This is a genomic window from Rehaibacterium terrae, assembly GCF_014202935.1.
Taxonomy (GTDB): domain Bacteria; phylum Pseudomonadota; class Gammaproteobacteria; order Xanthomonadales; family Xanthomonadaceae; genus Rehaibacterium; species Rehaibacterium terrae.
The window spans coordinates 111,267-168,375 of the sequence record NZ_JACHHX010000004.1 but is presented as its reverse complement, the minus strand read 5'-3'; the positions used below and the strand labels follow the sequence as shown (position 1 = coordinate 168,375).

Annotated in this window: 51 protein-coding genes, 2 tRNA genes and 1 pseudogene (2 of these 54 only partly in view); 28 read left to right on the top strand and 26 right to left on the bottom strand. The window is 68.8% G+C overall.

Features of this window, described 5'->3' with window-relative positions; all coding sequences use genetic code 11:
- A protein-coding gene (locus HNQ58_RS04290) for a GNAT family N-acetyltransferase (RefSeq protein ID WP_183947549.1) crosses the window boundary here: on the bottom strand, positions 1–950 show its 5' portion. 214 nt of this gene lie to the left of the window's left edge; only the first 950 of its 1,164 coding nucleotides appear in the window; it begins with the start codon at positions 948–950; the stop codon falls past the left edge of the window.
- An 87-nt stretch (positions 951–1,037) separates the two neighbouring features.
- A complete protein-coding gene (gene trxB / locus HNQ58_RS04285; RefSeq protein WP_183947548.1) occupies positions 1,038–2,003 on the bottom strand; it encodes a thioredoxin-disulfide reductase in 966 nt (321 codons plus the stop codon).
- Between the two features lie 206 nt (positions 2,004–2,209).
- On the opposite strand from trxB, the gene ald reads away from it, so the two are divergent.
- From ald to HNQ58_RS04190, 20 genes and pseudogenes are all read left to right on the top strand, one after another.
- A complete protein-coding gene (gene ald, locus HNQ58_RS04280; protein WP_183947547.1) occupies positions 2,210–3,277 on the top strand; it encodes an alanine dehydrogenase in 1,068 nt (355 codons plus the stop codon).
- 158 nt (positions 3,278–3,435) lie between these two features.
- Entirely contained in the window at positions 3,436–5,766 is a 2,331-nt protein-coding gene (locus HNQ58_RS04275) for a DNA translocase FtsK (protein WP_425504148.1), read from the top strand.
- 67 nt (positions 5,767–5,833) lie between these two features.
- On the top strand, positions 5,834–6,898 hold the full coding sequence (gene nadA, locus HNQ58_RS04270; protein ID WP_183947545.1) for a quinolinate synthase NadA: 1,065 nt from the start codon (positions 5,834–5,836) through the stop codon (positions 6,896–6,898).
- An 86-nt stretch (positions 6,899–6,984) separates the two neighbouring features.
- Complete coding sequence (gene lolA, locus HNQ58_RS04265; RefSeq protein WP_183947544.1) at positions 6,985–7,644, top strand: outer membrane lipoprotein periplasmic chaperone LolA; 660 nt, start codon at positions 6,985–6,987, stop codon at positions 7,642–7,644.
- Between the two features lie 136 nt (positions 7,645–7,780).
- Positions 7,781–9,049, top strand: a complete 1,269-nt coding sequence (locus HNQ58_RS04260) for a replication-associated recombination protein A (RefSeq protein WP_183947603.1) — start codon at positions 7,781–7,783, stop codon at positions 9,047–9,049.
- Between the two features lie 46 nt (positions 9,050–9,095).
- The gene (gene crcB / locus HNQ58_RS04255; RefSeq protein WP_183947543.1) at positions 9,096–9,494 is read left to right on the top strand and encodes a fluoride efflux transporter CrcB; all 399 of its coding nucleotides are present in this window, start codon (positions 9,096–9,098) and stop codon (positions 9,492–9,494) included.
- A 234-nt stretch (positions 9,495–9,728) separates the two neighbouring features.
- Positions 9,729–10,109 (top strand): CopL family metal-binding regulatory protein, encoded by a 381-nt coding sequence (locus HNQ58_RS04250; protein ID WP_183947542.1) that lies wholly within the window; start codon positions 9,729–9,731, stop codon positions 10,107–10,109.
- A 69-nt stretch (positions 10,110–10,178) separates the two neighbouring features.
- The gene (locus HNQ58_RS04245; RefSeq protein WP_221301137.1) at positions 10,179–11,762 is read left to right on the top strand and encodes a TolC family protein; all 1,584 of its coding nucleotides are present in this window, start codon (positions 10,179–10,181) and stop codon (positions 11,760–11,762) included.
- On the top strand, positions 11,759–13,144 hold the full coding sequence (locus HNQ58_RS04240) for a multicopper oxidase family protein (protein WP_183947540.1): 1,386 nt from the start codon (positions 11,759–11,761) through the stop codon (positions 13,142–13,144). The genes HNQ58_RS04245 and HNQ58_RS04240 overlap by 4 nt, the downstream gene beginning before the upstream one ends.
- Before the next feature lie 199 nt (positions 13,145–13,343).
- A complete protein-coding gene (locus HNQ58_RS04235; protein WP_183947539.1) occupies positions 13,344–14,423 on the top strand; it encodes a c-type cytochrome in 1,080 nt (359 codons plus the stop codon).
- 16 nt (positions 14,424–14,439) lie between these two features.
- Positions 14,440–14,970 carry a DUF411 domain-containing protein gene (locus tag HNQ58_RS04230; protein ID WP_183947538.1) on the top strand — a complete coding sequence of 177 codons (531 nt, stop codon included), beginning with the start codon at positions 14,440–14,442 and terminating at the stop codon, positions 14,968–14,970.
- A 116-nt stretch (positions 14,971–15,086) separates the two neighbouring features.
- Positions 15,087–15,494, top strand: a complete 408-nt coding sequence (locus HNQ58_RS04225) for a hypothetical protein (RefSeq protein ID WP_183947537.1) — start codon at positions 15,087–15,089, stop codon at positions 15,492–15,494.
- 108 nt (positions 15,495–15,602) lie between these two features.
- The gene (locus HNQ58_RS04220) at positions 15,603–16,883 is read left to right on the top strand and encodes a TolC family protein (protein ID WP_183947536.1); all 1,281 of its coding nucleotides are present in this window, start codon (positions 15,603–15,605) and stop codon (positions 16,881–16,883) included.
- Entirely contained in the window at positions 16,883–18,337 is a 1,455-nt protein-coding gene (locus HNQ58_RS04215; protein WP_183947535.1) for an efflux RND transporter periplasmic adaptor subunit, read from the top strand. The genes HNQ58_RS04220 and HNQ58_RS04215 overlap by 1 nt, the downstream gene beginning before the upstream one ends.
- A 2-nt stretch (positions 18,338–18,339) precedes the next feature.
- Positions 18,340–21,468, top strand: a complete 3,129-nt coding sequence (locus tag HNQ58_RS04210; RefSeq protein WP_183947534.1) for an efflux RND transporter permease subunit — start codon at positions 18,340–18,342, stop codon at positions 21,466–21,468.
- A 300-nt stretch (positions 21,469–21,768) separates the two neighbouring features.
- Positions 21,769–22,095: pseudogene (locus HNQ58_RS13700) on the top strand (P-type ATPase actuator domain-containing protein); the annotation flags it as partial.
- A 70-nt stretch (positions 22,096–22,165) separates the two neighbouring features.
- Positions 22,166–23,512 carry a heavy metal translocating P-type ATPase gene (locus tag HNQ58_RS04205; protein WP_484573257.1) on the top strand — a complete coding sequence of 449 codons (1,347 nt, stop codon included), beginning with the start codon at positions 22,166–22,168 and terminating at the stop codon, positions 23,510–23,512.
- An 11-nt stretch (positions 23,513–23,523) separates the two neighbouring features.
- Complete coding sequence (locus tag HNQ58_RS13530) at positions 23,524–24,267, top strand: helix-turn-helix domain-containing protein (RefSeq protein WP_183947533.1); 744 nt, start codon at positions 23,524–23,526, stop codon at positions 24,265–24,267.
- Positions 24,268–24,361: 94 nt separating this feature from the next.
- Positions 24,362–25,237, top strand: coding sequence for a sterol desaturase family protein (locus HNQ58_RS04195; protein WP_183947532.1), 876 nt, complete (start codon positions 24,362–24,364; stop codon positions 25,235–25,237).
- The gene (locus HNQ58_RS04190; RefSeq protein ID WP_183947531.1) at positions 25,230–25,466 is read left to right on the top strand and encodes a hypothetical protein; all 237 of its coding nucleotides are present in this window, start codon (positions 25,230–25,232) and stop codon (positions 25,464–25,466) included. The genes HNQ58_RS04195 and HNQ58_RS04190 overlap by 8 nt, the downstream gene beginning before the upstream one ends.
- Positions 25,467–25,797: 331 nt before the next feature.
- On the opposite strand, the gene HNQ58_RS04185 is transcribed toward HNQ58_RS04190, so the two are convergent.
- The 4 genes from HNQ58_RS04185 to ppsR form a co-directional block, all read right to left on the bottom strand.
- Positions 25,798–25,873, bottom strand: a tRNA-Glu gene (locus tag HNQ58_RS04185).
- 7 nt (positions 25,874–25,880) lie between these two features.
- A tRNA-Ala gene (locus HNQ58_RS04180) sits at positions 25,881–25,956 on the bottom strand.
- A gap of 72 nt (positions 25,957–26,028) precedes the next feature.
- A complete protein-coding gene (locus HNQ58_RS04175; RefSeq protein ID WP_183947530.1) occupies positions 26,029–26,523 on the bottom strand; it encodes a DUF1249 domain-containing protein in 495 nt (164 codons plus the stop codon).
- 91 nt (positions 26,524–26,614) lie between these two features.
- Entirely contained in the window at positions 26,615–27,436 is an 822-nt protein-coding gene (gene ppsR / locus HNQ58_RS04170; protein WP_183947602.1) for a posphoenolpyruvate synthetase regulatory kinase/phosphorylase PpsR, read from the bottom strand.
- A 148-nt stretch (positions 27,437–27,584) separates the two neighbouring features.
- Between ppsR and ppsA the strand changes: the two genes are divergently transcribed.
- Entirely contained in the window at positions 27,585–29,957 is a 2,373-nt protein-coding gene (gene ppsA / locus HNQ58_RS04165) for a phosphoenolpyruvate synthase (protein ID WP_183947529.1), read from the top strand.
- A 108-nt stretch (positions 29,958–30,065) separates the two neighbouring features.
- Entirely contained in the window at positions 30,066–30,932 is an 867-nt protein-coding gene (locus HNQ58_RS04160; RefSeq protein ID WP_183947528.1) for a mechanosensitive ion channel family protein, read from the top strand.
- 30 nt (positions 30,933–30,962) lie between these two features.
- Here the strand turns inward: HNQ58_RS04160 and orn are convergent, their stop codons facing one another.
- Positions 30,963–31,532: an oligoribonuclease gene (gene orn, locus HNQ58_RS04155; RefSeq protein WP_183947527.1), complete on the bottom strand. Its 570-nt coding sequence runs from the start codon at positions 31,530–31,532 to the stop codon at positions 30,963–30,965.
- Between the two features lie 69 nt (positions 31,533–31,601).
- Here orn and HNQ58_RS04150 point away from each other — a divergent pair, with 69 nt between their 5' ends.
- On the top strand, positions 31,602–32,075 hold the full coding sequence (locus tag HNQ58_RS04150) for a DUF2721 domain-containing protein (protein WP_183947526.1): 474 nt from the start codon (positions 31,602–31,604) through the stop codon (positions 32,073–32,075).
- A gap of 76 nt (positions 32,076–32,151) precedes the next feature.
- Here HNQ58_RS04150 and tadA read toward each other — a convergent pair whose 3' ends face one another.
- The 4 genes from tadA to folD form a co-directional block, all read right to left on the bottom strand.
- Positions 32,152–32,643: a tRNA adenosine(34) deaminase TadA gene (tadA, locus tag HNQ58_RS04145; RefSeq protein WP_183947525.1), complete on the bottom strand. Its 492-nt coding sequence runs from the start codon at positions 32,641–32,643 to the stop codon at positions 32,152–32,154.
- An 87-nt stretch (positions 32,644–32,730) separates the two neighbouring features.
- A complete protein-coding gene (gene guaA, locus HNQ58_RS04140; RefSeq protein ID WP_183947524.1) occupies positions 32,731–34,299 on the bottom strand; it encodes a glutamine-hydrolyzing GMP synthase in 1,569 nt (522 codons plus the stop codon).
- Positions 34,300–34,401: 102 nt separating this feature from the next.
- Complete coding sequence (guaB, locus tag HNQ58_RS04135) at positions 34,402–35,859, bottom strand: IMP dehydrogenase (protein ID WP_183947523.1); 1,458 nt, start codon at positions 35,857–35,859, stop codon at positions 34,402–34,404.
- Positions 35,860–35,916: 57 nt separating this feature from the next.
- Complete coding sequence (folD, locus tag HNQ58_RS04130) at positions 35,917–36,774, bottom strand: bifunctional methylenetetrahydrofolate dehydrogenase/methenyltetrahydrofolate cyclohydrolase FolD (protein WP_183947522.1); 858 nt, start codon at positions 36,772–36,774, stop codon at positions 35,917–35,919.
- Positions 36,775–36,833: 59 nt separating this feature from the next.
- Here folD and HNQ58_RS04125 point away from each other — a divergent pair, with 59 nt between their 5' ends.
- A complete protein-coding gene (locus HNQ58_RS04125) occupies positions 36,834–37,139 on the top strand; it encodes a DUF1244 domain-containing protein (RefSeq protein WP_183947521.1) in 306 nt (101 codons plus the stop codon).
- A gap of 87 nt (positions 37,140–37,226) precedes the next feature.
- Here the strand turns inward: HNQ58_RS04125 and moeB are convergent, their stop codons facing one another.
- From moeB to ndk, 10 genes are all read right to left on the bottom strand, one after another.
- Positions 37,227–38,363 (bottom strand): molybdopterin-synthase adenylyltransferase MoeB, encoded by a 1,137-nt coding sequence (moeB, locus tag HNQ58_RS04120; protein WP_183947520.1) that lies wholly within the window; start codon positions 38,361–38,363, stop codon positions 37,227–37,229.
- Positions 38,364–38,394: 31 nt separating this feature from the next.
- Positions 38,395–39,624, bottom strand: a complete 1,230-nt coding sequence (locus tag HNQ58_RS04115; protein ID WP_183947519.1) for a molybdopterin molybdotransferase MoeA — start codon at positions 39,622–39,624, stop codon at positions 38,395–38,397.
- Positions 39,621–40,202 carry an NTP transferase domain-containing protein gene (mobA, locus tag HNQ58_RS04110; protein WP_183947518.1) on the bottom strand — a complete coding sequence of 194 codons (582 nt, stop codon included), beginning with the start codon at positions 40,200–40,202 and terminating at the stop codon, positions 39,621–39,623. Before mobA ends, HNQ58_RS04115 begins: the two co-directional genes overlap by 4 nt.
- Complete coding sequence (gene der, locus HNQ58_RS04105; protein ID WP_183947517.1) at positions 40,199–41,596, bottom strand: ribosome biogenesis GTPase Der; 1,398 nt, start codon at positions 41,594–41,596, stop codon at positions 40,199–40,201. The genes mobA and der overlap by 4 nt, the downstream gene beginning before the upstream one ends.
- A 22-nt stretch (positions 41,597–41,618) precedes the next feature.
- On the bottom strand, positions 41,619–42,794 hold the full coding sequence (gene bamB, locus HNQ58_RS04100; protein WP_183947516.1) for an outer membrane protein assembly factor BamB: 1,176 nt from the start codon (positions 42,792–42,794) through the stop codon (positions 41,619–41,621).
- Between the two features lie 2 nt (positions 42,795–42,796).
- Positions 42,797–43,441, bottom strand: coding sequence for a YfgM family protein (locus HNQ58_RS04095; RefSeq protein ID WP_183947515.1), 645 nt, complete (start codon positions 43,439–43,441; stop codon positions 42,797–42,799).
- A 64-nt stretch (positions 43,442–43,505) separates the two neighbouring features.
- Positions 43,506–44,393: a RodZ domain-containing protein gene (locus tag HNQ58_RS04090; protein WP_183947514.1), complete on the bottom strand. Its 888-nt coding sequence runs from the start codon at positions 44,391–44,393 to the stop codon at positions 43,506–43,508.
- Positions 44,390–45,145, bottom strand: coding sequence for a type IV pilus biogenesis/stability protein PilW (pilW, locus tag HNQ58_RS04085; RefSeq protein ID WP_183947513.1), 756 nt, complete (start codon positions 45,143–45,145; stop codon positions 44,390–44,392). The genes HNQ58_RS04090 and pilW overlap by 4 nt, the downstream gene beginning before the upstream one ends.
- Positions 45,132–46,286, bottom strand: a complete 1,155-nt coding sequence (gene rlmN, locus HNQ58_RS04080; RefSeq protein ID WP_409616852.1) for a dual-specificity RNA methyltransferase RlmN — start codon at positions 46,284–46,286, stop codon at positions 45,132–45,134. The genes pilW and rlmN overlap by 14 nt, the downstream gene beginning before the upstream one ends.
- Positions 46,287–46,297: 11 nt before the next feature.
- Positions 46,298–46,723 (bottom strand): nucleoside-diphosphate kinase, encoded by a 426-nt coding sequence (ndk, locus tag HNQ58_RS04075; protein WP_183947511.1) that lies wholly within the window; start codon positions 46,721–46,723, stop codon positions 46,298–46,300.
- 218 nt (positions 46,724–46,941) lie between these two features.
- Between ndk and HNQ58_RS04070 the strand changes: the two genes are divergently transcribed.
- The 3 genes from HNQ58_RS04070 to HNQ58_RS04060 all read left to right on the top strand — a co-directional run bounded on the left by HNQ58_RS04070 (position 46,942) and on the right by HNQ58_RS04060 (position 51,301).
- Positions 46,942–47,565: a TetR family transcriptional regulator gene (locus HNQ58_RS04070; RefSeq protein ID WP_183947510.1), complete on the top strand. Its 624-nt coding sequence runs from the start codon at positions 46,942–46,944 to the stop codon at positions 47,563–47,565.
- A 63-nt stretch (positions 47,566–47,628) separates the two neighbouring features.
- Positions 47,629–49,998, top strand: a complete 2,370-nt coding sequence (locus HNQ58_RS04065; protein ID WP_183947509.1) for a 3-hydroxyacyl-CoA dehydrogenase/enoyl-CoA hydratase family protein — start codon at positions 47,629–47,631, stop codon at positions 49,996–49,998.
- Positions 49,999–50,101: 103 nt separating this feature from the next.
- Positions 50,102–51,301, top strand: coding sequence for an acetyl-CoA C-acyltransferase (locus tag HNQ58_RS04060; RefSeq protein ID WP_183947508.1), 1,200 nt, complete (start codon positions 50,102–50,104; stop codon positions 51,299–51,301).
- A gap of 126 nt (positions 51,302–51,427) precedes the next feature.
- Here the strand turns inward: HNQ58_RS04060 and HNQ58_RS04055 are convergent, their stop codons facing one another.
- Both HNQ58_RS04055 and HNQ58_RS04050 read right to left on the bottom strand, forming a co-directional pair.
- Entirely contained in the window at positions 51,428–51,763 is a 336-nt protein-coding gene (locus HNQ58_RS04055; RefSeq protein WP_183947507.1) for a tRNA-binding protein, read from the bottom strand.
- A gap of 51 nt (positions 51,764–51,814) precedes the next feature.
- Positions 51,815–53,110 carry an NAD(P)/FAD-dependent oxidoreductase gene (locus tag HNQ58_RS04050; protein ID WP_183947506.1) on the bottom strand — a complete coding sequence of 432 codons (1,296 nt, stop codon included), beginning with the start codon at positions 53,108–53,110 and terminating at the stop codon, positions 51,815–51,817.
- An 87-nt stretch (positions 53,111–53,197) separates the two neighbouring features.
- Here HNQ58_RS04050 and HNQ58_RS04045 point away from each other — a divergent pair, with 87 nt between their 5' ends.
- Complete coding sequence (locus tag HNQ58_RS04045) at positions 53,198–53,695, top strand: hypothetical protein (protein ID WP_183947505.1); 498 nt, start codon at positions 53,198–53,200, stop codon at positions 53,693–53,695.
- A 3-nt stretch (positions 53,696–53,698) separates the two neighbouring features.
- On the opposite strand, the gene galU is transcribed toward HNQ58_RS04045, so the two are convergent.
- The 3 genes in view from galU to HNQ58_RS04030 are tightly spaced (each overlapping or abutting the next) and all read right to left on the bottom strand, a layout consistent with a single transcriptional unit that may run on beyond the window.
- The gene (gene galU, locus HNQ58_RS04040) at positions 53,699–54,598 is read right to left on the bottom strand and encodes a UTP--glucose-1-phosphate uridylyltransferase GalU (RefSeq protein ID WP_183947504.1); all 900 of its coding nucleotides are present in this window, start codon (positions 54,596–54,598) and stop codon (positions 53,699–53,701) included.
- The gene (locus tag HNQ58_RS04035; protein ID WP_343057177.1) at positions 54,595–56,505 is read right to left on the bottom strand and encodes a polysaccharide biosynthesis protein; all 1,911 of its coding nucleotides are present in this window, start codon (positions 56,503–56,505) and stop codon (positions 54,595–54,597) included. Before HNQ58_RS04035 ends, galU begins: the two co-directional genes overlap by 4 nt.
- On the bottom strand, positions 56,502–57,109 hold the 3' portion of the coding sequence (locus HNQ58_RS04030; RefSeq protein WP_183947503.1) for an MraY family glycosyltransferase. It continues 421 nt past the right edge of the window; 608 of the gene's 1,029 nt are visible here — the last part of the coding sequence; the start codon falls outside the window, past its right edge; its stop codon occupies positions 56,502–56,504. Before HNQ58_RS04030 ends, HNQ58_RS04035 begins: the two co-directional genes overlap by 4 nt.

Genomic DNA, 57,109 nt, shown 5'->3' with positions numbered 1-57,109 from the left:
CATGACAGCCCTTCGCGCAGGCAGTACTCGATGCCCTGGTAGTAGCAGGTCTCGAAATGCAGGCCGGGCAGGTCGATGTCGCTGCCCCAGTAACGGCCATACAGGGTGTCGCCGCCGCGCAGGCACAGCGCGCCGGCCACGATGGCGCCGTGGCGCTCGGCGAGGATCAGCACCAGCGCATGCGGCATGGCCCGCGCCAGGTGGCGGAAGAACTCCAGCGTCAGGGCCGGGGAGTTGCCCTTTGCCATGAAGGTGCGGCAGTAGAAAGCGTGCATCGCGGCCAGGTCCGCTTCACTGGCCTGGTCGCCGTGGACGATGCGAAAGCCGATGCCGGCACGCGCCACTGCGGCGCGTTCGGCGCGGATGTTCTTGCGGCGTTTGTGGGTGAGCGCGGCGAGGAAGTCGTCGAAGTCGTGCCAGCGCGGCGCACCATCTCCAATCGGGCGACGCCAGTGGAACTGCACGTCCAGCCGTGCCAACCAATCTGCCGGGACATCGCGGTCTTCCGTTTCGGGCAGGAAATTGACATGCAGCGAGGACAGCCCGCGTCGGCGGGTTTCCTCCGCCATGGCCTCGCACAGCCGGCGTTGCGCATCGGCGTCGACGGCCAGCAGGCGCGGCCCGGTCACCGGGGTGTACGGCACCGCCACCAGCCATTTCGGGTAGTAGCCGATTCCGTGGCGATGCCAGGCATTGGCCCAGGCATGGTCGAACACGAATTCGCCGTGCGAGTTGCCCTTGAGATAGGCCGGCGCCGCGGCCAGCAGCCGGGCGCCGTCCCACAACGCCGCATGCCGCGGCGACCAGCCCCAGCGCGGGCGCAGGCAGCCGGTGGCCTCGAGCCCGTGCAGGAAGGCGTGCGAGACGAAGGGATTGCGCCCATCGTGCAGCGCATCCCACGCGGCGGCGGGAATCTCCTCGAGCGAAGCGTGGAGGCGAAGCGTGGCCATGCACCCATTGTAGAAGCGGCGTGAGCCGTCGATCGCGACTCCCGCCGTCAGCCTACGGTAGACGACCGCGCCGTTCCCGCAGGAGCGTCAGCCTTCGCTGTCGAGGAACCGCTCCGCATCCAGCGCCGCCATGCAGCCGAAGCCGGCCGAGGTGACCGCCTGCCGGTAGACCTGGTCGGCCACGTCGCCGGCGGCGAACACGCCCGCGACCGAGGTCTGGGTGGCCATGCCTTCCAGCCCGCTGCGGATCTTCAGGTAGCCGTTCTTCATCTCGAGCTGTCCCTCGAACAGGCTGGTATTCGGCGTGTGGCCGATGGCGACGAAGAAGCCCTGCACGGCGATCTCGCGGGTGCTGTCGTCCTTCGTCGAGCGGATGCGCATGCCGGTGACGCCACTGTCATCGCCGAGCACCTCGTCGACGGTGTGGTCCCAGATGATTTCGATCTTGCCGGTCTGGGCCTTGGCGAACAGCTTGTCCTGCATGATCTTCTCGGCGCGCAGCTTGTCGCGGCGATGCACCAGATAGACCTTGCGGGCGATGTTGGAGAGATACAGTGCCTCCTCGACCGCCGTATTGCCGCCGCCGATCACGGCCACGTCCTGGTCGCGGAAGAAGAACCCATCGCAGGTCGCACAGGCGGACACGCCCTTGCCCATGAATTTCCGCTCCGATTCCAGGCCCAGATACTTGGCGGTGGCGCCGGTGGCGATGATCAGCGCGTCGCAGGTGTATTCCCCGCTGTCACCCTTGAGGCGGAACGGGCGGCGCGACAGATCGGCGCTGTGGATGTGGTCGAAGACGATCTCGGTCTCGAAGCGCTCGGCGTGCGCCTGCATGCGCGCCATCAAGTCCGGGCCGAGCAGGCCATGCGGATCGCCCGGCCAGTTGTCCACCTCGGTGGTGGTCATCAGCTGACCGCCTTGCTGGATGCCGGTGACCAGCACTGGCTTGAGGTTGGCGCGCGCCGCGTAGATCGCCGCGGTGTAGCCGGCGGGGCCGGAGCCGAGGATCAGCAGGCGGGCGTGGCGGGGCGTGGTGGGGGAGGCGCTCATGTATAATCCTCGCCGCTCTCGCGGCCTGAAAATCGTTCGCGGCAGGCGACCGGAACACCACCGGGCGCCCCTTCAGGAAATCCGTAGGGATGCGACGCGATCGCGTCGCCCGGCGGAAGGATGGAGGCGACCGCGCAAGGATTCAAGCCGCGTCGGAGGGATGGCCGGCGCAATGCCGGCTTTGTGCTTTGTATCGAGGACAGTCCATGCGTATCGGTATCCCCCGCGAAACCAAAACCCTCGAAGGCCGCGTCGCGCTCGTGCCCGCCGCTGCCGGTGATCTCGTCCGCCGCGGCCACGAGGTCTGGATCGAAACCCAGGCCGGCGTGAAGAGTGGTTTCTCCGACGAGGCTTACGCCGCGCTCGGCGTGAAGATCGCGCCGGACGCCGCCGCCCTGTACGAGAAGGGCGAGCTGATCGTGAAGGTGAAGGAGCCCATCGCGGGCGACCTCGAGCACCTGCGCAAGGACCACCTGCTGTTCTGCTACCTGCATTTGGCTGCCGAACCGGCGCTGACCAGGAAGCTGCTCGACATCGGCCTGACCGGCGTCGCCTTCGAGACGGTCGAGCTGGACAACGGCGACCTGCCGCTGCTGGCACCGATGTCGATCATTGCCGGCCGCATCGCGGTGCAGGTCGGTACCCACCTGCTGCACATGCCGATGGGAGGCAAGGGCAAACTGCTCGGCGGCCTGCCCTCGACCGAGCGCGGCAAGGTGGTGGTGTTCGGCGCCGGCGCGGCCGGCGCCAACTCGGCCGAACTGGCCGCGTCGGGCGGCGCGAACGTCGTGGTGTTCGAAAAGCGCCAGGATCGCATGGCCCAGATGATGGCCATGGGCGCCAACATCACCGCCCTGTACCCGTACGAGGACGTGGTCGCGCGCGAGGTCGCCTCGGCCGACCTCGTGATCGGCGCGGTGCTGGTCACCGGCGCCAAGGCGCCGCACGTGGTCACCCGCGAGATGATCCGCGGCATGGCCCCGGGCAGCGTGCTGGTCGACATCTCGGTCGACCAGGGCGGCTGTTTCGAGACCACCCGCCCGACCACCTGGGCCGACCCCACCTATCTGGAAGAGGGCGTCACCCATTTTGCCGTCACCAACATGCCCGGCGCGGTGCCGCAGACCTCCTCGCAGGCGATCTGCGCGGCGATCCTGCCCTGGGTGCAGAAGCTGGCCAGTGGCGACTGGCGCGACAACCCGGCGCTGGTGCGGGGTATCAACGTCGAGGGCGGCAAGCTGGTCCATCCGGCGCTGCAGGGCATGGCGCTCTGAGCGTCACGCCTTTCCCGGCGGGAGTGGCCTGAGCCGCAACGTGGGCCATGCAGGCGCCCGACCGCGGCCCGCGTGCCGCCCCGCCGGCATATGGCAGCGCTACTCATCCATCCGGTCGTGCCGTATATTCAACGACTAACCGGTAATTCCTGAGGCCGATTCTCACGGTGGCTCGCAGCGCGGCAGACCGGATCAAGAACCAGGGCCGGGGTGGGCACCGCCTCGGCCTATGGCGCGAGCTTGCCCTGGTGGCGATCGCGCCGCTGGTGCTGTACCTGCTGGCCAGCCTGTTCAGCTACAGCCCGGAGGATCCGGGCTGGTCGCGTTCTGGCAGCGTCACCGGCGAGCTGCACAATTTCGGCGGCGCCACCGGCGCGTGGCTGGCCGACCTGGCTTTCTATCTCTTCGGCTATGCCGCCTACGCCCTGCCGGTCGTGCTGGCGGCGATCGCCTGGGTGGCGCTGTACGGCCGAGACGATGCGACCGACGCCGGGCTGACACCGGCGCTGCGCCTGATCGGTCTGGTCGGCTTCGTGGTCGCCGCCTCCGGCCTGCTCTGGCTGCAGTGGGGCGGGGCTCCTTCGCTGCCGGCCGATGCCGGCGGCATCCTCGGCCAGAGTGTCGGCAACTCGCTGCTCAAGGCCTTCGGCCCGCTCGGCGGCAACCTGTTCCTGCTGACCCTGTTCCTGGTCGCAATCACGCTGGCCACCGGCCTGTCCTGGCTGGCGCTGATGGACCGGATCGGACAGGGCGTGCTGGCGCTGGCGAGACTGGTCGGTGAGCGCGTGCGCGAGGCCCAGGACTGGCGTGCCGCGCGCGCCGCGCGCGAGGAGCGCGGCGAGGTACGCAAGATCGAGGCCGTGCGCCGCGCCCGTCGCGAGCCGGTCAGGATCGAGCCGCCGCCGGCGCCGGTGATCGAGAAGAGCGAGCGCGCCAAGCGTGAACAGCAGATCCCGCTGTTCAACATCGACCCCGAGGGCGGTCTGCCGCCACTGGCTCTGCTCGACGATCCCAAGCCGCAGCCCAAGGGCTACTCCGAGGAGACGCTGGAGGCACTGTCGCGGCAGATCGAGTTCAAGCTCCGCGATTTCCGCATCGAGGCGCAGGTGGTCGGCGCCTATCCGGGACCGGTGATCACCCGCTTCGAGCTCGAACCTGCACCGGGCGTGAAGGGCAGCCAGATCAGCTCGCTGGACAAGGACATCGCCCGCGGCCTGAGCGTGAAGTCGGTACGTGTGGTCGACGTGATCCCCGGCAAGTCGGTGATCGGCATGGAGATCCCGAACGTCCACCGGGAGATGATCTATCTCTCCGAGATCCTGCGCTCCAAGGAATACGACAAGGCCGCCAGCCCGCTGACACTGGCGTTGGGCAAGGACATCGCCGGCCGGCCGACCGTGGCCGACCTGGCGCGCATGCCGCACCTGCTGGTGGCCGGCACCACCGGCTCGGGCAAGTCGGTGGCCGTCAACGCCATGGTGCTGAGCCTGCTGTACAAGGCCACCGCCAAGGAAGTGCGGATGCTGATGATCGACCCGAAGATGCTGGAGCTGTCGGTCTACCAGGGCATCCCGCACCTGATCGCGCCGGTCGTCACCGACATGAAGGAGGCCGCCAACGGCCTGCGCTGGTGCGTGGCCGAGATGGAGCGCCGCTACAAGCTGATGGCCGCGGTCGGCGTGCGCAACCTGTCGGGCTTCAACAAGAAGGTGCGCGAGGCCGAGGACGCCGGCCAGCCGCTGATGGACCCGCTGTTCCGGCCCAACCCGGAGCTGGGCGAGGCACCGCGCCCGCTCGAACCGCTGCCCTACATCGTCGTGTTCATCGACGAATTCGCCGACATGATGATGATCGTCGGCAAGAAGGTCGAAGAACTCATTGCCCGCCTGGCGCAGAAGGCCCGCGCTGCCGGCATCCACCTGATCCTCGCCACCCAGCGGCCGTCGGTGGACGTCATCACCGGCCTGATCAAGGCCAACATCCCGACCCGCATCGCCTTCCAGGTGTCGAGCAAGATCGACTCGCGCACCATCCTCGACCAGTCCGGTGCCGAAACCCTGCTCGGCCACGGCGACATGCTCTACCTGCCGCCCGGCACCGCCATGCCCGAGCGCGTCCACGGCGCCTTCGTCAGCGACGAGGAGGTGCACCGCGTGGTCGAGCACCTCAAGTCGCATGGCGGCGGCCCGGACTACCTCGAAGGCGTGCTGGAAGACACTCAGACGATGGGGGAGGGCATCGCCGTGGGGCCGACCGGGCTGCCCGAACCGATGATCGGCGGCGACGAGTCCGACCCGCTCTACGACGAGGCGGTGAAGATCGTCACCGAAACCCGTCGCGCCTCGATCTCGGGCGTGCAGCGCCGCCTCAAGATCGGCTACAACCGTGCCGCCCGGCTGATCGAGGCCATGGAGCAGGCCGGGATTGTCTCGCCACCGGAGCACAATGGCGACCGCACGGTGATCGCGCCGCCGCCTCCGCGGGATTGATTACCGGGACGGACGCCCGCATCTGAACGGTACCCAGGCGACCGTGCCTTTCCTGTCCGACGTAACCATGCTCGCCACCGACCTGCGCCGCCTGACGCTCCCCGAGCCGCCACCCTCGCTCGACCCCGCCGCCCGCGATGCCGCCCGCGCGCGTTTCGTGCGCCGTCTGCGCGAGGAGAATGCGGTTCTCGTCGCGCACTACTACACCGACCCCGAAATCCAGCAGCTCGCCGACGAGACCGGTGGCTGCGTCGCCGACTCGCTGGAGATGGCGCGCTTCGGCAAACAGCACCCGGCCACCACCCTGGTCGTCGCCGGGGTGCGCTTCATGGGCGAGACCGCCAAGATCCTCAGCCCGGACAAGCGCGTGCTGATGCCGAGCACCGAGGCCACCTGCTCGCTCGACCTGAGCTGTCCGCCAGACCAGTTCGCCGCTTTCTGCGACGCCCACCCGGATCGCACCGTGGTCGTCTATGCCAACACCTCGGCAGCGGTGAAGGCGCGTGCCGACTGGGTCGTCACCTCGTCGATCGCGGTGGATGTGGTCGCCCATCTGCACGCCCGCGGCGAGAAGATCCTGTGGGCGCCCGACCGCCACCTCGGCCGTTACGTGCGCGAACGCACCGGCGCCGACATGGTCGCCTGGGAGGGCGCCTGCATCGTCCACGACGAGTTCCGCCACCGCGCGCTGGCGATGCTCAAGGCGAGCTTCCCGGACGCCGCCATCCTGGTGCATCCCGAGTCGCCGGAGGACGTCGTCGCCATGGCCGATGTGGTCGGCTCCACTTCGCAACTGATCCGTGCCTGCGTCGAACTGCCGCACCCGCGGGTGATCGTCGCCACCGACCGCGGCATCTTCCACAAGATGAAGCAGGCCGCACCGCACAAGGATCTGATCATCGCCCCCACCGGCGGCGACAGCGCCACCTGTCGTGCCTGCGCCACCTGCCCGTGGATGAAACTCAACGCGTTGGGCGCGTTGGCCGAGGTATTCGACAGCCCGGCCAATGAGATTCATGTGCCTGCCGACGTTTCGCGACGCGCCCTGCGCTCGCTCGACCGGATGCTGGCGTTTTCCGCCGGACGCGCCCCGGTGCGCAACGCCGCCGCCTGCGAAACCGCGCTGAACTGACCATGGCTGGACACGGCCGTTTTTCCGGCCGCGTTCAGCCGCCGCCGCCGACACTGCTTGCACGATCTTTCCCCAGGCCCCAAGCCATGACCGCGATCCTCCGCCTGCTCGCCGCTGCCGCCGCGCTCCTCGCGCCGCCCGTCCTGGCCGCCGATGCCGCTGCCCGATTCGATGCCTTCACCAGCGGGTTGCAGGGCCTGGACGGCCGCTTCGTGCAGCGCGTGTTCGACGCCAACGGCCAGCTCAACGAAGTGTCCAGCGGCCGCGTCGCGCTCAAGGCGCCGCGCCAGTTCCGCTGGGAATACGAGCGCCCATACCCGCAACTGATCGTCGCCGACGGCGACCACGTCTGGATCTTCGATCCGGACCTCGAGCAGGTCACCGTCCGCAACCAGAGCCATGAGGAGCAGGGCAGCCCACTGGCCGCGCTGATCGATCCGGGCGAACTGCATCGCCAGTTCGACATCGCCGAGGGCGGCGAAAAAGACGGCCTGGACTGGCTGGTGCTGACGCCGAAGAAAGCCGAGGACGCCCAGTTCGCTTCCGCCCGGCTCGGCTTCGACAGCGACGGCCTCAAGCGCATGTCGCTGGAGGATGCGCTCGGCCAGCGCACCGAGGTCGTGTTCGAGCAGTGGCGTCGCAACCCGGATTTCGCCGCCGGCCACTTCCGCTTCGTCCCGCCGGCCGGCGTGGATGTGATCGGCGAGGTGGGCGAGGGGGCACAGGCGTTTCCCATCGAGGATTGATCGATCCTGGAGTCGGGAGTCGGCAACCTCCCGATTTCCAGAACACCGCTAGAATGCAGTGGTGCGCAAGTCCAAAGCCGCCGCCGCTCAAGCGCTGTTCCAGCCTCCTGCCGGTCTCAAGCCGCTTGCCGAGCGGATGCGTCCGCGTGATCTCGACGAGATGGTCGGCCAGCGTCGCCTGCTGGGGAAGGGCAGTGCACTGCGCCGTGCGATCGAGTCCGGCCACGTCCACTCGATGATCCTGTGGGGGCCGCCCGGCTGTGGCAAGACCACGCTCGCCCTGCTGCTCGCGCGTTACGCCAAGGCCGAATTCCGCGCCATCTCCGCCGTATTGTCCGGGCTCGCCGATGTGCGTCAGGTGCTGGCCGAGGCCGAGGAGCGCTTCGTCGCCGGCCAGCGCACGGTGCTGTTCGTCGACGAGGTGCACCGTTTCAACAAGGCCCAGCAGGACGCCTTCCTGCCGCACATCGAGCTAGGCCGCATCCTGTTCGTCGGCGCCACCACCGAAAACCCCAGCTTCGAGCTGAACTCGGCGCTGCTCTCGCGATGCCGCGTACACGTGATGGAGGCGGTGTCGGTCGACGATATCATCGATGCATTGCAGCGCGCGCTGGCCGACAAGGAGCGCGGCCTCGGCGGACGCGGCCTGCAGGCCGCCGACGAACAACTGCGCCTGATCGCGCAGGCCGCCGATGGCGACGTGCGGCGCGGCCTGACCCTGCTCGAGATCGCCGCCGAACTGGCCGAAGGCGAGGGCGGTGCGATCACCGATGCCACCCTGGCGCAGGTGCTGGCCGACCGCACCCGTCGCTTCGACAAGGGTGGCGAGCAGTTCTACGACCAGATTTCGGCGCTGCACAAGTCGGTGCGCAGCTCCAACCCCGACGCCGCGCTGTACTGGCTGTGCCGGATGCTCGACGGCGGCTGCGATCCGCACTACCTCGCGCGCCGGCTGACCCGCATGGCGGTCGAGGACATCGGCCTCGCCGACCCGCGCGCCCTGCAGATGGCGACCCAGGCCTGGGACGCCTACGACCGCCTCGGCAGCCCGGAGGGCGAACTGGCGCTGGCGCAGCTGACGATCTACCTGGCCAGCACCGCCAAGAGCAACGCCGCCTACGTCGCCTACCACACCGCCCGCGCCGAGGTGCGCGAAACCGGCACGCTGGAGGTGCCGATGCACCTGCGCAATGCGCCGACGAGACTGATGAGGCAGCTCGGCTACGGGCAGGGCTACCAGTACGATCACGAGGTCGAGGGTGGGGTGGCCCTCGACCAGTCCTGTTTCCCCGAGGTCATGGGCGAACGGATCTACTACCGGCCTGTCTCGCGCGGCCTGGAAATCCGCCTCAAGGAAAAACTGGACAGACTGCGTGCCGCGCGCAATTCTGCTAAAAAGCCGTAGAAGTCATTCGTAAACATATGAAAAATAACCCACATTTCGATAAGCGATGCTGACCTCATGGTGGTCACAGCTGGCAGTGGTCATGGCCGGTGGTGCGATCGGCGCCGCCGGCCGCTTCTGGCTGGGCGGCCTGTTGCTGCGTCATCTGGGCAACGGCTTCCCCTGGGGCACACTGGCCGTCAATCTGGCTGGTAGCTTCTTCGCCGGCTTCCTTGCGACGTGGCTCGAAGGTCGCGGTCCACAAGCACTGTACTGGCGCGCTTTTCTGATTGTCGGCGTGCTCGGCGCGCTGACCACATACTCGGCCTTGATGATCGAATGCCTGCTCTACAGCCGCTCGCAGCGCACCGGGCTGATGCTGATCTACCTGGCGGTGACATTGGCGGGCGGCCTGACCCTGGTCTGGCTCGGGGCCCGGCTCGGGCACTGGACCACGGCGGACTGAGTCGGCGATCGGCCGTGCGAGGCCGCGCGCCGGGCGGCACGGAAGCGATCGGCGGCCACGTAGTGGACGCGCGGGCGCTGGGCGCGGGTGCCGGCGCGAGCTCCTGCATTTCGCATAATGTATATTATGTCAAATTGACATTGCCCCCGGGGTAGCCCCGAAACTTCCCTTGCCTGTGGTGGTCTTCCCGTGCCCGCCGCCCTGTCCCTCGGGCCAACGCAAGGATCCGGACGCTTGTTCTTTCGTCTGCTGCTCGCGCTGTCGCTGCTGTTCAATGGTTGGCCGATGGCCATGCCGACGCTGCATGCCGCGCCGCATGCGGATGGGGCGGGCGTGAGCCCGCCGCTGATCAGGCCCTGTCACGCGCAAGCCGACCAATCACGCCCGGCCGATGCCGTAATGGCCGAGGCGACCCAGGCCGATACAGGCGGGCCTGTCTCTGACGGTTGTTGCAGTGTGGGCGGCTGCGCTTGCCCCTGCATGCACTCCAGCGCGGTGCCGCCCGCGGCGATGCGTGCGCTCCCACCGCAAAGGCCGGCCATGACCTGCGCCACGATGGGCCGGACGTCCGGCAGCTGGCGCGAGATGCCGGCGATCCGCCCGCCGATCGCCTGAGCCGTGCGGGCGCCGCCGGGCGCCGATGTCAGCCACATCGCCGGCCCGTCCGGGCCGTCAGGAGATCCCATGACCGATTCCCTCCGCCGGGGCGCGCCCCTGGCTCTCGTGCTTTCCCTGCTGGCCGGCTGCGCCAGCCTGCCCCCTGATCGGGGCAAACAGGATGTCGATGCCCTGCTGGACGCCCGCGGCGTGCCGGTGGCGACTGCCCACTCGGACTCGTCAGCCGAGATCGATCGCGCGGTTTCGTCCCTACTGGCCGAGCCGCTACAGCCGGACGACGCGCTGCGGGTGGCCCTGCTGCGCAGCCCGAAGCTGCGGCGTGAATACGCGCGCCTCGGCCTGGCCTGGGCCGAGGTGTTCGAAGCCACCCGTCTGCCGAATCCCGGGTTCGGCTTTTCGCGCCAGCGTGACGAGCACGGCGGACTCAAGATCACCCGCTCGCTGTCGCTGGACCTGGCCGATCTGATGCTGCTGCCGAGTCGCAGCCGCTTGGCGCTGGCGGACTTCGAACGCGAACGGCTGAAGATCGCCGCCACGATCCTGTCTGTCGCCAGTCAGGTGGAGGCGAGCTGGTATCGCTATGTCGGTGCCCGCCAGGTGGCGGACATGCGCGCTGCCGTAGCCCGGGCGGCCGAGCTGTCGGCCGAGCTGGCCGGACGTTTCCATGCCGCCGGCAACATCAGCGAACTGCAACTGCGGCAGGAACAGGCGGTGGCCAGCCAGGCGCGGATCGTCGCCGCCCGTGCCGCGGCGCGTGCGCTGCAGCGGCGCGCCGAGCTCAATGCCGCGATGGGTTTGTCCGGCCGCGAGGCCCAGGCCTGGCAAGCCAGCGAACGCCTGCCGCTCCCGGTCGACGAGGAGGACGAGATCGAGGTGCTGCTGGCGCTGGCGCGCGAACATCGTCTGGATCTGCTGGCGGCACAGCGGGAGGCGGCCGTGCTGGGTGATGCCGAGGCGGTGGTCCGGCGCTGGCGCTGGCTGGGCGGTGCGCAGATCGGTTTCGAGCAGGAGCAGGAAACCGGCGGCGGGCGTTTGCAGGGCCCGGAAATCGGCATCGAGCTGCCACTGTTTCACCAGGGGCAGGGGCGCATCGCCCGTGCCGAGGCGCTACGTGCGCGCAGCCAGGCCGCGCTCGCCCAACTCGAGCTGGAGATCGAGGGCGAGATCCGCGCAGGCGCCGAGCGCGTCCGCGCGATGAAGGCGGTGGCCGAAGCCTACCGCGCCGCGCTGGTGCCCCAGCGCGAAGCGATCGTGGCGCGACAGCAGGAACGTTTCAATTTCATGTTGATCGGCGCCTTTGAGCTGATTCAGGCCAAGCGCGAGGAGTACGACGCCTATCAGGGCTACCTGGAGGCGATCCGCGACTACTGGCTGGCCCGTGCCGCCCTGGCCCGTGCCGTCGGTGCGCGTTTGCCGAGCGAATCGCGGGTTGGCGGGCTGACGCCTTCGGTCGAAGACCTCCTCGCGCCGTCGGACAAGGCGATGGACCACGGCAGCCACGGAAACCATGACGATCGCGACGGCCACCGCCAACACGACGGCCATGAAGGTCACGACCGTCACGACGGCCAGGCCGCACCGCCCGGCGAGGACGAAGACCATCACCACCACCATCTCGGCCATGACGGCCATCACGGAGGCCAGCGATGAAAGTTTCCCGACGCAATCTTCTGTTCGGCGCCGGCTCCGCCCTGCTCGCCCAGGCGGTTTCGGCCCTGCGCCCGGCCCATGCCATGCGCGGCGAGCATGACCAGCACTCCCCCGCCCCGCCGCGCGCCCCGCGCGACGGCCGTTACACGCCGGTGCGCACGCCCAACGGCTGGACGCTGCCGTACCGGATGAACGATGGCGTCAAGGAGTTCCATCTCGTGGCCGAGGAGATCGAGCACGAGTTCGCCCCCGGCTCCAAGGCCAAGTGCTGGGGCTACAACGGCACCACGCCCGGGCCGACCATCGAGGCAGTCGAGGGCGATCGGGTACGCATCTATGTCACCAATCGCCTGCCCGAGCCGACCAGCGTGCACTGGCACGGCCTGCTGCTGCCGAGCGGCATGGACGGAGTGGGCGGCCTGACCCAGCCGCATATCCAGCCGGGCGAGACCTACGTCTACGAGTTCACGCTGGTGCAGCACGGCACCCACATGTACCACCCGCATGCCGACGAAATGGTGCAGATGGCGATGGGCATGATGGGTTTCTTCATCATCCACCCCAAGGACGGCGAGCCCGAGCGCATCGACCGCGACTACGCCATCCTGCTGCACAACTGGGCGCTGCATCCGGGCACCTATCGGCCGGATCCGTCGGTGATGCAGGACTTCGATCTGTGGACCTTCAACAGCAAGGTGTTCCCGGCCACCGAACCGCTGGTGGCGCGTACCGGCGAGCGCGTGCGCGTGCGCATCGGCAACCTGTCGATGTGGAACCACCCGATCCACATGCACGGCGTGCAGTTCCTTGTCACCGGCGGCGACGGCGGGCGCTGGAAGCGCGAACTGTGGCGGCCGGAAGTGACCGAGATCGTCGGCGTCGGCCAGACCCGCGACCTGGAGTTCGTCGCCGTGGCCGGCGACTGGGCCTTCCACTGCCACATGGCACATCACACGATGAATGCGATGGGCCATGAGATTCCCAATCCGCTGGGTGTGAAGCAGCGCGATCTCGAGGCCGAGATCCGCAAGATCCTGCCCGGCTACATGGCGATGGGCGAGCACGGCATGGCCGAGCACCAGGACCACACCGACAGCGGCCACATGCAGGGACCGGAGAACACCCTGCCGATGATGATGGGCAACGGCCCGTTCGGGAACATCGAAATGGGGGGCATGTTCACCGTCATCAAGGTGCGCGACGACCTGGCGCCCGGTGACTTCCGCGATCCGGGCTGGTACCGCCACCCGCCCGGCACGGTGGCGCGCCGCGTCAGCGGCGATCCGGACTTCGGCAGCCCGACCCGTCGCGGCACGCCCGCCACGCCGAGCACCGATACGCTGCCGACGCCCAAGCGCGGCGGACATGAAGGCCACCATTGAACAGCGCGCATGGCCCCTCTCCCACCAAGAGAGGGGTTGGGGTGAGGGGCCGGCGGAACTGCTCGGGAGCAGATCGCATCGCCGGATCAGCACTCGCGAATGATTTCCGCAGCACGCACGCTCCGAAGTCGCTGGATTCCCGCTTTCGCGGGAATGACGATGGGAACTGAGTAACTATCGGGATACAGGAGAAAACGCAGTGAAACGTCTATTCATCGCCCTGCTCGCGCTCACGGCGCTGCTCGTCCTCGGCGTCGCCACGTTTGCGATGTCCGGTCTCTACGATGTCGCCGCCGACGTGCCGCATACGCGGCCGGTGGCGGTCCTGCTCGACACCCTGCGCGAGCGTTCGATCGCCCGACGCGCCGCCGGCATTGCGGTGCCGACCGATCTCGACGATGCCGAACGCGTGCGCCGCGGCGCCGGCAACTACGACGCGATGTGCGTCGGCTGTCACCTGCGACCGGGCCTAGACGGCACCGAGCTCAGCCGTGGCCTCTACCCTGCCCCGCCGAACCTGGCGCAGCGCGCGATCGATTCGCCCGCTGCTGCGTTCTGGGTCGTCAAGCACGGCATCAAGGCCTCGGGCATGCCCGCCTGGGGTCACGGCATGGGCGACGAGTACATCTGGGATCTGGTCGCCTTCCTGCAGGCGCTGCCGGCAATGGATGCCGATGGCTACCGCACGATCGTTGCGGCGAGCGATGGCCATGCGCATGGTGGCGGTGAGGATCACGACCACGGCGACGGACATGGCCACGATCACGGCGAGCACGATCATGGCGAGGAGGGTCACGGCGAGGAGGATGCCGGAGAGCATGGCCACGGTGCGCCCGCGACCGCTGAGGGCACGGTTCACGTTCATGCTGACGGAAGCCGCCATGTCCATGCTGCACCGGCGGAATCGGCGCCGCTGCGCGTCGCCCGCGAGTTCCGTGCCGCGCTCGCGCGTGGCGACGAGGCCACCGTGCAGACGCTGCTCGCTCCCGATGTGCTGATCTTCGAGGGCGGCGGCGTGGAACGCTCGCGCGAGGAGTACGCTTCGCACCACATGAGGGGCGACATGTCCTTCCTCAAGAGCGCCCACTACACCCTGTTGCGTCAAAGCGGCGATGCGGCCGACGACATCGCCTGGGTGGCCGGCGAGGCTGAGATCGAAGGCGCTGGCCGCAAAGGGCCGGTACGGATGCGCAGCACCGAAACCCTCGTGCTGCGGCGCACCGGCGATGACTGGCGTATCGTCCATATCCACTGGTCCGACCGACCACTGACGGACTGAGCGGAGGAGTTTCGACATGAACCTTGCGCATCGACTCCTGCCCACTCTCGCCCTCTTGTTGCCGCTGGGTCTCGCGGCCTGCGTCCAGGAGCCTGCGACTGACACCGCCGCGGCACCCGAGGCCGTCGCCGCTCCCGCGCCTTCGATCCAGGCGGCCTCGGCGCTGCCACGGCTGATCGTCCACAAGACCCCGTGGTGCGGCTGCTGCACCGCCTGGGCCGAGCAGGCCGAGGCGGCCGGCTTCGCCGTCGAGCTGCGCGACGCCGAGGATCTGAACCCGATCAAGCACGCGCTCGGCGTGCCCGCCTCACAGGCTTCCTGCCATACCGCCGAGGTCGAGGGCTACTTCGTCGAGGGGCATGTGCCCTTCGAGGACATCAAGCGCCTGCTTGCCGAGCGCCCGGCGGCACGCGGCATCGCCGTGCCGGGCATGCCGCTCGGCTCGCCGGGGATGGAGGCCGGCGTGCGCCACAGCTACAACGTCAACCTCGTCGCCGAAGATGGCTCGATCAGCGAATACGCGCATCATCCTGGTGATGCGCACTGAGGGGCCGTGAATGCACGGTCTCTCGGGCGGCCGATCCGGATCGAACTTGATGCAGATCAAGCGGATCGACCGCCTCGCCTCCTAATCTGCGCGTGATACTGGAGAGGATTATCGCCGTGAGCCTTCGAACCGTCCTGTGCCGTCGCATCGCCGTCCTGGCGCTGCTGGCCATGGTGTTCAACCAGGCCGCGTTCGCCGCGCACCTGTGCATGGAGGCGGCGCTGCAGTCGCGATCCGGCGCCGTCGCCGGAACGATGGCGGACGCGGCGACGCATGCCGACTGCGAGCGTGTCGCGGCCGGCACGCGGCAGGCGATGGACGCATGGTGCGCCGCCCACTGCGCGCACGAGACCGACAGCAACCAGCAGGCCAAGCTGCTTGGCGTACCTGCCCTGCCCCCCGCCCGCCTGCCGGTCTTCGACTGGCATCTGGCGACCGCACTCCCGTCGGGCACGCCGCCCGTCATCGACGACTCGCCGCCCATTGAGCGACGACTCGCCGTTTTCGTCTCGCTGCTGATCTAGCGGCACACACGTCATGCCGGCTCCGGCCGGCCCCGCCCGACGGCATCGCCGCATCGCTTCATGCGCGCGTCCGCCGTTGGCCGCATCACGCCATGTGTGTGCCGAACCATGCTTGCCACCCTTTTCACTCCCGCCGTTCGCGGTCTGCTCGCGCTGTGCCTGTTGGCCATGCCATGGCAGGCAATCCGCGCGCAATCCCCACTGCCGGCCACCGGCGATGCCTTGGCCGGCGACCTGCCCGCGCTGCTCGCCTATGCCGACCGACACAGTCCGCTGCTGGCCGGCGTTGGCGCCGAAACCGCCGCCGCGCGTGCGCGCATCGACAGCGCCGGCGCGCTGGACGATCCGATGCTGCGCATCGAACTCGACGATGTCGTCGGCGGTGGCCTGCGGCTGTCGCCCGCGCAGGTCAGAGGCACCCGCTACGCGCTGATGCAGGGCATCCCCTGGCACGGCAAGCGCGCCCTGCGACGGGATATCGCGAGCGCCGATGCCGAGCGCAGCGAAGCCGGCTTCCGCCGCACACGCTCGGCGCTGCATCGCGAAATCCGCATCGCCCACGCCGGCTGGGTCGAGGCTTTGGCGCGCCTGCGCGTGCTCGACGACATCGAGTCGATCCTGCGCGACGCCGAAGTGGTGGCGCGCACCCGCTACGCGGCCGGGCTGGTGCCGCAGGGCGATGTCCTGCGTGCGCAACTGGCGCTGACCGGCATCGCCGGCGAGCGACTCGAACTGGCCGCCCGCATCGATGCGGCCGAGGCGCGCCTGAACGGCCTGGTCGGCCGGCACGCCGGTGGCGCGCTGCTGGCACCGGATGACGCAGCGCCCGAAGCGCTGCCGGCACTCGACATGGCGGCACGCCGGCTCGTCGAGCGTGCGCCTGAGATCGAAGCCGCCGCCGCATTGGAGCGCGCGGCGTCCAGCCGCGATGCACTGGTACGACGCGAGCGCTGGCCCGACCTGCGGGTCGGGCTGATGGCCATGCAGCGCAGCAGCCGGATCGACGAATGGGGCCTGATGCTCGAACTCGACCTGCCGCTACGCCAGGCACGCCGGCGCGCGGACGAAGCCGAGAGTGCGGCCATGCGCGATGCCGCCCATGCCCTGCGTGAGGACGCGGTGGCACGGGCGCTGGCCGGCCTGCGCGAGGCGCACGCAGCGGCCAGCGGCGCGCGGGCGCGTGCCGAGCTGTTCGCCGGCACGCTTGAAGTGCAGGCCGAGCTGACCCTGGCCGCGAGCCTCGCCGCCTATCGCACGGGCGCGACGAACTTCCTCGACGTGATCGACGCCGCGCTGCAACTCCAGCGCGCCCGCAACGAACGCTTCGCCGCCGACGCGGACTACCGCCGCCGGCTCGCCGAGCTCCTCGACTTCCTGGGAGAAGCCTGATGCACCGCGCCATGGTTTTCTGGACGATGTTGGCCGCCGCGCTGGCCCTTGCACTGGGCGTGGCCATCGGCCGCCTCTCGGCACCGGCACATGCGCCGGCCGAAGCCGCGCGCGTGGAGGGTGAGCGCCGGGTGCTCTACTACCGCAACCCGATGGGTCTGCCCGACACCTCGCCGGTGCCGAAGAAGGACCCGATGGGCATGGACTACATCCCCGTCCACGAGGGCGAGGAAGACGACGCGGCGCAGGGCGGCATCGCCATCTCGCCCGAACGCATCCAGACCCTCGGCGTGCGCACCGAGTCCGCCGTTCTCGCCCCCTGGCAACGCAGCGTGCGCGCGGTCGGCCGGTTCGAAGCGGCCGAACCGGGGCTGGCGACGGTGACTACCAAGTTCGAAGGCTGGATCGAGCGGCTGCACGTCAACGCCGTCGGCCAGCGGGTGCGCGCCGGCGAGCCGCTGATGGCGGTGTACAGCCCCGAACTGGTGTCGGCGCAGCGCGAGTACCTGGTGGCGCTGGATGCGCGGCGCCGTCTCGCTGAGGCCGACCCGGACGCGCGGCACGGTGCGGAGGCGCTGCTCGATGCGGCCCGCCAGCGGCTACGCAACTGGGACATCCCGGCCGCGGCGATCGCACGGCTGGAACGCACCGGCGAGGTTCGGCGCACGCTGGTGTTGCCCGCGCCAGTCGATGGCGTCGTCCTGCAGCGCATGGCCACCCTGGGCATGCGGACCATGCCGGGCGAGCGGCTGTTCGAACTCGCCGATCTGTCCGAGCTGTGGTTGATGATCGACGTGTTCGAGCAGGATCTGGACGCCGCCGTGCCCGGCGCCGGGGTGGCGATCGAAGTCGCCGCCGAGCCGGGACAGCCGCGCGATGGCCGGATCGACTTCGTCTACCCGGTGCTCGACGAGGACACCCGCACCACCCGCGTGCGCGTGCGCGTCGATAACGCCGATGGGCGACTGCGCCCGGGCATGTTCGCCACCGCGACGCTGCAGGCCGGCGATGATGCGCCGACGCTGTCGGTGCCCGACTCGGCAGTGCTCGACACTGGCCTGCGCCAGCTTGTGATCGTTGCGCGGGGGAGTGGCCGCTTCGAACCGCGCGAGGTGCGTGCGGGCCGGCGCGCCGAGGGCCGCATCGAGATCCTCGACGGCTTGGCGCACGACGAGCGCGTGGTGACGCGGGCCAACTTCCTGATCGACGCCGAGAGCAACCTGCGCGCCGCCGTGACCGGTCTTGCGCCGGGCCACGCTGCCGGTGATCGACATGACGGGCATGATGGGCACGGCATGCCCCCTGCCCCGCCGGCATCCGGCCGCGATCCGCACGAAGGCCATCAAGGCCACGATGGCCACGACGCCAGCGGCGATGACGACAATGACGATGATGGCGGCGATGGCGAAGATCATCCCGCGCACCACCATGCGCACGGCCACGGGGAGCACTGACCATGCTCGACCGTCTCATCGTCTGGTCGATCAACCACGTCCTCCTGGTGCTGATGGCGACGGTGCTGGTCGTCGGCGCCGGCATCTGGGCAGTGTCGCGCACGCCGCTCGACGCCATCCCCGACCTCTCCGACATCCAGGTCATCGTCTACACCGAACTGCCCGGCCAGGCACCGCAGGTGGTGGAGGACCAGGTCACCTACCCGCTCGCCACCGCCATGCTGGCCGTGCCGAAGGCGAAGGCGGTGCGCGGCTTTTCGTTCTTCGGCGCCTCCTATGTCTACGTCATCTTCGAGGACGGCACCGACCTGTACTGGGCGCGCTCGCGCGTGCTCGAGTACCTGGGCGGCGTCGCCGGCCGCCTGCCCGCCGGTGCCAATCCCGGCCTCGGGCCGGACGCGACCTCAGTAGGCTGGGTCTACCAGTACGTGCTGCGTTCGGATCGCCACGACCTGGACGAACTGCGCGCCATCCAGGACTGGTACCTGCGCTATCAGCTCACGGCGACCGAGGGCGTGGCCGAGGTCGCCACGGTCGGCGGCTTCGTCCGCCAGTACCAGGTGGCGGTCGATCCGCAGCGGCTGCAGGCTTACGGCCTGACCGCCGGCGACGTGGCCGGCGTCGTCCGCGAAAGCAACATCGACGTGGGCGGACGCAGCCTCGAGCTGACCGAGACCGAGTACATGATCCGCGGGCGCGGCTACCTGCGCGGCATCGAGGACATCGAGCTGCTGGTGGTGAAGGCCGTCGGCGGCGTGCCGGTGCTGGTGCGCGACGTGGCCCGCGTCGAGCTGGTCGCCGACGAGCGCCGTGGCCTGGCCGACTACAACGGCGAGGGCGAGGCGGTGGGCGGCATCGTCACCGCGCGCTACGGCGCTAATGCGCTGGAGGTCATCCATAACGTCAAGCGCCGGCTCGACGAGATCGCGCCCGGCCTGCCCGAGGGCGTGCGCATCGAGGCCGTTTACGACCGCTCCGCTCTGATCCACCGTGCCATCGACAACCTCACCGTCAAGCTGGTGCAGGAATTCATCGTCGTCGCACTGGTCTGCCTGCTGTTCCTGCTGCACGTGCGCAGCGCGCTGGTGGCGATCCTGATGCTGCCGATCGGGGTACTGATGGCCTTCATCGCCATGCGCTGGCTCGGCGTCGGCGCCAACATCATGAGCCTGGGCGGCATCGCGATCGCCATCGGCGCGATGGTCGACGCGGCGATCGTCATGGTCGAGAACGCGCACAAGCACATGGAGCGCGACGCCGGCCGCAAACCGCGCCGCCAGATCATCCTCGATGCCTGTCGCGAGGTCGGGCCGGCGCTGTTCTTCAGCCTGCTGATCATCACCGTGTCGTTCCTGCCGGTGTTCGCGCTGGAGGGCCAGGAGGGACGGCTGTTCGCGCCGCTGGCCTGGACCAAGACGCTGGCGATGGCCGCCGCCGCGCTGCTGTCGGTGACGCTGGTGCCGGTGCTGATGCTGCTGTTCGTGCGCGGCCGGGTCGTTTCCGAATCCGCCAATCCGGTGAACCGGCTGCTGATCCGTGCCTATCGTCCGTTGATCGACGTGGTGCTGCGCTTTCCGCGGGCGGTGATCGGCCTGTCGCTGGCGGCGCTGGCGCTCACGCTGGTGCCGGCCGGGCGGCTCGGCAGCGAGTTCATGCCGACCCTCGACGAAGGCACGCTGTTCTACATGCCGGTCACTCTGCCCGGCCTGTCGGTGACCAAGGCCGGCGAACTGCTGCAATTGCAGAACCGGCTGATCCGCACGGTGCCCGAGGTCGAAAGCGTGTTCGGCAAGGCTGGCCGGGCCAACACGGCGACAGATCCAGCGCCGATGGAGATGTTCGAGACGGTCGTCAATCTCAAGCCGCGCGACCAGTGGCGTCCCGGCATGACACCCGAGCGACTGATCGAGGAGCTCGATCGCGCGGTCAGCCTGCCGGGCCTGTCCAACGCCTGGACGATGCCGATCAAGGCGCGCATCGACATGCTCTCCACCGGCATCCGCACGCCCATCGGCATCAAGGTGTTCGGCCCCGATCTGGACGGCATCGAGCGGCTGGCACGACAGGTTGAGGCGGCAGTCCGGAGCGTGCCGGGGACGACCAGCGTCTTCGCCGAGCGCGTGACCGGCGGCTACTACCTGACCATCGAGCCGGACCGGCTGGCGCTCGCCCGCCATGGCGTGCCGGTCGGGGCGTTGCAGGAAACCATCGCCACCGCGCTCGGCGGCGAACGGGTGACCACCACGGTCGAAGGGCGCGAACGCTACGGCGTGATCATCCGCTACCCGCGCGAGCTGCGCGACGATCCCGACAAGATCGCCCGGCTCGTGCTGGTGCCGGCGGCCGGTGACCGGCTGATACCGCTCGGCCAGCTCGCCGAGGTCCGCATCGAACAGGGGCCGCCGATGATCCGCACCGAGAACGCCCTGCTCTCGACCTATATCTACGTCGACATGCGCGGGCGCGACATCGGCGGCTATGTCGCCGACGCACAGCGCACCGTGCGGGAACAGGTGACGTTCGAGCCCGGCCATTACCTCGCCTGGAGCGGCCAGTTCGAGTACATGGAGCGCGCCAAGGCTCGTCTCGCCGTTCTCGTGCCGTTGACGCTGCTGCTGATCTTCGTGCTGCTGTACATGAACTTCGGCCGCCTGGCCGAGACCCTGATCGTGATGCTGTCGGTGCCGTTCGCCCTGATCGGCGGCATCTGGCTGATATGGGCGCTCGACTACCACCTGAGCGTCGCGGTGGCGGTCGGCTTCATCGCCCTGGCCGGCGTGGCGGCCGAAACCGGCGTGGTCATGTTGATCTATCTCGACCATGCGCTGCGCGACACGATCGCACGCTGCCGCGATGATGGCCGCGCGCCGACGCTGGCGGACCTGCATGCCGCCATCGTCCACGGCGCGGTCGAGCGGCTGCGTCCGAAGATGATGACGGCGCTGACCATCATCGTCGGCCTGCTGCCGATCATGTGGGGCACCGGCACCGGCTCGGACGTGATGCGCCGCATCGCCGCGCCGATGATCGGTGGCATGGTGTCCTCACTGGCGCTCATTCTGCTGGTCATCCCGGCGATCTACCTGCTGGTCAAGCGGCGCGGATTCCGGAGCGAGCAGGCGAATGGGTAATCGGCAATCGACGAGGCAAGGCCGCCATGCGACACGACCACTCACATCATGCGGCGAATGACGGCGCGCACGACCGGCATGCCGGCCACAGCGTGGCGATGTTCCGCGATCGCTTCTGGATCGCGCTCGCGCTGACGGTTCCGACCATGCTCTGGTCGGAGATGATCCAGCACTGGTTCGGCTACCGCGCGCCGGTCTTCCCCGGCTCCTCCTACCTCCCCGCCCTGTTCGGCAGCGCGGTCTACTGCTACGGCGGCTGGCCGTTCCTGCAAGGGGCTGTTCGGGAGCTGCGCAACCATCATGCCCGGCATGATGACGCTGATCGCGCTCGCGATCAGCGTCGCCTTCGGCTTCAGTCTCGCCGTGACGCTGGGGGCGCTGAGCATCGACCTGTGGTGGGGACTGGCGACGCTGGTGACGATCATGCTCCTGGGCCACTGGATCGAGATGCAGTCGATCGGCCAGGCGCAAGGCGCGCTCGAGGCGCTCGCCGGCTTGCTGCCCGACAAAGCGGTTCGGCTCAGGGCCGATGGCGAGAGCGAGAATGTGCCGGTAACGGCGCTCAGCGCGGGCGATCTGCTGCTGATCCGGCCCGGTGCCGGCATTCCGGCCGACGGCATCGTGTGCGAGGACCGGAGTACGGTCAACGAATCGATGATCATCGGCGAGTCGCGGCCAGTCGCGCGCGGACGACGCCGTGATCGCCGGCACGCTCAACGGTCAGGGTTCGCTCCGCGTGCGTGTGGCGCGCGTCGGCGAAGGCACCGCACTGGCCGGGATCATGCGTCTGGTGGCCCAGGCTCAGCAGTCCCGCTCCCGGGCGCAGGCTCTCGCCGACCGAGCCGCCCGCCTGCTCACCTATACGGCGATCGCGGCCGCCACGATCACGGCCCTGATCTGGGCCATGTTCGGCGCGCCATGGAACTACACCATCGAGCGGGTCGTCACGGTGCTGGTGATCGCCTGCCCGCACGCATTGGGGCTGGCCGTTCCGCTGGTCGTCGCCATCTCCACCACGCTGGGCGTCCGCCACGGGCTGCTGGTCCGCGACCGTCGCGGGCTGGAAGAGGCGCGACGGCTCGATATCGTCGTCTTCGACAAAACCGGCACGCTGACACTGGGGGAACACAGGGTGGTCGACATCGCCACCGTCGCCGGCTCCGCGGCGGACGCCGCGCTGGCGCTCGCCGCCGCCGCCGAGCGCGATGCCGAGCATCCGATCGCGCGTGCGCTCCACCTTAGCGCGACCGACAGGAAGCTCGACCTCCCCGTCGCACGGGAGTTCCAGGCGATTCCGGGTCGCGGCGTGAGCGCCGTGATCGATGGCCGGACGGTCGAAGTCGGTGGCCCGGCGCTGCTGCGCGCGAAGCGGCTGGACGTTCCCGGTGCGTTGCGCAGCGCCGAGGCGCGGGCGGCCGAAGCCGGCCGCACGGTCGTCTACCTCATCGACGATGGCGAAGTCGGCGCGCTGTTCGCGATCGCGGACGCCGTGCGACCGGAGTCCCGCGAGGCGATTCGCCGGCTGCACGCCGCCGGCATCGAAGTGGCCATGTTGACGGGCGATGCCCGGGCCGTCGCGGACAGCGTCGCCCGCGAACTCCGGATCGACACCGTGTTTGCCGAAGTGCTTCCGGAAGACAAGGCCGCAGTGATCGAGAAACTGCAGGCCCAGGGCAAGCGGATAGCGATGGTCGGCGACGGCGTGAACGATGCTCCGGCGCTGGTGACCGCGGACGTCGGCATCGCCATCGGCGCTGGTACCGATGTCGCCGTCGAGGCCGGCGATATCGTGCTCGTCCGTTCCGATCCGCGCGATGTCCCTGCGATCATCGCACTGAGTCGCGCGACCTACCGCAAGATGATCCAGAACCTGTGGTGGGCCGCCGGCTACAACCTCCTGGCCATCCCCCTCGCCGCCGGGGCGCTGGCGGCGTGGGGCGTGCTGCTGGCCCCGGCGGTAGGCGCCGTGCTGATGTCCGCCAGCACTGTCGTCGTCGCCCTGAATGCCCAGTTGTTGCGACGGACGCCGATGGAGTCGATCTGATGCGGACAACAGTGTCTTGGCACGGCCGGGCGATCCTGGCCAATGGCTGGGCGACATTCGAAGGCAGGACCGGCGACAACCGGCCGCACGCCCACCACGCCCTGCAGTTGGCCGTCGGCATGGACGGCGAGGTCGGCATCCGGATTGCCGATGACGAAGTGCGCGCGCCCGGCCTGCTGATCGGCGCCGATGTCGTCCATGTGCTCCTGCCCACGGCTGGCCGGCTGCGGCTGCTGTTCGTCGACCGCGAGTCGCAGGCCGGGCGTAGGCTGAGTGCCGGCTGCCGGCGGGGATTCCGCGTCCTCGACGCGCGCACCTGCGCCATCCTGCGCGCCCTGTGGCCGGCCGATGACAACCCCGACGCCCTGCAGCCGCTGCTGTCGGCGCTGGCCTGTCCGGTGTGCCCGCCGCGTGCGCACAGTGACAGCGCGGCGCTCGCGCGCGTGCGTGCGCTGGTCGACGCCCTCCCCCATCGCGAACGTCTGGATCTGCCGCAGGCCGCGCTGGCGGCCGAAGCGGCGCTTTCGCCGAGCCGTTTCGCGCACCTGTTCCGCGGCATGACCGGCCTGCCGCTGCGGCCGTGGCTGCGTTGGCTGCGCCTGCAGCGAGCTCTGCGCCTGGCGGCCACGGGGCGGAGCCTGACCGAGGCAGCGCATGCCGCCGGTTTCGCCGACGCCGCGCATCTGACCCGTACCGTGCGCCGCCATTTCGGCATCGCGCCTTCGACCCTCGTGAGCCTGCTCGCCCGGCGTTGAACGCATCCCGCGTGCGGACATTCAGTCGCTACGTTCAATCGCGTGGGCCGGCCCGCCGGCACAGTGGCGGTGTTGTCAACTCCACAGCTCCGCCATGCTCGCCAGCCTTATCCGTCATACAGCCTATCCGCTGGTGCTTGGCGGCAGCGCCGCCGCGATCCTGCTGTTCGTCGAACGCGCCGCAATACCGTGCCCCGGCATGGCTGCGGTCACGCTGATCGGCATCGCGGCCGTTGCCCTGCTGGAGCGTTGGCAACCGTATCAGCGCGACTGGCTGCGCGACCACACCGACGGCCTGACCGACGCCATCCACCTCGTCGTCAACCTGGGCCTGCTGTGGGCCACGGCCAGTCTGCTGCACGTCCTGCGCGACACGCTCCCTGCCCTTGCCCTGTGGCCGGCCCGATGGCCGATATGGAGCCAGGTACTGCTCGCCGGTCTGATCGTGGACGCCGGCCTGTACGCCATGCACCGCCTCAGTCATCGCGTCGAATGGCTGTGGCGGCTGCACGCCCCGCATCACAGCGCCGAGCGACTGTACTGGATGAACGGCGAACGCCGGCACCCGTTGAGTGCGGTCTGCCTGGCCGGACCGGGCATAGCCATCGCGGTCGCCCTCGGCGCGCCGCCATTGGCGATCAGCGCCTGGCTGAGCCTGCTCGCTGTGCACCTCGCCTTCCAGCATGCCAACTTGGACTACACCGTCGGCCCGCTTCGCCATGTGCTGGGCGTCGCCGAGATCCATCGCTGGCACCACAAACGCGAGTACGAGAACGCACAGGTGAACTTCGGCGAATTCTGGATGCTGTGGGACAAGCTGTTCGGCAGTTTCCACGATCGCCCGAACGGCATCGCCGCCGGCGAAGTCGGTCTGCGCGACCGCAGCTTTCCCCGCGATTACGCCGGGCAATTGCTGTGGCCGTTCCGCCCCCGCTCGGGCCTGCGCGAAGGGGAGCCCGCAGATGTCTGAGTTCGCGCGCCGGCTCCTGCGCCGCCTCGGCATCGCCATCGTCACGCGCCGGACTGCGCTGCGCATGCTCATCGCCATCGGCGGCGGCGCTATCGTGTTGGACGGATTCTTCGGCGAGCGCAGCTTGCAGCATCTGCTGATAGGCCATACGGCCCTCGGTCTGGTGCTGTTCGTCGCGCTGCTCGTCGTCGAAGCCGCCCGGCCGCCGAGGCGCGGAGCGCGACCCTGACAGGCCGGTCTTCTCGCCGGTCCACGCCGGCACGGGCTTCGCGCAGCGCGTGGAGAAACAGAAACGGGTGGCGGCAGCCGTTCCCTGGCCGTCGCCACCCGCTGGAGCTGAGAGATGCCCCCGGGAATGCACGACCCATCTCCGTGGCCGGCGTCCCCGCTCCCGAAATCGCCCGCATTCCGGAGGCGTGGAAAGCGTGCCAGCGGCGATGTCTGGCGTCCCTGGGAAGATGCCGCGTCGTGGGGTAGGAAATTTCCTACCCCGGAGTACCGGCAACAAAAAACCCGGCCGGAGCCGGGTTCTTGTCGAATTGCCATCGCCATGCTTGCGATGGCGTCCCCACGGGGATTCGAACCCCGGTCGCCACCGTGAAAGGGTGGTGTCCTAGGCCTCTAGACGATGGGGACGGGATTTTGGTGGAGCCAGCCGGGATCGAACCGGCGACCTCTACAATGCCATTGTAGCGCTCTCCCAGCTGAGCTATGGCCCCACGCGCTGGAAAGACGAACAGCATAGCGGCGGTCAAAAAACTCGTCAAGCACCCCGCGTGCGATCCATGCCGTCAGGCGTAAGCGAGCAGGTCCGCATCGTCCTCGGGCGCGGCGGCCGCCAGTGTGCCGACGCTGTGCCCCTGCCCGGCCAGGTATTCCAGCCACTTGTTGAGGAAGGCGTTCATCCGCAGCCGGTGGTTGATCATGAGGCGCGAGGACGGGCGCAGCCCGAGCACGTCTTGCCAGTGCCGACCGACATAACAATGCGTGACTTCCGCCTGGCGCGCATCGCGGTAGAGACGGACATAGGCCGAAGGATCGGGCTGTCCGGTCAGCGGGTCGCGCAAGGCATAGGTCAGGCGTAGCTCGACGGTGTACGGATGCCGTTCGATCACGTCGAGCTGGAGGTCGAGTCCATCGCCGATGCTGGACACATAGCGGCCCCGCTCGAGGCGATCGGGATCGAACAGGCGCGTCAAACGCAGATGGTTCTCGCCGTACAGCCCCATCAACCAGGCGAAGCGGCTGAGGCGGGGCAGCTCGATGCGGTCGGCGACGGCGGACATGTGCGGATGCTAGGCCAGCAGCCGGCGCGCGCGCAACGCGGCAGACACGCCGCCGTCAGGTTATGGTGGGCATCGGCATCCCACTCGGCCGTCAGAACATGTGGCGGTGGATACCGAGCGATGCCAGCACCTTGCTGGCGATCTCCTCGATGGAGGTGTGCGTCGTGCTCAGCGCGGGGATGCCTTCCTGCCGGAACAACCGCTCGGCGGCGGCGACCTCGCGCCGGCATTGTTCGAGCGTGGCGTAGCGCGAATCTGGCTTGCGCTCCTGGCGGATCTGCTGCAGGCGCACCGGGTCGATGGTCAGGCCGAACAGCTTCTTGCGATGCGGCCGCAGCCGCTTCGGCAGTTCGCTTTCCTCCAGATCGTCCGGCGTCAGCGGATAGTTGGCGGCTCGCACGCCGTAGTGCAGGGCCATGTACAGGCAGGTGGGCGTCTTGCCCGAGCGTGACACGCCGACCAGGATCAGATCGGCGTCGTCGTAGTGCACGTCGATGCCGTCGTCGTGGCTGAGTGCGTAATTGGTGGCGTCGATGCGCCGTTCATAGGCGGCGAAATCCACCATGCCGTGAGCGTGGCCGACACGCGGCTGCCGTTTGACCCCGAGGATCTTCTCCAGCGGCTGGATGAAGGGGGTGAAGACGTCGAGCATGAGCGCCCCGCTTTCCGCCAGCGCCTCGATCAGCTGGCTGTCGACGACCGTGTTGACGATGATCGGCTGCTTGCCGACCCGCTCGCCCGCCTCGCGGATGGTCCGGGCCGCGGCACGCGCCTTGTCGAGCGAGTCGACGAAGGGGATCCGGCGCGTGTCGAACTCCACACCCTCGAACTGCGTCAGCAGGCTGTGGCCGATGGTTTCGGCGGTGATGCCGGTGCCGTCCGACACGTAGAAAACCGGGCGCATGTGGCTGATTCCTCCAGGGCAGCGGCGGCGCAATCCGCCGCCGACACATGAAATATCCGCAAAATCAAGCTTGTATGCGATTTCGCCGCGCCGCATCATACGCGTTTCCGGCGGCGCCCCGCGCCCGGACCGCCCTTTCCCCTCCAGGAGAATGACGTTGAACGCGAACGTCCTGTGGCTGCACGAGCTGCGTTTGTCCGACCTCGCCCAGGTCGGCGGCAAGAACTCCTCGCTCGGCGAGATGATCGGCAACCTGAGCCAGCTCGGCGTCTCCGTGCCTGGCGGCTTCGCCACCACGGCGCACGCCTTCCGCGAGTTCATCGCGTTCAATGATCTTTCCCAGCGCATCTTCGATCGCCTGGCGAAGCTCGACGTCGAGGACGTCGACGCACTGGTGCAGGCCGGCGCCGAGATCCGCGGCTGGGTGATCGACGCACCGCTGCAGCCCGCCCTCGACCGGGACATTCGCGAGGCCTACCGCAGGCTCTGCGCCGAGGCGGGTGGCGGGAACGTCTCGGTGGCCGTGCGCTCCTCCGCCACGGCCGAGGATCTGCCCGATGCCAGCTTCGCCGGCCAGCAGGAAACCTTCCTCAATGTCGTCGGCGAGGACGAGGTGATGCACAAGGTCAAGGAGGTCTTCGCCAGCCTCTACAACGACCGCGCCATCGCCTACCGCGTGCACCATGGCTTCAAGCACGAGGACGTTTTCCTCTCCGCCGGCATCCAGTTGATGGTGCGCTCGGATGTCGGCGCCTCCGGCGTGCTGTTCACGCTCGACACCGAGTCCGGCTTCCGCGACGTGGTGTTCATCACCGCCAGCTACGGCCTCGGCGAGAACGTCGTGCAGGGCGCAGTCAACCCGGACGAGTTCTACGTCTACAAGCCGACACTGCGTCAGGGGCGTCCGGCGATCCTGCGCCGCCAGCTCGGCAGCAAGCACATCCGCATGGTCTATTCGGACCAGCCGGGCGAGCGCGTGCGCAACGAGGACACGCCGGCCGGGCTGCGCGCAAAGTTCTCGATCACCGACGAGGACGTCCACGAGTTGGCGAAGCAGGCGCTGGTGATCGAGGAGCACTATGGCCGTCCGATGGACATCGAGTGGGGCAAGGACGGCCTGACCGGCAAGCTCTACATTCTGCAGGCGCGCCCGGAGACGGTGAAGTCGCGCGGCAAAGCCACGCAGATCGAGCGCTATCACCTGTCCAGCCGCGGCCCGGTGCTGAGCGAGGGCCGCGCCATCGGCCACAAGATCGGCAGCGGCGTGGCGCGGGTGATCCGCTCGGTGGCCGAGATGAACAAGGTGCAGCCGGGCGACGTGCTGATTGCCGACATGACCGACCCCGACTGGGAGCCGGTGATGAAGCGAGCCGCCGCCATCGTCACCAACCGCGGCGGCCGCACCTGCCATGCGGCGATCATCGCCCGCGAACTCGGCGTGCCGGCCGTGGTCGGCTGCGGCGACGCGCTGGAGAAGATCCCCGACGGCACCGAGGTCACGGTGTCCTGCGCCGAGGGCGACACCGGCTACATCTACGAGGGCAAGCTCGACTTCGAGGTGGCCACCACCGACCTGGAAAACATGCCCCCTGCCCCGCTCAAGATCATGATGAACGTGGGCAATCCCGAGCGCGCCTTCGACTTCGCCCAGCTGCCGCACCAGGGCATCGGCCTGGCGCGGCTGGAGTTCATCATCGCCCGCCAGATCGGTGTGCACCCGCGTGCGCTGCTGGAGTACGACCGGCAGCCTGCCGATGTCCGCGCCCAGATCGACCCGCTGATCGCCGGCTACGCCGACCCGGTGAGCTTCTACGTCGACCGTCTGGCCGAAGGCATCGCCACGCTAACCGCGGCCTTCGCGCCGCATGCGGTGATCGTGCGCCTGTCGGACTTCAAGTCGAACGAGTACGCCAACCTGATCGGCGGCAAGCAGTACGAGCCGCACGAAGAGAACCCGATGATCGGCTTCCGTGGCGCCTCGCGTTATGTGCATCCGGAGTTCCGCGACTGCTTCGCGCTGGAATGTCGCGCGGTGAAGAAGGTCCGCGACGAGATGGGCCTGACCAACTGCTGGGTCATGATCCCGTTCGTGCGCACGCTGGAGGAAGGCCGCGCGGTGATCGAAACGCTGGAAGCCAATGGCCTCAAGCGCGGCGAGAACGGCCTGAAGATCATCATGATGTGCGAGCTGCCATCGAACGCGCTGTTGGCCGAGGAGTTCCTGGAGATCTTCGACGGCTTCTCGATCGGCTCGAACGACCTGACCCAGCTCACGCTCGGCCTGGACCGCGATTCGGGCATCGTCGCCCACCTGTTCGACGAGCGGAACCCGGCGGTCAAGAAGCTGCTGTCGATGGCGATCCAGGCCGCCCGCGCCAAGGGCAAGTATGTCGGCATCTGCGGCCAGGGGCCGTCCGACCATCCGGATCTCGCCGAGTGGCTGATGCGGGAGGGCATCGAGTCGGTGTCGCTCAATCCCGACACCGTGATCGACACCTGGCTGCGGCTGGCCAAGCTCAAAGCCAGCTGATTCTCACCCTGCGCTAACTCCTGGCACGCTACCTTGGTGTGACTGCAAGGCCCCATCCGATGGGGCCTTGTCGTTCCGATGCCGCCTGTCCGCGAACCGGAGGAAGTCATGAAGACACTGACCCAGGCCACGCTGGCCGTCAACTGGATCGATCTGCTCCTGGTGTGGGGCTTGCGCCTGTTTGGCGCCCTGCTGATCGTCCTGCTCGGACTGTGGTTGGCCCGTCGGATGTCGAAGACGGTCGGCCGGTTGCTCGGCCGCACCTCGGTCGACCCGATCCTGCGCAGTTTCTTCGCCAACCTGGCCTATGCCGCCATCCTGATTCTGGTCATCGTGACCGCGCTGGATGCGGTCGGTGTGCCACCCACCTCACTGCTGGCGGTGGTCGGCGCCGCCGGCTTGGCGATCGGCCTGGCGATGCGCGATTCGCTGTCCAACATCGCCGCCGGGGTGATGCTGATCGTGCTGCGGCCGTTCCGTGCCGGCGATGTGGTCAAGCTGGCCGGTACCGATGGCGTGGTCGAGCAGGTTCGGCTGTTTCAGACCGTGATCCGCACTTTCGACAACCACGAGGTGATCCTGCCCAATGCCCAGATCGCCGCCGTGCCGATCATCAACTTCACCGCCCGCGAACAGCGCCGCATCGACATCCCGGTCGGCATCGGCTACGACGATGACGTGCGCGAGGCGCGCCGCGTGTTGCTGGCGATCGCCGCCGGACACGGGAAGGTGCTGACCGAACCGGCTGCCGACGTGGTGGTCACTGGGCTGGGCGACAACAGCGTCAACCTGGCCTTGCGCGCCTGGGTGCGCACGCCGGACTTCGCACCGACCCGCAGCGACCTGCTGGAGGCCGTGCACCGCGGACTGGGTGAAGCCGGCATCACCATTCCCTACCCGCAGCGCGACGTGCACCTGCACCTGCCGGATGCGATCGGGCAGGCAATCGGGCGGGTCAGCCAGCAGGCGGAGTGAGCGGCCTCTGCCGGTCGCGTGCGTCGACGCTCACTCCAGGCCGCCAAGCCGCCCCATGAAACGACGGTAATACCGCAACTCCGCGACCGAATCGCGGATGTCGCTCAGGGCGGTGTGTGCGGAGTCCTTGCTGAAGCCCTTGCCGACATCGGGAGCCCAGCGCCGGGCCAGCTCCTTGACCGTGCTCACATCGAGATTGCGGTAATGGAAGTAACGCTCCAGCCGCGGCATCAGACGATAGAGGAAACGGCGATCCTGGCAGATCGAGTTGCCGCACATCGGCGATTTGCCGGCCGGCACCCAGCGGGTCAGGAAGTCCAGCGTCAGCGCCTCGGCGCGCGCCAGATCGATGTCACTCTCCAGCACCCGCGCCCACAGGCCGGAACGGCTGTGCTGGTTGCGGTTCCACTCGTCCATCGCCTGCAGACGTCCGACCGGATGGTGGATCGCCAGCACCGGACCCTCGGCGAGCACGTTGAGCTCCTTGTCGGTGACCACGGTGGCGATCTCCAGGATGGAATCGGTGTCCGGGTCCAACCCGGTCATCTCCAGGTCGATCCAGATCAGGTGCTCTTCGTTGGGAAGGTTCGGTTGGCTCATGTGCTCGCCGGACACGGGAAAGGTCGGCATGATACTTCAGCCCGCCCTGCCCCCGGATGAGGCCTCGCCATGCCGCTGACCGACCCCCTCGGCCACTACCAGATCCTCACCGCCATGCTGGCCCCCGCCCTGCTGATGGCGGCGACCGGGTCGCTGCTGATCTCGGCCAACAACCGGCTGGCGCGGGTGGTGGACCGGTTGCGGGCGCTGGTGACCGACTGGGCGCGCTCCGAACCCGGGCAGCAGGCAGTGCTGGAGCCGCAGATCGCCCGCCATCGCCGGCGCAGCTATCACGTCCTGCGCGCCTGCGTGCTGTTCTACGTCGCATTGGGTTCGTTCGTCGGCACCAGCCTGGCGCTGGCGGTCGACGCCTTCACCGGTTTCGCGCTCGGCGAGTTGCCGACCGGCCTGGCCGTGTTCGGCACATTCTGCCTGCTCGCCGGCAGCCTGTTCATGGGGCTGGAGGTCAGCCTGGCGGTGCGCAGTCTCGACGACGAGCTGGATCATCAGCTCGGGCGCAGGAGTGATTCAGGGAGGGCCTGAGCAAGTCCATCCCGGACTTGCCCGGCCGCTGCGTGCCAACCATGGGCGCGGCGACGCTGGCTCGATCAGCGTCGCCTCAACCCGCCGCCTTGCCGCGCTTGCGGCGGAAATAGCCGGTCAGGCGTGCAGCGGCTTCCTCCGCCAGCAAACCGCCCTGCACCTGCACGCGATGGTTGTGGCGCGGATCGGCCAGCAGGTCGAAGACACTGCCGCAGGCACCGGTCTTGGGATCGCCGGTGGCGTAGACCACGCGGGCTATGCGTGCGTGCACCATCGCCATCGCGCACATCGCGCACGGCTCCAGCGTCACATACAGCGTGGTGCCGAGCAGGCGATGGTTGCCCAGGCGCAGGCCGGCCTGGCGCATGGCGACGATCTCGGCATGCGCGGTCGGGTCGTGCTCGGTGATGTTGCGGTTCCAGCCCTCGGCAAGCAGCGTGCCGTCGGCGCCGACCAGCACCGCACCCACCGGCACCTCGTCGTCCTCGGCCTCGGCGCGGTCGGCCAGCGCCAGGGCGTGGCGCATCCAGCGCTCATCGGACGCATCGATGGAGTCCGGAATCGTCATCTCAGGCTCAGCTTCGTTCAATGCCGGTGCTGCCAGACCGGCCGCGGATCGCCCGGCCCGCGAGCCCATGGCTCGCGGGCAGGCCGGCTACTCCCACTCGATGGTCGCGGGCGGCTTGCCGCTGATGTCATAAACAACGCGAGAAATTCCTCGCAACTCATTGATTATTCGGCGCGATACAAGATCAAGAAACTCGTAGGGCAGATGCGCCCAGTGGGCGGTCATGAAGTCGATGGTCTCGACCGCGCGCAGCGCGATGACCCACTCGTAGGCGCGGGCGTCGCCGACCACGCCGACCGACTTGACCGGCAGGAACACCGCGAAGGCCTGGCTGACCTTGTCGTACAGCCCGTGCCGGCGCAGCTCCTCGATGAAGATGTGGTCGGCGCGGGCCAGCAGCTCGGCGTATTCGGGCCTGACCTCGCCGAGGATGCGCACGCCCAGGCCCGGGCCGGGGAACGGGTGGCGGTAGACCATGTGGTGCGGCAGGCCCAGCTCGACGCCGACCCGGCGCACCTCGTCCTTGAACAGCTCGCGCAGCGGCTCGACCAGGCCGAGCTTCATGTGCTCGGGCAGGCCGCCGACGTTGTGATGGCTCTTGATGACGTGGGCCTTGCCGGTCTTGCTGCCGGCCGACTCGATCACGTCCGGGTAGATGGTGCCTTGCGCCAGCCACTTCACGTTTTCGATCTTGGCCGCCTCTTCCTCGAAGACCTCGATGAACAGCCGACCGATGATCTTGCGCTTGGCCTCGGGGTCGCTGTGGCCTTCCAGCGCGGCGAAGAAGCGCTCGCGGGCATCGACGCGGATCACCTTCACACCCATGTGCTCGGCGAACATCGCCATCACCTGGTCGCCTTCCTGCCAACGCAGCAGGCCGGTATCGACGAACACGCAGGTCAGCTTGTCGCCGATCGCGCGGTGCAGCAGTGCCGCCACGACGGAAGAATCGACGCCCCCGGACAGGCCGAGCAGCACGTGATCGTCGCCGACCTGCTCGCGCACGCGGGCGATCTGGTCCTCGATGATGTTGGCTGCGGTCCACAGCATCCGGCAGCCGCAGATTTCGTGCACGAAACGCTTGAGCAGCGCTCCGCCCTGCCTGGTGTGGGTGACTTCCGGATGGAACTGCACGCCATACCAGCGCCGCTCCTCGTCGGCCATCGCCACGATCGGCACCGACGGCGTGCGCGCGGTCACCTTGAAGCCCGGCGGCACCGCGCTGACGCGGTCGCCATGGCTCATCCAGACGTCCAATCGCGGCGGCGAGCCGGCATGGTCCTTGAAGCCGTCGAGCAGCGCGCAGGGCGAGATCACCTCGACCTCGGCGTAGCCGAACTCGCGTTCCACAGCGGCCTCGGTCTTGCCGCCGAGCTGCGCGGCCAGGGTCTGCATGCCGTAGCAGATGCCCAGGATCGGCACGCCCAGCTCGAAGACCTCCCGCGGCGCCTTGGGCGCATCCGGTGCCGTGGTGGACTCCGGTCCGCCGGAGAGGATGATGCCCTTGGCACCGAAGGCCACGATCTCGGCCGGGTCGTGATCCCAGGCCCAGATTTCGCAGTACACGCCGATCTCGCGGATGCGGCGGGCGATCAGCTGGGTGTACTGCGCGCCAAAATCGAGGATGAGGATCTTGTCGCTGTGGATGTCGGTCATTGACGGCAACCGGTAACGAGTAACCGGGAACCGGAAGGCGTTCCCGAGGGATTGGCTTGCATTCCGGTTACCGATTGCCGGTTACCGGTTTCCGACTACCACTCAGCTCATGCGGTAGTTCGGCGGCTCCTTGGTGATCTGCACGTCGTGGACGTGCGCCTCGCGGGTGCCGGCATTGGTGACGCGGACGAAGCTGGGCTTGCTGCGCATCTCCTCGATGCTGGCGCAGCCCACGTAGCCCATCGAGGCGCGGATGCCGCCGACCAGTTGGTGGACGATGTTGCGCAGCGGGCCGCGGTAGGGCACACGGCCCTCGATGCCCTCGGGGACGAGCTTGTCGGCGTCGGAGGCGTCCTGGAAGTAGCGGTCCTTGCTGCCCTTCTCCATCGCGCCCAGGCTCCCCATGCCGCGGTAGCTCTTGTAACTGCGGCCCTGGAACAGTTCGACCTCGCCGGGGGCCTCTTCGGTGCCGGCGAACAGGCCGCCGATCATCACGCACGAAGCGCCGGCGGCCAGTGCCTTGCCGATGTCGCCGGAGTAGCGGATGCCGCCGTCGGCGATCAGCGGGATGCGGTCCTGCAGCGCGTTGGCGACCATGCCGATGGCGGTGATCTGCGGCACGCCCACGCCGGCGACGATCCGGGTGGTGCAGATCGAACCCGGGCCGACGCCGACCTTCACCGCGTCCGCACCGGCATCCATCAGCGCCAGCGCGGCCTCACCGGTGACGATGTTGCCGCCGATGACCTGCAGGTTCGGAAAGTTCTTCTTGACCCAGGCCACGCGGTCGAGCACGCCCTGCGAGTGGCCGTGCGCGGTGTCGACCACCACCACGTCCACGCCGGCCTCGACCAGCGCGGCGACCCGCTCCTCGGTATCGCCACCGACACCCACCGCGGCACCGACCAGCAATTGCTCGTCGGCATCCTTGGCGGCGTTGGGGTTGTCGCGCGCCTTCTGGATGTCCTTGACGGTGATCAGCCCGCGCAGGCGGAAGGCCTCGTCGACCACCAGCACCTTCTCGATGCGGTGCTTGTGCATGAGCTGCAGCACCTCATCGTCGCTGGCGCCCTCGCGCACGGTCACCAGACGATCCTTCTTGGTCATGATGTGGCGGACCGGGTCGTCGAGCTTCCTCTCGAAGCGCATGTCGCGGCTGGTGACGATGCCGACCAGTTGGTCGCCGTCCACCACCGGCACGCCGGAGATGTTGCGCGCCCGGGTGAGCTTGAGCACCTCGCCGATGGTGGTTTCCGGGCCGACGGTGAACGGCTCGCGGATCACGCCGGCCTCGAAGTTCTTCACCTGCAGCACTTCGGCCGCCTGCTGCGCGACCGACATGTTCTTGTGGATGATGCCGATGCCCCCGAGCTGGGCCATGGCGATGGCCAGGCGGGCCTCGGTGACCGTGTCCATGGCGGCCGAGACGATCGGCAGATTGAGGCGGAGGCCGCGGGTCAGCCGGGTCGACAGGCTGACGTCCCTGGGCAGGACGGTGGAGTGCGCGGGAACGAGGGAGACGTCGTCGAAGGTGAGTGCTTCGGCCTGGATGCGCAGCATGGAGCGGCTCCGGGGGAATGAAGCGGCCCATTATACCCTGCCGGGCGGGACTCGATCTCAGTCCGCCGCCTCGGCCGCCTCCAGCGTGTTCTGCATCAGCGTGGCGACGGTCATCGGGCCGACGCCGCCGGGCACCGGGGTGATCCAGCTCGCCCGTTTGGCCGCCTCGGCGAAACCGACGTCGCCGCACAGGCGGCCATCCTCCAGCCGGTTGATGCCGACGTCGATCACCACCGCGCCCGGCTTCACCCACTCGCCCGGAATCAGGTTGGGCCGCCCCACCGCCACCACCAGGATGTCGGCCTGGCGTACCTGCGTCTCCAAGACGTCGCGCGGGGTGAACTTGTGGCAGCAGATCGTGGTGCAGCCGGCGATCAGCAGCTCCAGCGCCATCGGCCGGCCGACGTGGTTGGAGACGCCCACGATCGTCGCGGTCTGTCCGCGCACCGGGCGGTCGGTGTAACCCAGCAGCGTGGTGATGCCGCGCGGCGTGCACGGGCGCAGCCCGAACTGACGCAAGGCCAGATGGCCGACATTCTCGGGATGGAAGCCGTCGACATCCTTGCGCGGATCGATGCGCAGGATCAGCGAGGAGGCATCGCGGCGGTCGGGTAGCGGCAGTTGCAGCAGGATGCCGTGCACTTCGGGATCGGCGTTGAGCTTGTCGATCAGCGCGGCGAGATCCGCATCGCTGGTGCTCGCAGGCAGGTCATAGTCGATGGCGCGGATGCCCACCTTCTCGGCGGCGCGGCGCTTGTTGCGCACGTATACCTGCGAGGCCGGATCGGCGCCGACCAGGATCACCGCCAGCCCCGGTCGCGGCTTGCCGGCCGCCACCCGCGCCTGCACGCGCCCCGCCAGGTGGACGAGGAGTTCATCGGCGATGCGCTTGCCGTCGAGGATGCGTGCGGTCATGGGCCAGGCCCCGCTGGTAAAGTGCGGGATTATCCCCGATGCAGCGAGGAGACCGCCACATGAGCGACACCGTGTCCCCGGTGGTCGAGTACGAGGCCGCCGCCTTCCGGCGCCTGCTGGAACACCTGCGCCGGCGCAGCGACGTGCAGAACATCGACCTGATGATCCTCGCCGGCTTCTGCCGCAACTGCCTGGCCGACTGGTACCGCGAGGCGGCGGAGGCCGCGGGCGCGACGATGAGCCGGGAGCAGGCGCGCGAAGCGATCTACGGCATGCCATTCGCCGAGTGGAAGGCGAAATACCAGCGCGAGGCGACGCCGGAGCAGCTCGCCGCCTTCGAGGCGTCGCAAAAGAAGCATGGCTGAGATCGCGCCGTTTTTCGCCGCGATTCCGGCGCCGGTCGCGATCGGGCAGCGAAACGCATGCAGCGCGCGAGGCGCGGCGTGCGCGTCTCAGCCGGCCGCGCAGAACCGCTGGTAGTCGATATAGCCCGGGAACGGCTTGCCGGCAGCGCACACCGGACAGTCCGGGTCGGGCGACAGCCGCGTTTCGCGGAAGCGCATCGCCAGCGCGTCGAAGTGCAGCAGACGGCCGATCAGCGGCTCGCCGAACCCGAGGACCAGCTTGATCGCTTCGTTGGCCTGCAGCAGGCCAATGATGCCCGGCAGTACGCCGAGCACGCCGGCTTCGGCGCAGTTGGGCGCGAACTCGGGCGGCGGCGGCTCCGGGAACAGGCAGCGGTAGCACGGCGCCCTGCCGCGCTGGCGACCGGCGTCGAACACGCTCACCTGGCCTTCGAAGCGATGCACCGCACCGTACACCAGCGGCTTGCCCAGCTTCACGCAGGCATCCGACAGCAGGTAGCGCACGGCGAAATTGTCGGCGCCGTCGATCACCACGTCGGCATCGCCGATCAGGCGCTCGACGTTGGCGGCGGTGATGCGCTCGGCCAGCGGCTCGACGCGCACCCGCGGGTTCAGCGCGGCCAGCGTGGCGCGAGCGGACTGCACCTTGGGCAGGCCGACACGGTCATCGGTATGCAAGATCTGCCGCTGCAGGTTGCTGCGGTCGACCACGTCGTCGTCGGCCAACCGCAAGGTGCCGATGCCGGCAGCGGCGAGGTAGAACGCCGCCGGTGACCCCAGCCCGCCGGCGCCGACCAGGGCCACACGCGCCGCTTCCAGCCTGCGCTGTCCGGCCTCGCCGACCTCCGGGAGCAGCAGGTGGCGCGAGTAGCGCTGATAGAAATCGGTGTCGCCTTCCGGTCGCGACACCGGCAGGTTTTCCTCGACCCAGCGCGCGAAGCCGCCTGCCACCGAAGCCACCCGGGCATAGCCCCGCCTGGCCAGGCACTCGGCCGCGAGCAGCGAACGACGGCCGGAGGCGCAGATCAGCAGCACCTCCATCGCCGGCCGCGCCACATGCAGCCCGGGCTCCGCCTCGAGCGTGGCGCGCGGCACACGCAGGGCTCCCTCCGGGTAGCCGAGCGCGCATTCGTGCGTCTCGCGCACGTCGATCAGCAACGCACCGGCACGCTGCCGTGCCAGGGCCTCGCTGGGGGAGATCTGCGGAATGGTGGGCGCGCTCATGCGGCGATTATCGCTCTGCGGCCGGTCGAGTTCAGCGCGCGCCGAACTCGCCGTAGGGCAGCACGTGCACGAGCGCGCCCGCTTCGAGCGTCAGCGGCCCCTCGGGCAACACGATCAGCGCGTTCGCCTGCGCCGCCGCACGCAGCCGATGTGAGCCGGTCGCCGGGTCGGGATGGACGCGAAGCCCTCCGTGTTCATCGACCTCCAGGCGACCACGCCGGAATTCCAGCCGGCCATGCGGCTTGTCGACCGGGGCTGCAAGACGGGCCCGCCATGTCGCCCGCGCCTCGCTGCGTCCCTGCATCGCATCGAGCAGGGTCAGTGCAAGGGTGAGATAGGTCGCCAGCACCGACACCGGATTGCCGGGCAGGCCCAGCACCGGCGTGCCATCCAGACGACCGAACAGCACCGGCATGCCGGGCTTGATGCGCACCTTCCAGAACACGACCTCACCGTGCTGCGCGAGCACCGCGGGCAGCAGGTCCTTCTCGCCGGCCGACACGCCGCCGCAGGTCAGGACCAGATCGGCGCTGCGCGCGGCCGCGCGCAGGCGCTCGGTCACGGCGGCGCGATCGTCCGGCAAGTGCTGCGGGGCGGCCTGGATGCCTTCGCGCGCGAGCAGTGCCTGCAACATCGGCCCGTTGCTGTCGTGAATCTCGCCCGGACGTAGCGGCTCGCCGGCGGGACGCAATTCGTCGCCGCTGCTGAAGACCGCGACGCGCGGCCGACGGCGCAACGGCACCCGGCTGAAGCCGAGCGCGGCGAGCATGCCGAGGCGGACCGGTGTCACGACCTGCCCTGCATGCAGGACCACCTCTCCCCGGCGCACGTCCTCGCCGCGCCGGCGCACGTGCGTGCCGGGCGTGAGGGCGCACGCCGCGATCACCCGGCCATCGGCCAGCCGCGCCTCCTCCTTGATCAGCACACTGTCGGCGCCGGCCGGGAGCGGCGCCCCGGTGGTGATGCGCACGCACTCTCCGGGGCCGACCGCCAGATCGCGGGCGGGTCCGGCGTACTGCTCGCCGACCAGTCGCAGGGCCGACACCCCGTCCGCACGCAGGTCGGCGGCACGGACGGCGAAACCGTCCATGGCGGCATTGTCGAAGGGCTGCAGGTCGATCGGCGCGGTCACGTCCTCGGCCAGCACGCCGCCGAGCGCCTGCGCGAGCGGGATCGCCTCGGCGGGCACGGGTGTGGCCGCGTCGCGCAGCAGCGACAGCGCCTCGTCGAAGCCGATCCGGCCGATGTGGCTGCCGTTCATGACTGAATGCCGTGGCGGGCCAGATCCTCGGGGGTGTTCAGGTTGCCGAAGCGCAGCCCCGCGAAATCGACCCGGACCAGGCCGAGCCCCGCCTGCACACGGTGCACGGCGTAATCGCCGCCTGCCAGCGCCTGCGCGACCGCCGTCCGGCAGGCGGCGACGCGCCAGAGCGCAGCCAGCGGCTGCGGGCCGTCGTCATCGCGGGCGTAGGCGCCGGCCGCGTCGGCGCAGGCCGCACGCAGGCGCGCCGGCAGGTCTGGCGGCGGGTGCAGCAGATCGACCGGCACGGTCAGCAGCCAGGGCGTCGGACAGGCGGCGAGTAGCGCATCGATGCCGGCCAGCGGTCCCGGCCGGGTCGCAACACGGTCGGACACGGCAGGCAGGCCTGCCGCGGCGTAACGCTCCAGGTCCCGATTTGCGCTGATCCACGTGGACGACACCTGACCGGCGAATGCGCGCACGAGTCGCTGCACCAGCGGCTCATCGGCGAGTCTCAGCCAAGCCTTGTCGCGCCCGTGCAGGCGGGTGGCGGCGCCACCGGCGATGATGCCGAGGGTCAGCTCAGCCGGCGCGATCACTTGCGCTTGACGTGCCGCATCAGGCGGCGCTTGCGCTGGATCTGCCGCTCGGTCAGCTCGTTCTTCTTGCCCTCGTAGGGATTGCTGCCCTCGCGGAACTCGAAGCGGATCGGCGTGCCGACCAGCTTGAAGCGCTTGCGGAAGAAGTTCTCCAGGTAGCGCCGATAGCTGTCGGGCAACGAACGCAACCGCGTGCCATGCACGATGAATACCGGCGGATTGGAGCCGCCCGGGTGGGCGTAGCGCATCTTCGCCGCATGACCGCGCACTGCCGGCGGCGGGAAGCTGTCGTAGGCGATTTCCAGCGCCTTGGTCACTTCCGATGTGGTGAATTCGCGCGTCGCCGAGGCATGGGCGCGATGGATGGCGCGGAACAGCTCCTTCAGGCCCGAGCCGTGCTTGGCGGAGATGAACACCACCTCGGCCCACTCCACGAAGGCGAGCTTGCGGCTCAGCAGCGCCTGCACCTGCTCGCGCTGATACGTGCTCAGCCCGTCCCACTTGTTGACCGCGACCACGAGCGCGCGGCCGGATTCGAGCACATGACCGAGCACGGTGGCGTCCTGGTCGGTGACACCCTCGCTGGCGTCGAGCATGACCACCGCGACCTCGCACACGGCGATGGACTGCAGGGTCTTGATGACGCTGAACTTCTCGATCGCCTCCTCGACCCTGGACTTGCGGCGGATGCCGGCGGTGTCGATCAGCCGGTACTTGCGGCCATCGCGCTCCAGGTCCACCGCGATCGAGTCGCGGGTGGTGCCCGGCACGTCCGAGGCGATCATCCGTTCCTCGCCGAGCAGGCGATTGACCAGAGTGGACTTGCCCACATTGGGGCGGCCGACGAAGGCGATGGCGATGCGCTCGGGATCGTGCTCGAGCACGGCGGCGTCGCCATCTTCCGGCAGACGCGCCAGCACCTCGTCGAGCAGGTCGTCCAGGCCCTGCCGGTGCGCGGCCGAGACCGGCAGCACCACCGGCAGGCCGAAACGGGCGAAATCGGCCAAGGCGGCGTCCTCATCGACGCCGTCGATCTTGTTGATCACCAGCAGGACCGGCTTGGCGGTCCTGCGCAACCAGCCGAGGATGTCCTGGTCCAGCCCGGACGGCCCCTCGCGGCCGTCGACCACGAACAGCACCAGGTCGGCCTCCTCGGCGCCGGCCCGCGCCTGCTGCGCGGTCAGCCCGGCCAGCCCTTCGTCCTCGCCGGCGATGCCGCCGGTATCGACGAGGACGAACTCGCGGCCCTCGATCAGCCGGCACACCCCGTAATGACGGTCGCGGGTGACGCCTGGCTGGTCGTGCACCAGCGCGTCGCGGGTGCGCGTGAGCGCGTTGAACAGCGTGGACTTGCCGACGTTCGGGCGCCCGACCAGCGCAACCAGGGGAAGCATGGCGGGAACTCCGGGTACGGGCTCACGGACCGCCGAGGCGGTAGGCGGCCAGTTCGCCGTAGGTATCGATCGCCACGAGGATGCCCTCCGGCGAAACCTGCGGCGTGGCGCGGATCGGCTCCTTGCCCAGGCGGACGCGGGCCGCCAGCTCGCCGTTGCCGAGCCGCAGCCAGTGCAGATAGCCCTGGAGGTCGCCCACCACGGCGTAGTCGCCCTGCACCGCCGGCGTGGTCAGCCAGCGGTGCGCCAACGCCTCCTGTCGCCACAGTGCGCTGCTGCTGTTGCGGTCGATCGCCCAGACGCTGCCGGCCTTGTCTGCGACGACCAGGCGGTCGCCGAGCAGGGCCAGCCCCGCGTAGCTGCCGGTGTCGCGGGTCCACAGCGGGCGGCCGTTGGCGGCGTCCATCGCCAGCATCTGGCCCTTGAAGCTGATCGCGAAGACCTCGCTCAGGCCGACCTGCAGATCGCCATCGACGTCGGCCATGCGTTCCAGCTCGCTGCGCCCGTCCGGTTCGGCGACCACCTGCTCCCAGACGCGCAGGCCGTCCTGGACACGCAGGGCGACCACGGTGCCGTCGTCGTAACCCAGGTACACCAGTCCCTGACCGAGGACCGGCGAGGCATTGCCGCGCACGGTCAGCGCCGGGATGCCGCGATCGAAGACCCAGCGCCGCGCGCCCTCGCCGAGGTCGAGCCCGAAAACCCGGCCATCGTTGCTGCGCACCACCGCCATGCCATGGGCAAGAAGCGGGCGTGAAATCACCTCGGAGGACACGCGGGTACGCCAACGCTCGGCACCGCTGTCGGCATCGAGCGCGAGCACGTCGCCGTCGAGACTGCCGACCACGACGAAACCGCCGGCAGCGCCGGGGCCGCCGGAGAGCCGCATGCCGGTCTCACTGCGCCACAACTCGCGTCCGCTCTCCAGATCCAGGGCCACGACCCGGCCCTGCAGGGTGGCGGCATAGACGCGCCCCTCCACGACCGCAGGGGCCTGGCGGATCCAGAGCCGGCGCTCGCCCTTGCCGAGCCGGAGGGACCACAGCTTGTCGACACCGACGCTGGGCGCGAAGTCGGTCAGCTCCGCCGGCGCATCGACATTGTCCTTGCTGGACGAGCCGAACCACTTGCCGACACGGGTACCGCAACCGGCCAGCAGGGCGGCGCAGACGAAGAGGACGATCAGGCGACGCATCATGCTCACGACTCCGCCGACCCGGCCGCAGCCGCCAGATCGTCATGTTTCATCTGTACGATCGGACGCGCCGGCGCGGCGGCGTCCATGCGCGTCAGGGCTTCCTGGTAGGCCGCCAGCGCTTCGCCGGCACGCCCCAGGGCGAGATGGGCATCGCCGCGCAGTTCATGCGCCAGCGCCGCATAGGCGTCGCCCACGCGCGCCAGACGGGTCAGGGCCTGCTCATGGCGGCCCAGGGCGATCTCCAGACGGGCGCTGCGCAATTGCAGGAGCTCGTTCAGGGCCGGGTCGGGACTCTTTCCGCTGGCAGCCTCGAGCGTGGCCAGGGCGGCCTCGTTCTCGCCGGCCGTCGCCTGCGCCTCGGCCAGACGCAATGCAGCCAGGACCGCGTACGGTGTATCCGCATAGCCTTGGGCCAGCGTGCCGGCGAGCGCCTGGACGGTGTCGCGCTCGCCGCGTTCGGCGGCCTCGACCAGTGCCTCGTAGTGGGTGGCCGCGGTGAGTCGGTGCTCGACCCGGCTGCCCTGCCACCACTGCCAGCCGAAGATCATGGCCACACCGAGCGCGACGCCGGTGACGATGGTGCTGCCGTTCTGCCGCAGCCAGTTGCGGACGCGTTCGCCCTGTTCGAGTTCGTCTAGTTCGCTCATGAGCCTCAGGGCCCGGACGGGTCATCCGGGCATCGCAAGGAGAAATTTGGAAGAGTCGCCGGAATCAGCCGCCGACGGGCGCCAGCGTGCCGTCGGAGGATACCGTAAACCGTGCGACGTTGGCCCGGCGGTAGGCGCTGAAGTCGACCTTCCTGCCTGCCTGCCGGACTTCGACCGCCTCGGCATTGCCCAGCGTGATGCGAGCCACCTGACCGGGGGCATAACGGCGCTCGCTGCCGGGGCCCAGCAAGGCCTGTTCGAGGCGGGTGCCGTCGGCGGCGAAGATCTCGACCCAGCTCGGACCGTTGAAGCTGAGCACCAGCCAGTCCGGCGCAACCTCGGTCGGCGCGTCCGCGGCGGACTCGTCCGCCGCCGCCGGCTTTGCGTAGAACGGCGCCAGCGAGGCCACGACCGGGTGGTCGGCCTCCCCCCGCTGACGTGCCGGAGCAGATTCGCCGTCCGGAATCAGCGCAGCGATGTCGGTCAGCGGCGCCTGCCCTCCTGGCGGCACGTCCAGGGGGCTGAGGTTGACGCGGGCGATCTCGGGCGCCTCCTGCGTCGCATACCAGATCACCGGCAGCACGATCGCGCCGGTCAGCACGACGTAGACGGCACGGCGGGCCAGCCGGTCGGTCAAGCGCTGCAGACGCGTGCTGGGCGCCATCGCCACCAGCGGTGGCGGCGCGCTGCGGCTCTGGCGGCAGGCGTCGTCGACGATGTCCGGAGCCAGCCCGAGCAGGCGGGCGTAGGCGGTGCAGTGGCCGCGGACGTAGATCGCCGCGCCGAGCGCACTGTAGTCGTCGCGCTCGATGGCCTCGACCACGGCCACGGGAATCTTCAGCCTTGCGGCCGCCGCCTCGACGCTCAGCCCTTGGGCCGCACGGGCCTCACGGAAGCGCGAGCCGGGCGAGCGGGAGGCGTTCTCGTTGTCTGCGCTTGGGTCCGGGGTCATGGCGTCCTGGGAGAATCAGGCGAGGTCGGGCGGTAATCGGGAAACTCGGCGCGCAAACGTGCACGATAACGGTTTGCGGCGGCGTTGTCGCCCAGTCCGTCCTCGATGCGCGCGGCCAGCTCCAACGCGCCGGGGTCCGGCGGACCGCCCGCGAGCCGGCGCTGGGAGAAGGCCCGCGCCCGCAGCAGGTCACCCCTGGCGTAGCTCAGGACGGTGAGCTGGTGCAGGCTGTCCAGGTGACCCGGGTCGATCTCCAGCACACGCCGGAAGAACTCCTCGGCCTGGTCGAGACGACCGGCGAGCAAGGCACAGTTGCCGGCGTTGGCGAGCGCGGCCACAGGCGTGCGGTAGAAGGGATCGTCGAGCGCGCGGACGAACCACTCCCCGGCTTCGGCCGGGCGGCCGTTGCGACACAGCCAGGCACCGTAGTTGTTGAGGATGGCGCCGCGTTCGGGAGCCAGACGGACCGAGCGGCCGTAGTGCTCTTCGGCCAGCGCGGCGCGGCCGATCCGTTCGTACAGCACGCCGAGCAGGCTGTGCGCGTCGGCGGAGCGCGGATCGTGACGCAGGGCCTCCTGCAGGCGCTGCAGGGCGATCTCGTGCATGCCCTGCTCCAGATACTGCTGGCCCATCGCGACATTCTGCATGGCCAGGCGTGCGCGCTCGTCGCTGGCACCTGGACGAGCTCCGCCGCCGGCGCAGCCGGCCAGCAGCGCCGCCAGCGCCAGCATCGACAGGTCACGCAGCCTCATGCGAGAGCCCTTCCCGTTCGAGTTTCTTGCGGAACTCGGCTTGCCGGCGGGTGCGATCCATGACCTGCCCCTTCAACTGGCCGCATGCGGCATCGATGTCGTCGCCACGGGTGCGGCGGACCATGGTGAGCACTCCGGCGTCGAGCAGGATCTTCTGGAAGGCGCGGATGGTCGCCTCGTCGCTGCGTTCGAAGCGCGTGCCGGGGAAGGGGTTGAACGGAATCAGGTTGACCTTGGCCGCGTCCGCGTACTGCACTTCGTTGCAGAACCTTCGCATCAGTCGAGCCAGCTCGCGTGCGGTGGCCGGGTCGTCGTTCACGCCCTTCATCAGGGTGTATTCGAAGGTGATGGACTCGCCCTTCCGTCGCTGGCGCAGGTAGCGGACGCAGGCGGCCATCAGCTCGGCGATCGGATACTTCCTGTTCAGCGGCACCAGCTGGGTGCGCAGCTCGTCGTTGGGCGCGTGCAGCGATACCGCCAGCGCGACGTCGCTCTCCGCGCCGAGCCGGTCGATCATCGGCACCAGGCCGGCGGTGGACAGCGTGACGCGCTTGTTGGCCAGGCCGAAACCGAGATCGTCACGCATCAGGCTCATCGCCCGCACGACGTTGTCGAAATTCAGCAGCGGCTCGCCCATGCCCATCATCACCACATTGGTGAGCTTGCGGTGGACGTGGGCCCGGTTGCCAAGGTGCCTGGAGGCCACCCAGACCTGACCGATGATCTCGGCGGTCGAGAGGTTGCGGTTGAAGCCCTGGGTCGCGGTGGAGCAGAACTGGCAGTTCAGGCCGCAGCCGACCTGGCTGGACACGCACAGCGTGCCGCGGCCCTTGTCGGGGATGAACACGGTCTCGATGGCATTGCCCGCGTCCATCCCGAGCAGCCACTTGTGGGTGCCGTCCGCCGAGGGCTTGTCGAACTGCACGCTCGGCGGGCGGATCTCGGCGTGGGTTTCGAGCTTGGCGCGCAGCGCCTTGCCCACGTCGGTCATCTGCGAAAAGTCGGTGACGTGCTGGTGGTAGATCCACTTCATCACCTGGTGGGCGCGGAAGCGCTTCTCGCCAAGGGTCTCGGCGAAGAAGCGCTCCAGCCCCGCGCGATCGAGGTCGAGCAGATTGGTCCTGGCGGCGGCCTCGGTCACGGCATCACGACTCAGCGCGGGCAAAGCTCGGTGGCGGCGAAGAAGTAGGCGATCTCGATCGCCGCGTTCTCCGGGCTGTCCGAACCGTGCACGGCGTTGGCGTCGATCGACTCGGCGAAGTCGGCGCGGATGGTGCCCGGCGCGGCCTCCTTCGGGTTGGTGGCGCCCATCAGCTCGCGGTTCCTGGCCACGGCGTTCTCGCCTTCCAGCACCTGGATCATCACCGGGCCGGAGGTCATGAACTCGACCAGCGCATTGAAGAACGGGCGCTCGCGGTGCACGGCGTAGAAGCCCTCGGCCTCCTTGCGGGTGAGGTGCTTCATCTTGGCGGCGACGATCCTGAGGCCGGCCTTTTCGAAGCGGGTGTAGATTTCGCCGATGACGTTCTTGGCGACGGCATCGGGCTTGATGATGGAAATGGTGCGCTCCAGCGCCATGGGGACTCCGTAGGGGACGTGGGAAAACCTTGGCCGGGGACGGCCACGCTAACACAAAACCCGCGAAAATCGCGGGCTTAGATGGAACTCCAGCCGCAAATTCTACCCGATTCCGCCGGCTGGCGAACAGCGCCCGATGACAGGCGGTTGACCTTCCGCCGGTTCGGAGTCAGTATCTGAAACGTGCGTTTCAATCACACCATTCAAACGAGTCTGCCGTGACCGCCACGACCCACTTCAACACCAAGGAACGCATCCTCGGCGCGGCCGAGGAGCTGTTCGCCCAGTTCGGTTTCGCCGGCACCTCGCTGCGCCAGGTGACCAGCCGTGCCGACGTCAACATCGCCGCCGTCAACTACCACTTCGGCAGCAAGGAGAACCTGGTCAACGAGGTGTTCCGGCGCCGGCTGGACGAGTTGAGCGAGAACCGGCTCAAGGCCCTGAAGGCCGCACTGACCGAGTCGCCCGGCTCGCTGGAAGCGATCCTGGCCGCGTTCATCGAGCCGGCACTGGCGCTGACCCTCGACCGCCACGGCGGCTCGGCCTTCGTCCGCGTGCTGGCCCGCGCCTACGCGGAGAAAAACGACCGCCTGCGCAAGTTCCTCTCCGACAACTACGGCCATGTGCTGCGCGACTTCGCCAAGGCCATCGCCGCCTGCCTGCCGGGCCTGGGCAAGGAGGAGCTGTACTGGCGGCTGGACTTCACCGCCGGTGCGCTGACCTATGCCATGGCCGACTTCGGCCTGATCAAGCGCCCGGCCGGGGTCAGCGAACAGCAGCACTGCGAGCGTGCGGCGCGCGAACTGATCCGCTTCGCCGCGGCCGGCCTGCGCGCCGTGTAAGCCTTCCACATCCGACGGGCCGGTCGGTGCCGGCCCGCCCTCTCCTTCAACCGGAATCCAACCATGCCGAAACTCCAGATCCGCAAGGTGGCCGTGCTCGGCGCCGGCGTCATGGGTGCACAGATCGCCGCCCACCTGACCAATGCCGGCGTGCCGACGATCCTGTTCGACCTGCCCGCGAAAGAGGGCACCCCCAACGCCATCGTCGAGAAGGCCATCGCCAACCTCGGCAAGCTCTCCCCCGCTCCGCTGGCCAGCAAGGCACTGGCGGCGGAAATCACCCCGGCCAACTACGACCAGCACCTGCCCCTGCTCGCAGGTTGCGACCTGGTCATCGAGGCCATCGCCGAACGGATGGACTGGAAGCGTGACCTGTACGCCAAGATCGCGCCGCACATCGCGCCGCATGCGGTGGTCGCCTCCAACACCTCCGGCCTTTCGATCAACACCATGGCCGATGCCCTGCCCGACGCGGTGCGCACACGCTTCTGCGGCGTGCACTTCTTCAACCCGCCGCGCTACATGCACCTGGCCGAGCTGATCCCCTGCCGGCACACCGATCGCGCGGTACTGGAGGGGCTGGAAACCTTCCTCACCACCACCTTGGGCAAGGGCGTGATCTATGCCCGCGACACGCCCAACTTCATCGGCAACCGGATCGGCGTGTTCTCGATCCTGGCGACGATGCACCACACCGCGCAGTTCGGCCTGGGCTTCGACGAGGTCGATGCGCTGACCGGTCCGCTGGTCGGCCGGCCCAAGTCGGCCACCTACCGCACCGCCGACGTGGTCGGCCTGGACACCATGGCGCACGTCATCAAGACCATGGCCGACACCCTGCCTGACGACCCCTGGCACCATTACTTCAAGACGCCCGAGTGGCTGTCGGCGCTGATCGCCAAGGGCGCGCTCGGCCAGAAGGCCGGTGCCGGCATCTTCCGCAAGGTCGGCAAGGAGATCCAGGTCGTCGACCTGGCGAAGCAGGATTACCGTCCGTCAGGGGCCGAGGTTGCTCCCGAGGTGGCCGAGATCCTCAAGCTGAAGAACCCGGTCGAGAAGTTTGCCCGCCTGCGCGCCTGCGGGCACCGACAAGCGCAGTTCCTGTGGGCCTGCTTCCGCGACCTGTTCCATTACAGCGCCTTCCATCTGGCCGACATCGCCGACACCGCCCGCGATGTCGACCTGGCGATCCGCTGGGGCTACGGCTGGCAGCAGGGGCCGTTCGAAACCTGGCAGGCGGCGGGCTGGCGCGAGGTGGCCGGCTGGATCGCCGAGGACATCGCCACCGGCAAGGCGATGAGCGATGCCGCCCTCCCCGCCTGGGTGAGCGATGGCCGCGCCGGCGTGCATGGTCCGGACGGCAGCTACAGCCCCTCGGCGAACGCCGCCAAGCCGCGCTCCACGCTCGCCGTCTATGCGCGCCAGCGCTTCCCCGACCCGGTGCTCGGCGAGCGCTTTGCCCCGGGCGAGACGGTGTTCGAGACCGATGCCCTGCGCCTGTGGCACGACGGCGACGGCATTGCCGTGGCCAGCTTCAAGACCAAGATGAACACCGTCTCCGACGGCGTGCTCGAAGGCCTGCAACAGGCCATCGACGTGGCCGAGCGGGACTTCGACGGCCTGGTGATCTGGCAACCGCGCGAGCCGTTCTCGGCCGGCGCCGACCTCGCCGGTGCGCTCGCCTTGCTGCAGGCCGGCAAGCTGGCCGAGTTCGAGGCGATGGTCGCCAACTTCCAGGCCACCAGCCAGCGCATCAAGTACTCGCTGGTGCCGGTGGTGGCTGCCGTGCGCGGCCTGGCGCTCGGCGGCGGCTGCGAGTTCCAGATGCATGCGGCGCGTACGGTCGCCTCGCTGGAAAGCTACATCGGCCTGGTCGAAGCCGGCGTCGGCCTGCTGCCGGCCGGCGGCGGCCTGAAGGAAATCGCCCAGCGCGCCGCCGCCGCGGCCGGCACGGGCGGCGACGTGTTCGCCGCGCTCAAGCCGTACTTCGAAACCATCGCCATGGGCAAGGTGTCCGGCTCGGCGATCGAGGCCAAGGAGCTCCGACTGCTGCGCGATGGCGACGTGGTCGTGTTCCATCCGCATGAGCTGCTGTACGTCGCCAAGGCCCAGGCGCGTGCGCTGGCCGAGAGCGGTTACCGGCCGCCGCTGCCCGGCCGCCGCATCGCGGTGGCTGGCGATGTCGGCATCGCCACCTTCAGGATGATGCTGGTGAACATGCTCGAAGGCCGCTTCATCTCCGAGCATGACTACGAAATCGCCAGCCGCATCGCCACCGTGCTGTGCGGCGGCGAGGTCGATCGCGGCACACTGGTGGACGAGGACTGGCTGCTGCGGCTGGAGCGCGAGCATTTCGTCGCCCTGGCGCAGATGCCAAAGACCCAGGAGCGCATCGCGCACATGCTGAAGACGGGCAAGCCGTTGAGGAATTGAGCGATGGGAACCGGTAGCCGGTAACCGGCCACCGGCAAGCCCGCATCCCGAAATTTTCCGGCTGGCGACTGCCGGCTGCCGGTACCGACCCAAGGACGTTCCAATGAGCAAGCAGATTCAAGAGGCCTACATCGTCGCCGCTACCCGCACGCCGGTCGGCAAGGCGCCGCGCGGCGTGTTCCGCAACACCCGTCCCGACGAGATGCTGGCGCACGTGCTGCGCGCCGTGGTTGCACAGGCGCCCGGCATCGACGTCGGCCGTATCGAGGACGTGATCATCGGCTGCGCCATGCCCGAGGCCGAGCAGGGCATGAACGTGGCCCGGATCGGTGTGCTGCTGGCCGGACTGCCACACACCGTCCCGGCACAGACCATCAACCGCTTCTGCTCCTCGGGCCTGCAAGCGGTGGCGATGGCCGCCGACCGGATCCGGCTGGGTGAGGCCGACCTGGTCATTGCCGGCGGCACCGAGTCTATGTCGATGGTGCCGATGATGGGCAACAAGGTCGCCCTCAGCCCTCAGGTGTTCGCCCGGGACGAGAACGTCGCCATCGCCTATGGCATGGGCATCACCGCCGAGAAGGTCGCCGAGGAATGGAAAGTGAGCCGCGAGGATCAGGACGCCTTCGCCCTCGCCTCGCACCGCAAGGCGCTGGCCGCCATCGATGCCGGCGAGTTTCGCGCCGAGATCACCCCATACCAGGTGATCTCGCACCAGCCCGATCTCGACGGCGGTGCCGTCCGCGTCCGTGAGCTGCTGGTCGAGCACGACGAAGGCCCGCGCGCCGACACCAGCGCCGAAGGGCTGGCGAAGCTGCGCCCGGTGTTTCGCAATGGCGGCAGCGTGACCGCAGGCAACAGCTCGCAGATGTCCGACGGCGCCGGCGCGGTGCTGCTGGCCTCCGAACAGGCGATCAAGGACTACGGCCTGACGCCGCTGGCGCGTTTCGTCGGTTTCTCGGTGGCCGGCGTGCGTCCGGAAGTGATGGGCATCGGCCCGATCGCGGCGATTCCCAAGGTGCTCCGGCAGGCGGGCCTGTCGAAAGATCGGCTCGACTGGATCGAGCTGAACGAAGCTTTCGCCGCGCAGGCGCTGGCCGTGATCCGCGACTGCGAGCTGGATCCGGCCCGCGTGAACCCGCTCGGGGGCGCCATCGCGCTCGGGCACCCGCTCGGAGCGACCGGCGCGATCCGCACCGCCACCCTGGTCCACGGCCTGCGCCGGCGCGGCCTGAAGTACGGCATGGTCACCATGTGCATCGGCACCGGCATGGGCGCGGCGGGCCTGTTCGAAGCGGTGTAACGGGGAAGCAAAGACACTCACGGAGTCAGCGGAGAGAAGCAGGAGGATACGGAGGACATCCCATTGATCCACTCCGCGTCCTCCGCTCTTCTCTCCTTGCTCCGTGCGTGCTGTTGCCTTCTCGGATCAGGATAACCGGGTACCGTTCGGCACCGGGCGTTCGACGGTGGTGATGACGACACCCTCGTCGGTCGGGAAGCCGGTCAGCAGAAATTCGGAGACGAACGGGCCGACCTGCTTGGGCGGGAGATTGATCACGCCGACGATCTGCCGGCCGACCAGATCCTCGGGTCGGTACAGCGCCTTGACCTGCGCGCTGGTCTTCTTGATGCCGTGCGGGCCGAAATCGACCCACAGTTTCCAGGCCGGCTTGCGGGCCTCGGGAAAGTCCTCCACACGCAACACGGTGCCGGCGGCGATGAGGACGCGCTCGAAATCCTGCCAGGTGATGGTCTCGCTCATGCCGGCAGTGTGCCGCAACGGCCTTGGCCATGGCTTGACCGGGGCGCCAATTCACCCCGCCGCTCGCTCGCGCCAATCCTTCCACGCGTCGCGGAACTGCTGCCACCAGTAGGTGAGCTGGGCGCCGACCAGACCCACGGGCTTCAGGGCCGAGACCAGTCCGTAGTCGGCAAAATCCCGCCAGCGCTCATCGCCCTCGGCGATCGCGGCGGCCAGCAGCTCGCCGGCGAAGGTGGTCGGCGCCACACCATGCCCGCCGAAGGCCTGCGCCAGCCACAGGCCAGGTTCGATCTCGCCGATCTGCGGCATCTGGTGACGGGCGTAGCTCATCAACCCCGACCAGGCGTAATCGATGCGCACGCCATCGAGCTGCGGGAACACCTTGAGCATGTCGCGGTACAGCAGCCGCTTCACCGCATCGGGCGGGCGATCGAGGATGGAGATGCGCCCACCCCACAGCAGCCGTGTGTCGGGCAAGAGGCGGTAGTAGTCGAAGGCGAAGCGGGTGTCGTACACGGCGGCATCGGTGCGGATCACCTCGCGCATGCGCGTGCCGAGGGGCTCGGTCACCATCACGTAGGTCGCGATCGGCATCACGCCGGCATCCACGCGCCGGCGCAGGCTGGCCAGGTAGCCGCCGCAGGCCAGCACCACCTGTCTGGCGCGAACCTCGCCTCCGGCGGTGCGCACGCACCAACCGGCGCCATCACGCGTCAAGCCGAGCGCGGGCGAGCGCTCGTGGATCGCCACGCCGCGCTCGGATGCGGCCCGGGCCAGGCCGAGGGCGTAGTTGAGCGGATGGATATGCATCGCCTCGCGTTCCCGGAGGGCGTCGCCGTAGCGCCGCGTGAGCAGAAGAGCACGCAGTTCCGCCTGCGGCACCCAGTCCCAGTGCACGCCGTAATGCTCGGCCAGCAGGCGCTGACGCGCGCGCAGCACGTCGGCATCGCGGAACCAGTTCGCCCAGAGCACGCCGGAAGGCGTCGGATCGCAGGCGATCCGATACCGCGCGCAGCGGTCGCGGATCAGCGCGACCGCATCCAGGGTGCCGCGATGCAGTCGCCGTGCCCGTTCCGGTCCGAGCTCGCGCAGCAGCGCGGCCTCGCCGCGAGAAAACCCAGCGAAGACGAAGCCCCCGTTGCGGCCGGAGGCGCCATGGGCGATCCGCTCCGATTCCAGCAGTGTGATGCCGCGATACCCGCGCTCGGCCAGTCCAAGCGCGGTATTCAACCCGGCGAACCCGGCGCCGACGATGCACACCTCGGCATCGGTCCGCCCCATCAAGGCCGGCCACTCGACCATGCCGATGGCCGATGCGCGGTAGTAGTTGGTATTCCCGATGGCCATGCGCTGGTCCGGTTCTCCCCGCTAGGATGTTAGGAAAGGTCTGGACAAGTCCATCCTGGACTTGTCAGCCCACGCCGCGTCCGGCGCATGTCCGGACGCGGCTTCGACGTATCAGGCACTGGCGTGCTTGATTCGCGAGCCGGCCAGTCCAGTGGAGCGCATATGCAGGTGCATCGGGCCGACCCGACCTATCGTCGTCGCATGCTGGCCTTGCTGGCACTCAGTGCCGTGGCCGGGGCGGCTCTGCTCGGGGGACTGCAATACTGGCTGTCGCACCCAGGCGAGGATGCCTTGCATCCGCTGACCACCCTGCAATGGCTTTACATCGTCTTCCTCGGCGCCGTGATCGCCCTGGTGCTGCCCTTGGCCTTGCTTGGCCTGTGGCTGCTGCGTTACGCCGATGCCATCGAGAGGGAGCGACGTTACCCGTTACCCGGCGAGCGCACCGCGCGCGATGTCGCTGTGCGTGAAGGCCAACAGGCCACCGCGATCGCGCGACGGCTGCGCGGGTTGGGAGCATTGCTCTGGGTCTTGGGCGCCATCCTGATCGGCTGGTGCGCCTGGACGGGCTGGCATCTGGGCTGAGGCTCAGGGCTCGTCGCGTACGCCCAGCTCGTGCAGCGCGGCATGCATCGCGCGACGTGCAGGCTCGCTCAGTTTCTCGTGATCGAGCGCGAAGCGGATGGTCGCTTCGATCAGGCCGATATGGCTGCCGCAGTCGAAGCGAGTGCCCTGGAAGTGGTACGCAAGCACGCGCTGCTCCTCAAGCAGGGCGGCGATCGCATCGGTGAGCTGGATTTCACCCCCCCGACCCGGCGGCGTGCTCTCGATCAGATCGAAGACACGCGGCGTCAGGATGTAGCGCCCCACCACGGCCAGATTGCTCGGGGCTGCCTCCGGCGGCGGCTTCTCGACGATCGCGGAGATGCGTGCCTGCCGACCCTCGAACGGCTCGGTCGCGACGATGCCGTAGCTGCCGCTCTGTTCGCGCGGCACTTCCTGCACGGCGATCACGCTGGCGGAAGTCCCGGCGGCCACCTCGGCCATCTGGCGCAGGGCGCCGGGGCCACGGTTCCAGATCAGGTCGTCGGGCAACAGCACCGCGAAGGGCTCATCGCCGACGACCGCCCTGGCGCAGAGCACCGCATGGCCAAGTCCGAGCGCTTCGGCCTGGGTGACGAAGATCGCACGGACATGTGACGGCAGCACACTCCTGACCACGTCGAGCAGCTCGGTCTTGCCGGCCTTCTCGAGTTTCTGCTCCAACTCGTAAGCCTTGTCGAAGTAATCCGCCACCGCGTGCTTGTAGCGGTTGGTGATGAAGACCAGCGTGTCGCAGCCGGCTTCGATGGCCTCGTCCACGGCATATTGGATCAGCGGCCGGTCGACGATCGGCAGCATCTCCTTGGGAACGGTCTTGGTGGCGGGAAGAAAACGGGTGCCCAGTCCGGCGACCGGGAAAACGGCTTTGCGCAGTCTGAAACTCACGTACCCTTGCCCTTTTGCAGTGGAATCACCTCGGCTTTGCCCGGCACCGACGGTTTGGCGAACTCGGGCACGAACTCGGGCACGACGCTGTGCAGGATGCGCATCAGGCGACCCTCGTCGTAGCGTTGCACGGCCTCGCGGGCGATGCGCAGCCCGGTCAACACCGCGACATTGTCGATCTCGCGCGGCTCGGCCTGCAGGATCTTGCTGTGCGCGGTGGGCTGGTAGCGCTCGGCGGGGTGGAACAACACCTCGTGGAGCTTCTCGCCCGGCCGCAGTCCCGTGTAGACGATGTGGATGTCCCGGCCGGGCTGTTTGCCGGCAAGTCGGATCATCTGCTCGGCGAGTTGCCGGATCAGCACCGGCCGCCCCATGTCGAGCGTGTAGATCGCCTCGTGCGGGCCGATCGCCGACGCCTGCAGGATCAGTTGACAGGCTTCGGGAATGGTCATGAAGTACCGCGTCACCTCCGGATGGGTGACGGTGACCGGGCCGCCGCGCCGGATCTGCTCCCGGAACAGCGGCACCACGCTGCCGGCCGAATCGAGCACATTGCCGAAACGCACCGTCACGAAGCGGGTGGACGTGTCCTCGGCGAGCGCATGGCACACCATCTCCGCAAAGCGCTTGCTGGCGCCGAGCACGTTGGCCGGGTTCACCGCCTTGTCGGTGGAGATCAGCACGAAGGTGCCGACTCCGGCCTCACGGCAGGCGCGTGCGACGACTTCGGTGGCGAGGACGTTGTTGCGCACCGCTTCGCGCACCTGCCCCTCCAGCAGCGGTACCTGCTTGTAGGCCGCGGCATGGAAGACCGCCTCCGGCTTGCCGAGCTCGAGCGCGCGCGCACAGACCGCCGGGTCGCCGCAGTCGCCGAGCACCGCGCGCACCGTCAGCGCCGGAAAATCACGGCGCAGTTCGCTCTCGATCGAAACCAGCGCGAACTCGTTGAGCTCGATCAGCGTCAGGCTGCCGACCCCCAGCCGCGCACACTGACGGCACAACTCGGCGCCGATCGAGCCACCGGCACCGGTCACCAGCACCGAACGCCCGCCCAGCCAGTCGCGCATGGCCCGCCAGTCCGGCGATACCGGATCGCGGCCGAGCAGATCCTCGATCGCCACTTCCTTCAGCTCGCCGGGCGCCACCCGTCCTTCCAGCACATCCTGCAGGCGCGGGATGGTGCGGAACGGCAGCCCGCTCTGCTCACAGAGCGCGACGATACGCTGCATTTCCTCCGGACTGGCGGTGGGCACGGCGATGACCAGCAGGCCGGCCGCGACCTCGCGACTGATTTCGGCAATGCGATCCAGCCCCCCCAGAACCGGCACCCCCTGGACCTTGGCGCCGTGCAGGGCGCGATCGTCGTCGAGAAAACCGACCGGGTGGTAGCGATGGTCGCGTCGCAGGTCGCGCACCAGCGCCTCGCCGGCGCGCCCGGCGCCCAGCACCAGTACACGGGTGCTGGGCTGGCTGCGGCCGACTGCCTGGCGGCTGTCCTTCCAGAGCCGGTACAGCATCCGCGGGGTGCCCAGCAGCACCATCAGCACCAGCGGGTAAAGCACCAGGACCGACCGTGGCACCGGCAGTTCGAAACGGTTGAACAGCACCAGGCCGAGGGCGATGGCGAACACACCCAGCACGCCGGCGCGCAGGATGTTCCACAGGTCGGGCAGGCTGGCGAAACGCCACAGACCGCGGTACAGGCCGACCCGCCAGAACACCAGTCCCTGCGCGGCGACGACGATCAGGACCTCGGTCGAGAACCAGGGGATGTCGGGCTGGATCTCCGCCATGCTGTAGCGGATGCGTTGCAGTCCGACCCAGCACAGCACGACCATGCCCAGGTCGTGCAGCACCACCAGCAAGCGTGGCAACCAGCCGGCGAAGCGATATCCCAAGCGCATCATGCCCTGCTCTCCCTGGCCATTCGCAACAAGCGGCAGCGCCCGCCGCACCACGCCGCCACACCGACGGCGAGAAACGCGCATGCCGGCGCCACGGCCCCATCGGGGAACAGGGACGGGCCGGCGAGACAAACCGTCGCGGCGGCCGCCGTCCAGCATGCATACGCGATGGTGACCGGAGGATGACCGAAGCCGCGGCGCACGGCCCACTGGTACAGGTGCTCGCGATGCGGCCGCCACCAACGCTTGCCCTGCAGGATGCGCTTGGCGAGGGTCAGGCCGGCATCGATCAGGAACGCCGACACCAGCACCGGCGCATAGAACCAGTCCATGGCGCCGCGCGTGATGGAAACCAGCATCAGGGCCGCCACCGCGAAACCGAGCGCGCCGCTGCCGACATCGCCGAGAAAGATGCGCGCCCGCGGAAAGTTGAACGGCAGGAAAGCCGCGGCGGCCGCGAACAGATAGAGAGCGAGGATCGCCCGGGCATCGATGCCGGCGCCGCCGATCGCCACCAGCGCGACCGCGACCAGGGCCGCCTGACTTGCCGCCAGGCCATCGATTCCGTCCATGAAATTCCAGATGTTCACCAGCGTCATCACGCCGA

Excerpts from the sequence above, each read along its gene's own strand:
- trxB (WP_183947548.1), bottom strand. The coding sequence starts at position 2,003 with ATGAGCGCCTCCCCCACCACGCCCCGCCACGCCCGCCTGCTGATCCTC.
- ald (WP_183947547.1), top strand. The coding sequence starts at position 2,210 with ATGCGTATCGGTATCCCCCGCGAAACCAAAACCCTCGAAGGCCGCGTC.
- nadA (WP_183947545.1), top strand. The coding sequence starts at position 5,834 with ATGCTCGCCACCGACCTGCGCCGCCTGACGCTCCCCGAGCCGCCACCC.
- lolA (WP_183947544.1), top strand. The coding sequence starts at position 6,985 with ATGACCGCGATCCTCCGCCTGCTCGCCGCTGCCGCCGCGCTCCTCGCG.
- HNQ58_RS04260 (WP_183947603.1), top strand. The coding sequence starts at position 7,781 with ATGCGTCCGCGTGATCTCGACGAGATGGTCGGCCAGCGTCGCCTGCTG.
- crcB (WP_183947543.1), top strand. The coding sequence starts at position 9,096 with ATGCTGACCTCATGGTGGTCACAGCTGGCAGTGGTCATGGCCGGTGGT.
- HNQ58_RS04245 (WP_221301137.1), top strand. The coding sequence starts at position 10,179 with ATGACCGATTCCCTCCGCCGGGGCGCGCCCCTGGCTCTCGTGCTTTCC.
- HNQ58_RS04240 (WP_183947540.1), top strand. The coding sequence starts at position 11,759 with ATGAAAGTTTCCCGACGCAATCTTCTGTTCGGCGCCGGCTCCGCCCTG.
- HNQ58_RS04230 (WP_183947538.1), top strand. The coding sequence starts at position 14,440 with ATGAACCTTGCGCATCGACTCCTGCCCACTCTCGCCCTCTTGTTGCCG.
- HNQ58_RS04220 (WP_183947536.1), top strand. The coding sequence starts at position 15,603 with ATGCTTGCCACCCTTTTCACTCCCGCCGTTCGCGGTCTGCTCGCGCTG.
- HNQ58_RS04215 (WP_183947535.1), top strand. The coding sequence starts at position 16,883 with ATGCACCGCGCCATGGTTTTCTGGACGATGTTGGCCGCCGCGCTGGCC.
- HNQ58_RS04210 (WP_183947534.1), top strand. The coding sequence starts at position 18,340 with ATGCTCGACCGTCTCATCGTCTGGTCGATCAACCACGTCCTCCTGGTG.
- HNQ58_RS04195 (WP_183947532.1), top strand. The coding sequence starts at position 24,362 with ATGCTCGCCAGCCTTATCCGTCATACAGCCTATCCGCTGGTGCTTGGC.
- HNQ58_RS04190 (WP_183947531.1), top strand. The coding sequence starts at position 25,230 with ATGTCTGAGTTCGCGCGCCGGCTCCTGCGCCGCCTCGGCATCGCCATC.
- HNQ58_RS04175 (WP_183947530.1), bottom strand. The coding sequence starts at position 26,523 with ATGTCCGCCGTCGCCGACCGCATCGAGCTGCCCCGCCTCAGCCGCTTC.
- HNQ58_RS04160 (WP_183947528.1), top strand. The coding sequence starts at position 30,066 with ATGAAGACACTGACCCAGGCCACGCTGGCCGTCAACTGGATCGATCTG.
- orn (WP_183947527.1), bottom strand. The coding sequence starts at position 31,532 with ATGAGCCAACCGAACCTTCCCAACGAAGAGCACCTGATCTGGATCGAC.
- HNQ58_RS04150 (WP_183947526.1), top strand. The coding sequence starts at position 31,602 with ATGCCGCTGACCGACCCCCTCGGCCACTACCAGATCCTCACCGCCATG.
- tadA (WP_183947525.1), bottom strand. The coding sequence starts at position 32,643 with ATGACGATTCCGGACTCCATCGATGCGTCCGATGAGCGCTGGATGCGC.
- guaA (WP_183947524.1), bottom strand. The coding sequence starts at position 34,299 with ATGACCGACATCCACAGCGACAAGATCCTCATCCTCGATTTTGGCGCG.
- guaB (WP_183947523.1), bottom strand. The coding sequence starts at position 35,859 with ATGCTGCGCATCCAGGCCGAAGCACTCACCTTCGACGACGTCTCCCTC.
- folD (WP_183947522.1), bottom strand. The coding sequence starts at position 36,774 with ATGACCGCACGCATCCTCGACGGCAAGCGCATCGCCGATGAACTCCTC.
- HNQ58_RS04125 (WP_183947521.1), top strand. The coding sequence starts at position 36,834 with ATGAGCGACACCGTGTCCCCGGTGGTCGAGTACGAGGCCGCCGCCTTC.
- moeB (WP_183947520.1), bottom strand. The coding sequence starts at position 38,363 with ATGAGCGCGCCCACCATTCCGCAGATCTCCCCCAGCGAGGCCCTGGCA.
- HNQ58_RS04115 (WP_183947519.1), bottom strand. The coding sequence starts at position 39,624 with ATGAACGGCAGCCACATCGGCCGGATCGGCTTCGACGAGGCGCTGTCG.
- der (WP_183947517.1), bottom strand. The coding sequence starts at position 41,596 with ATGCTTCCCCTGGTTGCGCTGGTCGGGCGCCCGAACGTCGGCAAGTCC.
- bamB (WP_183947516.1), bottom strand. The coding sequence starts at position 42,794 with ATGATGCGTCGCCTGATCGTCCTCTTCGTCTGCGCCGCCCTGCTGGCC.
- HNQ58_RS04095 (WP_183947515.1), bottom strand. The coding sequence starts at position 43,441 with ATGAGCGAACTAGACGAACTCGAACAGGGCGAACGCGTCCGCAACTGG.
- HNQ58_RS04090 (WP_183947514.1), bottom strand. The coding sequence starts at position 44,393 with ATGACCCCGGACCCAAGCGCAGACAACGAGAACGCCTCCCGCTCGCCC.
- pilW (WP_183947513.1), bottom strand. The coding sequence starts at position 45,145 with ATGAGGCTGCGTGACCTGTCGATGCTGGCGCTGGCGGCGCTGCTGGCC.
- ndk (WP_183947511.1), bottom strand. The coding sequence starts at position 46,723 with ATGGCGCTGGAGCGCACCATTTCCATCATCAAGCCCGATGCCGTCGCC.
- HNQ58_RS04065 (WP_183947509.1), top strand. The coding sequence starts at position 47,629 with ATGCCGAAACTCCAGATCCGCAAGGTGGCCGTGCTCGGCGCCGGCGTC.
- HNQ58_RS04060 (WP_183947508.1), top strand. The coding sequence starts at position 50,102 with ATGAGCAAGCAGATTCAAGAGGCCTACATCGTCGCCGCTACCCGCACG.
- HNQ58_RS04055 (WP_183947507.1), bottom strand. The coding sequence starts at position 51,763 with ATGAGCGAGACCATCACCTGGCAGGATTTCGAGCGCGTCCTCATCGCC.
- HNQ58_RS04050 (WP_183947506.1), bottom strand. The coding sequence starts at position 53,110 with ATGGCCATCGGGAATACCAACTACTACCGCGCATCGGCCATCGGCATG.
- HNQ58_RS04045 (WP_183947505.1), top strand. The coding sequence starts at position 53,198 with ATGTCCGGACGCGGCTTCGACGTATCAGGCACTGGCGTGCTTGATTCG.
- HNQ58_RS04035 (WP_343057177.1), bottom strand. The coding sequence starts at position 56,505 with ATGATGCGCTTGGGATATCGCTTCGCCGGCTGGTTGCCACGCTTGCTG.